50 protein-coding genes, 4 tRNA genes, 1 pseudogene and 1 riboswitch are annotated in these 54,641 nt (G+C 36.9%); of the genes and pseudogenes, 39 read left to right on the forward strand and 16 right to left on the reverse strand.

Features of this window, described 5'->3' with window-relative positions; translation table 11 throughout:
* On the forward strand, positions 1-1,942 hold a 1,942-nt coding region (locus N3I35_10510), incomplete at its 5' end, for an S-layer homology domain-containing protein (GenBank protein ID MCX8130520.1).
* A gap of 66 nt (positions 1,943-2,008) precedes the next feature.
* Here the strand turns inward: N3I35_10510 and N3I35_10515 are convergent.
* The gene (locus N3I35_10515; protein ID MCX8130521.1) at positions 2,009-3,214 is read right to left on the reverse strand and encodes an ROK family transcriptional regulator; all 1,206 of its coding nucleotides are present in this window, start codon (positions 3,212-3,214) and stop codon (positions 2,009-2,011) included.
* Between the two features lie 289 nt (positions 3,215-3,503).
* Between N3I35_10515 and manA the strand changes: the two genes are divergently transcribed.
* Positions 3,504-4,562 (forward strand): mannose-6-phosphate isomerase, class I, encoded by a 1,059-nt coding sequence (gene manA, locus N3I35_10520; protein MCX8130522.1) that lies wholly within the window; start codon positions 3,504-3,506, stop codon positions 4,560-4,562.
* 118 nt (positions 4,563-4,680) lie between these two features.
* Here the strand turns inward: manA and N3I35_10525 are convergent, their stop codons facing one another.
* Entirely contained in the window at positions 4,681-5,292 is a 612-nt protein-coding gene (locus tag N3I35_10525) for an ECF transporter S component (protein ID MCX8130523.1), read from the reverse strand.
* A gap of 65 nt (positions 5,293-5,357) precedes the next feature.
* Positions 5,358-5,568: riboswitch (FMN riboswitch) on the reverse strand.
* Positions 5,569-5,830: 262 nt separating this feature from the next.
* Between N3I35_10525 and cobU the strand changes: the two genes are divergently transcribed.
* From cobU to N3I35_10560, 7 genes are all read left to right on the forward strand, one after another.
* A complete protein-coding gene (gene cobU, locus N3I35_10530; protein MCX8130524.1) occupies positions 5,831-6,388 on the forward strand; it encodes a bifunctional adenosylcobinamide kinase/adenosylcobinamide-phosphate guanylyltransferase in 558 nt (185 codons plus the stop codon).
* 40 nt (positions 6,389-6,428) lie between these two features.
* Positions 6,429-7,193, forward strand: a complete 765-nt coding sequence (cobS, locus tag N3I35_10535; protein MCX8130525.1) for an adenosylcobinamide-GDP ribazoletransferase — start codon at positions 6,429-6,431, stop codon at positions 7,191-7,193.
* Positions 7,194-7,254: 61 nt separating this feature from the next.
* Complete coding sequence (cobC, locus tag N3I35_10540; GenBank protein ID MCX8130526.1) at positions 7,255-7,848, forward strand: alpha-ribazole phosphatase; 594 nt, start codon at positions 7,255-7,257, stop codon at positions 7,846-7,848.
* Positions 7,849-7,993: 145 nt separating this feature from the next.
* On the forward strand, positions 7,994-8,536 hold the full coding sequence (locus N3I35_10545) for an ECF transporter S component (GenBank protein MCX8130527.1): 543 nt from the start codon (positions 7,994-7,996) through the stop codon (positions 8,534-8,536).
* 149 nt (positions 8,537-8,685) lie between these two features.
* Positions 8,686-9,228: an ECF transporter S component gene (locus N3I35_10550; protein ID MCX8130528.1), complete on the forward strand. Its 543-nt coding sequence runs from the start codon at positions 8,686-8,688 to the stop codon at positions 9,226-9,228.
* Positions 9,229-9,244: 16 nt separating this feature from the next.
* Positions 9,245-10,381, forward strand: a complete 1,137-nt coding sequence (locus tag N3I35_10555; GenBank protein ID MCX8130529.1) for an alanine--glyoxylate aminotransferase family protein — start codon at positions 9,245-9,247, stop codon at positions 10,379-10,381.
* 123 nt (positions 10,382-10,504) lie between these two features.
* A complete protein-coding gene (locus tag N3I35_10560; GenBank protein MCX8130530.1) occupies positions 10,505-11,239 on the forward strand; it encodes an MBL fold metallo-hydrolase in 735 nt (244 codons plus the stop codon).
* 76 nt (positions 11,240-11,315) lie between these two features.
* Here the strand turns inward: N3I35_10560 and N3I35_10565 are convergent, their stop codons facing one another.
* Positions 11,316-12,572, reverse strand: coding sequence for a methyl-accepting chemotaxis protein (locus N3I35_10565; protein MCX8130531.1), 1,257 nt, complete (start codon positions 12,570-12,572; stop codon positions 11,316-11,318).
* A gap of 494 nt (positions 12,573-13,066) precedes the next feature.
* Between N3I35_10565 and N3I35_10570 the strand changes: the two genes are divergently transcribed.
* The 5 genes from N3I35_10570 (at position 13,067) to N3I35_10590 (ending at position 19,076) form a co-directional block, all read left to right on the forward strand.
* Positions 13,067-13,408, forward strand: coding sequence for a GNAT family N-acetyltransferase (locus N3I35_10570; GenBank protein ID MCX8130532.1), 342 nt, complete (start codon positions 13,067-13,069; stop codon positions 13,406-13,408).
* A gap of 82 nt (positions 13,409-13,490) precedes the next feature.
* Positions 13,491-14,252, forward strand: coding sequence for a PHP domain-containing protein (locus N3I35_10575; protein MCX8130533.1), 762 nt, complete (start codon positions 13,491-13,493; stop codon positions 14,250-14,252).
* A gap of 454 nt (positions 14,253-14,706) precedes the next feature.
* Positions 14,707-16,086: a 2-isopropylmalate synthase gene (locus tag N3I35_10580; GenBank protein ID MCX8130534.1), complete on the forward strand. Its 1,380-nt coding sequence runs from the start codon at positions 14,707-14,709 to the stop codon at positions 16,084-16,086.
* A 141-nt stretch (positions 16,087-16,227) separates the two neighbouring features.
* Positions 16,228-18,156 (forward strand): aconitate hydratase, encoded by a 1,929-nt coding sequence (locus N3I35_10585; protein ID MCX8130535.1) that lies wholly within the window; start codon positions 16,228-16,230, stop codon positions 18,154-18,156.
* 236 nt (positions 18,157-18,392) lie between these two features.
* Complete coding sequence (locus tag N3I35_10590; GenBank protein MCX8130536.1) at positions 18,393-19,076, forward strand: GntR family transcriptional regulator; 684 nt, start codon at positions 18,393-18,395, stop codon at positions 19,074-19,076.
* An 11-nt stretch (positions 19,077-19,087) separates the two neighbouring features.
* On the opposite strand, the gene N3I35_10595 is transcribed toward N3I35_10590, so the two are convergent.
* The 3 genes from N3I35_10595 to N3I35_10605 all read right to left on the reverse strand — a co-directional run bounded on the left by N3I35_10595 (position 19,088) and on the right by N3I35_10605 (position 21,257).
* Complete coding sequence (locus N3I35_10595; GenBank protein ID MCX8130537.1) at positions 19,088-20,368, reverse strand: MFS transporter; 1,281 nt, start codon at positions 20,366-20,368, stop codon at positions 19,088-19,090.
* Between the two features lie 126 nt (positions 20,369-20,494).
* Positions 20,495-20,570 (reverse strand) — tRNA-Glu (locus N3I35_10600).
* A gap of 102 nt (positions 20,571-20,672) precedes the next feature.
* On the reverse strand, positions 20,673-21,257 hold the full coding sequence (locus N3I35_10605; protein ID MCX8130538.1) for a zinc dependent phospholipase C family protein: 585 nt from the start codon (positions 21,255-21,257) through the stop codon (positions 20,673-20,675).
* Between the two features lie 384 nt (positions 21,258-21,641).
* On the opposite strand from N3I35_10605, the gene N3I35_10610 reads away from it, so the two are divergent.
* The 10 genes and pseudogenes from N3I35_10610 (at position 21,642) to N3I35_10655 (ending at position 29,656) form a co-directional block, all read left to right on the forward strand.
* On the forward strand, positions 21,642-23,036 hold the full coding sequence (locus N3I35_10610) for an RsmB/NOP family class I SAM-dependent RNA methyltransferase (protein ID MCX8130539.1): 1,395 nt from the start codon (positions 21,642-21,644) through the stop codon (positions 23,034-23,036).
* A 25-nt stretch (positions 23,037-23,061) separates the two neighbouring features.
* On the forward strand, positions 23,062-23,802 hold the full coding sequence (locus N3I35_10615; GenBank protein ID MCX8130540.1) for an rRNA pseudouridine synthase: 741 nt from the start codon (positions 23,062-23,064) through the stop codon (positions 23,800-23,802).
* An 82-nt stretch (positions 23,803-23,884) separates the two neighbouring features.
* Positions 23,885-25,093: an SAM-dependent methyltransferase gene (locus tag N3I35_10620; GenBank protein ID MCX8130541.1), complete on the forward strand. Its 1,209-nt coding sequence runs from the start codon at positions 23,885-23,887 to the stop codon at positions 25,091-25,093.
* A 166-nt stretch (positions 25,094-25,259) separates the two neighbouring features.
* Entirely contained in the window at positions 25,260-25,763 is a 504-nt protein-coding gene (locus tag N3I35_10625) for a carbohydrate-binding protein (GenBank protein MCX8130542.1), read from the forward strand.
* A gap of 95 nt (positions 25,764-25,858) precedes the next feature.
* A complete protein-coding gene (locus tag N3I35_10630; protein ID MCX8130543.1) occupies positions 25,859-26,011 on the forward strand; it encodes a hypothetical protein in 153 nt (50 codons plus the stop codon).
* A gap of 240 nt (positions 26,012-26,251) precedes the next feature.
* Positions 26,252-27,286 (forward strand): cobalt transporter CbiM, encoded by a 1,035-nt coding sequence (cbiM, locus tag N3I35_10635; GenBank protein ID MCX8130544.1) that lies wholly within the window; start codon positions 26,252-26,254, stop codon positions 27,284-27,286.
* Between the two features lie 29 nt (positions 27,287-27,315).
* Entirely contained in the window at positions 27,316-28,233 is a 918-nt protein-coding gene (cbiQ, locus tag N3I35_10640; protein ID MCX8130545.1) for a cobalt ECF transporter T component CbiQ, read from the forward strand.
* A gap of 35 nt (positions 28,234-28,268) precedes the next feature.
* Complete coding sequence (locus tag N3I35_10645) at positions 28,269-29,075, forward strand: energy-coupling factor ABC transporter ATP-binding protein (protein MCX8130546.1); 807 nt, start codon at positions 28,269-28,271, stop codon at positions 29,073-29,075.
* Positions 29,076-29,201: 126 nt separating this feature from the next.
* Positions 29,202-29,435 carry a glutathione S-transferase N-terminal domain-containing protein gene (locus N3I35_10650; protein MCX8130547.1) on the forward strand — a complete coding sequence of 78 codons (234 nt, stop codon included), beginning with the start codon at positions 29,202-29,204 and terminating at the stop codon, positions 29,433-29,435.
* 80 nt (positions 29,436-29,515) lie between these two features.
* Positions 29,516-29,656, forward strand: a pseudogene (locus tag N3I35_10655) (redoxin domain-containing protein).
* An 8-nt stretch (positions 29,657-29,664) separates the two neighbouring features.
* Here the strand turns inward: N3I35_10655 and N3I35_10660 are convergent.
* From N3I35_10660 to N3I35_10685, 6 genes are all read right to left on the reverse strand, one after another.
* Entirely contained in the window at positions 29,665-30,339 is a 675-nt protein-coding gene (locus tag N3I35_10660; GenBank protein MCX8130548.1) for a conjugal transfer protein TraX, read from the reverse strand.
* 28 nt (positions 30,340-30,367) lie between these two features.
* On the reverse strand, positions 30,368-31,552 hold the full coding sequence (locus N3I35_10665) for a hypothetical protein (GenBank protein MCX8130549.1): 1,185 nt from the start codon (positions 31,550-31,552) through the stop codon (positions 30,368-30,370).
* Between the two features lie 100 nt (positions 31,553-31,652).
* Entirely contained in the window at positions 31,653-32,456 is an 804-nt protein-coding gene (locus N3I35_10670; protein MCX8130550.1) for a hypothetical protein, read from the reverse strand.
* A gap of 33 nt (positions 32,457-32,489) precedes the next feature.
* Positions 32,490-33,449 (reverse strand): S8 family peptidase, encoded by a 960-nt coding sequence (locus N3I35_10675; protein ID MCX8130551.1) that lies wholly within the window; start codon positions 33,447-33,449, stop codon positions 32,490-32,492.
* A 418-nt stretch (positions 33,450-33,867) separates the two neighbouring features.
* Positions 33,868-33,990 carry a cyclic lactone autoinducer peptide gene (locus N3I35_10680; protein ID MCX8130552.1) on the reverse strand — a complete coding sequence of 41 codons (123 nt, stop codon included), beginning with the start codon at positions 33,988-33,990 and terminating at the stop codon, positions 33,868-33,870.
* 26 nt (positions 33,991-34,016) lie between these two features.
* A complete protein-coding gene (locus N3I35_10685; protein ID MCX8130553.1) occupies positions 34,017-34,955 on the reverse strand; it encodes a hypothetical protein in 939 nt (312 codons plus the stop codon).
* Positions 34,956-35,619: 664 nt separating this feature from the next.
* On the opposite strand from N3I35_10685, the gene N3I35_10690 reads away from it, so the two are divergent.
* The 5 genes from N3I35_10690 (at position 35,620) to N3I35_10710 (ending at position 41,129) form a co-directional block, all read left to right on the forward strand.
* Positions 35,620-36,258, forward strand: a complete 639-nt coding sequence (locus tag N3I35_10690; protein ID MCX8130554.1) for a recombinase family protein — start codon at positions 35,620-35,622, stop codon at positions 36,256-36,258.
* Between the two features lie 1,040 nt (positions 36,259-37,298).
* On the forward strand, positions 37,299-38,423 hold the full coding sequence (locus tag N3I35_10695) for a hypothetical protein (GenBank protein ID MCX8130555.1): 1,125 nt from the start codon (positions 37,299-37,301) through the stop codon (positions 38,421-38,423).
* Between the two features lie 26 nt (positions 38,424-38,449).
* Positions 38,450-38,629, forward strand: a complete 180-nt coding sequence (locus N3I35_10700; GenBank protein MCX8130556.1) for a hypothetical protein — start codon at positions 38,450-38,452, stop codon at positions 38,627-38,629.
* 75 nt (positions 38,630-38,704) lie between these two features.
* Complete coding sequence (locus tag N3I35_10705; GenBank protein ID MCX8130557.1) at positions 38,705-40,270, forward strand: recombinase family protein; 1,566 nt, start codon at positions 38,705-38,707, stop codon at positions 40,268-40,270.
* A gap of 349 nt (positions 40,271-40,619) precedes the next feature.
* Positions 40,620-41,129, forward strand: coding sequence for a redoxin domain-containing protein (locus tag N3I35_10710; GenBank protein ID MCX8130558.1), 510 nt, complete (start codon positions 40,620-40,622; stop codon positions 41,127-41,129).
* 159 nt (positions 41,130-41,288) lie between these two features.
* Here N3I35_10710 and N3I35_10715 read toward each other — a convergent pair whose 3' ends face one another.
* Positions 41,289-41,645 carry a hypothetical protein gene (locus N3I35_10715; protein ID MCX8130559.1) on the reverse strand — a complete coding sequence of 119 codons (357 nt, stop codon included), beginning with the start codon at positions 41,643-41,645 and terminating at the stop codon, positions 41,289-41,291.
* A 521-nt stretch (positions 41,646-42,166) separates the two neighbouring features.
* Between N3I35_10715 and cysK the strand changes: the two genes are divergently transcribed.
* A complete protein-coding gene (gene cysK, locus N3I35_10720) occupies positions 42,167-43,105 on the forward strand; it encodes a cysteine synthase A (GenBank protein ID MCX8130560.1) in 939 nt (312 codons plus the stop codon).
* A gap of 59 nt (positions 43,106-43,164) precedes the next feature.
* Here the strand turns inward: cysK and N3I35_10725 are convergent, their stop codons facing one another.
* Complete coding sequence (locus tag N3I35_10725) at positions 43,165-43,380, reverse strand: zinc-ribbon domain-containing protein (GenBank protein ID MCX8130561.1); 216 nt, start codon at positions 43,378-43,380, stop codon at positions 43,165-43,167.
* 383 nt (positions 43,381-43,763) lie between these two features.
* Positions 43,764-44,285 (reverse strand): peptidylprolyl isomerase, encoded by a 522-nt coding sequence (locus tag N3I35_10730; GenBank protein ID MCX8130562.1) that lies wholly within the window; start codon positions 44,283-44,285, stop codon positions 43,764-43,766.
* 279 nt (positions 44,286-44,564) lie between these two features.
* Between N3I35_10730 and N3I35_10735 the strand changes: the two genes are divergently transcribed.
* From N3I35_10735 to N3I35_10775, 9 genes are all read left to right on the forward strand, one after another.
* Positions 44,565-45,854, forward strand: coding sequence for a LysM peptidoglycan-binding domain-containing protein (locus N3I35_10735; protein MCX8130563.1), 1,290 nt, complete (start codon positions 44,565-44,567; stop codon positions 45,852-45,854).
* A 181-nt stretch (positions 45,855-46,035) separates the two neighbouring features.
* On the forward strand, positions 46,036-47,958 hold the full coding sequence (locus N3I35_10740; protein ID MCX8130564.1) for an NAD(+) synthase: 1,923 nt from the start codon (positions 46,036-46,038) through the stop codon (positions 47,956-47,958).
* Between the two features lie 135 nt (positions 47,959-48,093).
* Positions 48,094-48,170 (forward strand) — tRNA-His (locus N3I35_10745).
* Positions 48,171-48,226: 56 nt separating this feature from the next.
* Positions 48,227-48,303, forward strand: a tRNA-Gln gene (locus N3I35_10750).
* A 26-nt stretch (positions 48,304-48,329) separates the two neighbouring features.
* Positions 48,330-48,405: transfer RNA gene (locus tag N3I35_10755), tRNA-Lys, on the forward strand.
* A gap of 246 nt (positions 48,406-48,651) precedes the next feature.
* Positions 48,652-49,899 (forward strand): MFS transporter, encoded by a 1,248-nt coding sequence (locus N3I35_10760; GenBank protein MCX8130565.1) that lies wholly within the window; start codon positions 48,652-48,654, stop codon positions 49,897-49,899.
* Positions 49,900-50,002: 103 nt separating this feature from the next.
* Positions 50,003-50,458, forward strand: coding sequence for a hypothetical protein (locus tag N3I35_10765; GenBank protein MCX8130566.1), 456 nt, complete (start codon positions 50,003-50,005; stop codon positions 50,456-50,458).
* A 163-nt stretch (positions 50,459-50,621) separates the two neighbouring features.
* Positions 50,622-51,917, forward strand: coding sequence for an MFS transporter (locus N3I35_10770; GenBank protein MCX8130567.1), 1,296 nt, complete (start codon positions 50,622-50,624; stop codon positions 51,915-51,917).
* Positions 51,918-52,097: 180 nt separating this feature from the next.
* Entirely contained in the window at positions 52,098-53,417 is a 1,320-nt protein-coding gene (locus N3I35_10775) for a glycoside hydrolase family 140 protein (protein MCX8130568.1), read from the forward strand.
* Between the two features lie 50 nt (positions 53,418-53,467).
* Here N3I35_10775 and N3I35_10780 read toward each other — a convergent pair whose 3' ends face one another.
* Complete coding sequence (locus tag N3I35_10780) at positions 53,468-54,220, reverse strand: AraC family transcriptional regulator (GenBank protein ID MCX8130569.1); 753 nt, start codon at positions 54,218-54,220, stop codon at positions 53,468-53,470.
* Between the last annotated feature and the right edge of the window lie 421 nt (positions 54,221-54,641).

Raw genomic sequence — 54,641 nt, forward strand, 5'->3', positions numbered from 1 at the left:
CGAGAAGCAGTTGACCATTACAATAACCAATGTAAATGAAACACCTACAGACATTACCCTTTCAAATAACAGCATAGCAGAAAATACAGCATCAGGAAGCAGTGTAGGGACATTAGCCGGAATTGACCCTGATGCAGGAAGCAGCTTTACATATGCGTTGGTGAGCGGAACAGGTGATGCAGACAATGTAAGTTTTTCATTGACAGGAAATACTCTAAAGACAAATACTACATACAGTTATGCATTAAAGAACAGCTACAGTATAAGGATAAGAGCAACAGATGCAGGGGGATTATGGTATGAAAAACAATTTTTATTAAACATAACCGAGGTTAATGTAGCTCCTGTAAATATATCATTATCCAATAATAATGCGGTAGAAAATTCAGTACCGGGAAGTACTGTGGGTACTTTTTCGACAACAGATACAAATACGGTTGACTCCTTTACATACACCCTTGTGAGCGGCACGGGAAGCGATGACAATGCAAGCTTCACCACCACAGGCAGTGCCCTGAAGCTTGCCGTAACTCCTGACTACGAAACAAAAAACAGTTACAAAATAAGGGTAAGAACCACGGATTCAGGCGGATTGTTCTTTGAGAAGGAATTTACAATAAACATCACGGATATAAACGAAAATCCTGCGCCGGCGCCAACACCGTCCCCGGCTCCGCAGACTAATGACAACAGAGTGGAAATAATTATAAATGACAATACACAGAAGGCAGCTACAGCTACTGTACAGGAGGTGGATGGGAAAAAAGTGACGACTGTTACAGTGGATGAGGCGGTTATAGAAGAAAAACTGAAGAATGAGCCCAGCGGAAGCACGGTTGTCATACCTGTAAACAACAACTCGGATGTAGTAGTCGGAACATTGAACGGACAGACGGTCAGTAATATGAGTGAAAAGGAAGCTGTAGTGGAGATAAGATCTGAGAGAGTCACTTATACTCTGCCGGCGGCGGAAATAAACATGGATGCTGTTTCGGAGGAACTTGGAGAAAATGTCAGTCTGAAGGATATTGAGGTGAGCATAAGGATCGCAGAACCTTCTCAGGACACAGTAAGAGTTGTAGAGGATACGGCAAATAAAAACAACTATCAGATTGTTGTAAAACCTGTAGAGTTTGAAATTACATGCACAAATGGTGATAAAACAGTGCAAGTCCAAAGATTCAACGGGTATGTGGAAAGGACTGTAGCCATACCTGAGGGGATAAATCCTGCTATGATTACCACCGGAATCGTACTGAACGCTGACGGTACCTTCTCACATGTTCCTACTACCGTATTAGTGATAGACGGGAAATTCTATGCAAGGATAAACAGTCTTACAAACAGTACTTATTCGGTAATCTGGAATCCCAGGACCTTTAGTGATGTAAGCAACCACTGGGGAAAAGCGGATGTGGATGATATAGCTTCACGTCTTATAATGGACGGTATATCAGAAGATAAGTTTGGTCCTGACGCAGGAATAACACGTGCCGAATTCATCGATGCCGTAGTGCGAAGCTTGGGGCTTCTGCGCCCTGGCAAGGAAACTGACAGGTTTAAGGATGTAAAAAAGGACAACAAGTATATGGCATCCATAGCCGCGGCTGCAGAATATGGTATAGTGGGAGGTTATTCGGACGGTACTCTTGGTCCTGCAAGGCTTATAGCAAGAGAAGAAGCAATGAATATACTGTTCAGGGCTATGAAGGTAGCGGGTATGGATATAGACATATCGGATGAGGAAGTAAAATCTATACTGTCAAATATAAGGGACAGGGACAGGATAAGCAAGATTGCAGTAAAAGCGGCGGCGGTATGCGTGAAGTATGATATATTCCGTGGCGGAAAAGCCAAAAAGCTTACACTTGACGCAAAGATAACAAGAGCCCAGACAGCGGCTATCATAAAGAGAATGCTCACAGCAGCAAATCTTATATAAGCTAAAGTAAAGGAACTGCAGAATGCAGTTCCTTTACTTTTTATAGATTAACTAGTGTTCAGGTTATTAGAGCTCCCCGTTAAAGAACTTATACAGCACTATAGACGGAGCTCCCATACAAGGAGCGTAGTCCTTGAATCTGGACAGCTCTATCCTTATTTGTTTTGAAGCTCTGAATAGGAAACTTCCGTTTACCAGTTCATTTATTTGATTCATTACCAGATCTCCGACCAGGGAAATATCATTGCCCAGATATATCACTTCAGGGTCATACAGGTTCACTGTATTGACGAGTCCTACAGAGAGGTAATATGTAAGCCTGTCAATAACCTTTAAACAGAGAGGGTCACCGTTTCTGGCGGCAGATACAACATCTGCCCACCTTATATCATCCAGGGCAGATAATGCACTTTCAGCACCAAGGCTGACAGACGATCTGACCTGATTTACTATATTGGGTATACTTGCATAAAGCTCAAGACATCCCATATTTCCGCAAGCACACTTCTGTCCGTGTATATCTATGGTGATATGTCCTATTTCACCTGCAAAACCGTTATTGCCCCTGAAAAGCATATTGTTAAGGAATATTCCTGATCCTATACCTCTGCCTACACCCACAAAAACATAATTGGAGACTTGTTTTGCATTGCCGAACAGCTTTTCAGCAATAGCGCAGGCATTTATATCATTTTCCAGAAATGTGTGTATACCATACTTCTCTTTAATTAGCTTTACTATGGGTATGGATTTCAATCCCCTGAAATTTGGGGGGGCAAGAATAATACCATTCTTGAGATCAAGGGGTCCTACAGAAGCTACACCGATTCCAAGAAGCTTGTTCCTGTCAATATCCGATGCTTTCAAAACATCACTTATTACCTGATATGTTGAAAGTGTAAAGGACTTCTCATTTTCCGAAAGCTCCAGGTGTATTTTACTCTCGCTTACTATATCACCACTTAAAGTGACAATGTTTGAATAAACATAATCTCTGCTGATAAGTACTCCCAACGCGTAGTAGGCGTCATGACGGAGGTGCAAAAGTATGGGCTTTCTCCCGCTTGAAGAATCCAGGGTTCCAGTTTCATAGATAATGCCTTCCTCCATAAGTTCGGCAATGATATTCGTTATGGAAGTCTTCGTAAGTCCTGTAAGCCTTGCAAGCTCTGCTCTTGATATTCCACCCATTGAGTTTAGAAGCCTGAGAATAAGATTTCTATTATTCGATTTTATTGTTGAAAGGTTGGAAGCTCCATTGCCTGGACTCATTTTTTCCTCCAAAGTCAGAGATAATGTTCGAAAAAATTGTTTATATAATCATAGGATATTATAAATATAGTTTACTGTCAAATAACAGGTATTCCAATGAATCTTGATTTTATCCGAAATGTATAGTAATATTAAATTAGTAAATAGAATTTACCATAAAACTACAAAAATCAACCAAATACGACAAAAATATTTACTATATGACAAAAATATAGATATAAAAGAGGTAAGACAGTTTACTAATTCGAGTGAGTTACTGTAACTGTGTATGTATTGCGGAGGGAACCAGATGCTATATCCTTTGAAATTCAAACCTGTATATAAAAGCTATATTTGGGGAGGAAGAAGCCTTGAGAAATATGGAAGGGAGCTGCCTGGGGGAGAGATTGCAGAAAGCTGGGATTTGTCATGTCATCCGGACGGTGTAAGCATAGTTTCGAACGGAAGTTTTGAGGGTATACCATTTCCAGAGCTGCTTAAAGTTTATGGTTCAAAGCTTATAGGAACAAACTTCCCCCAGACGTATATCGATAAATTTCCTTTACTGGTTAAGCTTATCGATGCGAATGAAAAGCTTTCGGTACAGGTACATCCTGATGATGAGTATGCCATAGTATATGAGGATGGCGGATTGGGAAAAAATGAAATGTGGTACGTTTTATCGGCAAGGCCCGGAGCCAGAATCGTGTACGGAGTTGTGCCGGGTACTACAAAAGAGCAATTCACTGCCGCAATCAGAAAGAACAACATTGAGAGCTGTCTGAGATATATGGAGGTATCACAGGGGGATGTGATAAATATTCCGGCAGGTGTAGTCCATGCTATAGGCGAAGGGATTTTAATAGCGGAAATACAACAGAACTCAAATACTACATACAGAGTTTTTGATTACAACCGGGAGCTTAGTGCAGGCAAAAGGCCTTTGCATACTGAACAGGCTTTGGAAGTGATAAATTTTGAATCAAGTGGAAAGAAGGAAAAGTCCAGAGGGTTAAGAATAAGGATAGACGGACAATCGTATAAGGATTATGTGGTTGCCAACAGATATTTTGCTGCAGAGCTTTATGACATCAATGGCAGGGTGCTGGAAAAATCCGATGGTAGCAAATTCTACATATATATTTTCACTGAAGGTGAAGGTGAAATCAGTTACTCAGATGGTAAAACAACATTCAAGGCAGGTGAAACAGTATTTATACCTGCACTGCTTGGTAATTACATAATCAAAGGCAGGTTTAAAGCTCTAAAAGCTTACATTCCGGATTTGCAGAATGATGTGGTCTGCAACCTGAAGGCGGCGGGTTACAGCAAAGACAGCATATACAATATAATAGCTGGTATTGCATGACTAGGAAGAAGGCATGTTTGTAAAAATTTTAAGAGAGTTTATATTTTATTGGTTTAAATATTAAAGGATGCGAAGGAGTTAGGTCCGCCACATCCTTTTTGAGTGTCATTATCAATTTTTACATCTCTAGCTGTTTTGCTGTTTTATGCAGTAATGGAGATACTTTCTTATACATAATAAGAACGAGTACCGATACAACTACTCCTTTAAAAATATTAAACGGAGCAATTCCTAAGGCAATCAGGCTTTTTACGTCCACAATATACTTGTTAACTTCTTTTCCCATACCAACGATAGCTTCCGTGGGGAAGTGCAAAACTGCTGAATACATGGGCAGCAAAACAAAATAGTTAAATACGGATGCAAAAACAGTCATCGAGAGTACACCGGCAGACATTGCCAGCAATGCGCCATTCCTGCTCTTATTGCGCTTATACATCAAACCTGCTGGAATTACAAAAGCTATACCTACGAAAAAATTGGCAAACTCACCGACACCGGCAGTTTCTGTAGCAAGAAGATTGAGAAGATTTTTGATCAGTTCAACAAATATACCGCTAAGAGGTCCCATGGCGAAGGTAGCCAGCAAAACAGGAACTTCACTGAAATCGATCTTTAAGAATGGCGGCATGAGGGGTATAGGAAAATCCAGGTGCATAAGTATTGCTGCTATTGATGATAAAATAGCAATTGTTGTTATGTGCAGAGTTGTCAGCCTTCTGTTTGACATTTTATTTCCTCCCTTTAAAATAAAAATTCCCTGAATACAATCCAGGGAATATATAAATCTGATTTTTATATCTTCTTCCATCCAGACTCGTTAATTGCATATTATCCCGGCTGCTTGACAGCCGGTAATACGGATAAACTTACTGTCGGCCACGGAATCAAACCGTGTCTGCTGGCACGGTTTGTTATTATAAACAAGCCGCCGCTCGCGGGCTAAGACTGATAAATATAGCCTATTACCGCCGGTCGGGAGTCACACCCTACCCTGAAGATTGTATTCAATATTAAGTTTGTTTAATAAATCACAATATAATTTTTACATATACTATCAGACATGTCAATACTGTTTTTGATTTTTCCAAACGGTACAATAGGTTTAGTTAATCGGAAAAATATCATGTTGAAATCTAAAAAATTATAGTATACACTGATTTATGGATAAAACTTCTAAATCTGCAAGCGATATAGGGTGACTTGTATTCTTACCTCTTAACCTGAAGTTAAGAGGTTTATAGTTTTGGATTGACAAGGAGTGTTTTATGGGCAAGCTAACGTTTGTGACTGGCGGGGCAAGGAGCGGAAAGAGTTCCTTTGCCGAAAATAAGGCCAAAGAATATGGCAGCAATGTTTTGTATATAGCAACAGCGATTCCCTTTGATGAGGAGATGAAGCAAAGGGTCAGAAAGCATAGGGAGCAAAGACCGTCAGACTGGGAAACCGTCGAAGCTTACAAGGACCTGGACATACATCTGAAAGACAGGCTTGAGGACAAATCCGCAGTACTTATTGACTGCATAACAATTATGGTTACAAACATAATGTTTGAATGTATTGAAAATTGGGATGAGTTTGGGCCGGAAAGCAGTGAATTTATTGAAAGCAGGGTAAGCACTGAAGTGGATAAATTAATCTCCGTACTGAACATGTCACCTGTTCCGTTCATAGTAGTTACAAATGAAGTGGGTATGGGTATTGTACCGGAACATGCTTCAGGCAGGATTTTCAGAGATGTAGCCGGAAGAGTCAATCAGAAGCTGGCAAAAGCAGCAGATGAAGTATACCTCTGCATCTCGGGTCTGCCCGTCAAGATAAAATAACCGGCTTTCTATGAGTTTAGGCTTAAGCGAGGTAGTATTTATGATTTTTATGAAACGCTTTTTATTAATGCTACAGTTTTTTACAACTATTCCTTTACGTATAGATTTGAAAGCGGATGAAAAGGATTTTGGCAAAGGTCTGGTATTTGCGCCTGTTGTAGGGCTGATAATAGGGCTGGCTTTAGCAGGCTTCTATAGTATTATTATTTCGGTATTTTCACCGCAGGTTGCTGCAGCACTGATTATTGTATTGTATATCTTCCTTACAGGGGGTCTGCATCTGGACGGTCTTGCCGATACCTCAGACGGTGTGTTTTCAAACAGGTCGAGGGAAAGAATGCTGGAGATTATGAGGGACAGCCGCATAGGTACTAACGGAGTACTTGCCATAATATGTGTTGTTTTGTTGTATTGGTGTTTATTTTCTCAACTGGATTACGGCTTTCTTAGTAAAGCATTAATCCTTATGCCCGTTTCAGGAAAGATTGGCTCTCTTATAGGGGCAGGAGTATCTACTTATGCACGGACTGGGCAGGGGCTAGGGAAGTCATTTATAGATTACTGCGGTTTAAAGGAGATAGTTTTAGGCATTTTGATAAGTTCAGTTATTTTCTTTGGTATCAGCCGCATGGAAGGACTTTTGGTTTTACTGATACCTGTTATTACAGCGTTTTTGCTTGTCCGGTTTTTCAGCTATAAAGTCGGGGGGGCGACAGGTGATATTCTTGGGGCGGTTTGTGAAATAGTCCAGGTGCTCTTTTTGATTTTTATATATTTGCTTCAGACATTAGGTTGTAATTTGTAATTAAAGCCATACGGAAGGGATATGCAGATTCCTATGCCGGCTGGAGTAGGGAGGTGCGGAAATGATAGAGCTTATATTTGTGAGGCACGGAGAAACCGACAGTAACAGAAAAGGGACATATCTGGGATGGACAGATGTGAGTCTGAATGAGGAAGGTTTAAGGCAGGCTTACGAAGCAAAATGCAAGTTGAGTAATGAAAACATTGATGCAATGTATTCAAGCCCGCTTAAAAGAGCAGTAAGAACAGCTGAAGTTATAAATGAGAATTTCAAACTAGCCGTTATCTATGAAGAAAGACTTAAAGAACGTTGTTTTGGTATATGGGAAGACCTTACCCATAATGAAATCCTTGAGAAATATCCGGAAGAATACGGGCTATGGACAGACGATCATGTGAACTACTGCATGGAAGGTGGAGAAAGCACAGTACAATCATATAACAGAGTAACCGGGTTTATTGAGGACATAATCAATACGCATGAGAGTGGGACATATCTTATAGTTACACACCTTGGATGTATCAGAAAAATTGTCGCACATCTTCTGGGGCTGGGTATCGAAGGCTCGTGGCGTTTCAGAGTCGATAACTGCAGCATAACAAGGATTGTTGTAAATGATGAGAAGTATGCATATCTGACTTTGCTAAACGGCTAGGGTGAATTTTCCTAATATAATTCAAGTTATTCAAATTGCTATGGATAAATTAGTATTGACAAATCCTTCCCTTACGATTAAAATATCAGAAATTAATCGACATACTGTAAAGTTGTAACGATACAGTTGGAACCGGGGGAGAAAAGTGAACAGATTTTCAACAAAAAAGATTGTAGTAAGTGGACTGATGATTGCACTGGTATTTATAGTAACATATCTGCCGTTTTTGCATATACCCAGTCCGGTAAATCAGGGATATTTCAATATCGGTGATTCGGTGATAATGATAGCGGCTATCCTGCTTGGAAGAAAGTCAGGATTAGTGGTGGGAGCGTTAGGGTCGGCTTTGGCTGACGTAGCCCTGGGTTCATTTATCTTTGCCCCGGTCACTTTTGTTGTAAAAGGTATTGAGGGATATCTCGTAGGACTGATAGCAGCAGATACTGACGGAAACTCCAAGGGAAATATCTACAGAATAGTGGCTGTAGTGATGGGTGCACTGACAATGGCAGCAGGATACTTTGTGTCTGAAGCAACTATTCTAAGGCTGTTTGATGTAAACCTCGGATATGCTGCAGCTGTAGCTGAACTGCCCGGTAACCTGGTGCAGGGTGCTGCAAGCGCTGTAGTAGGATATATAGCAGTATCGGTTTTTGTGAAGGCCGGAATCAGAAAAAGATTAGCATAATGAAGAGTAAAAAGAAAACTTTATGATGCATAAAGTTTTCTTTTTATTTATATTTCATATTGACAATTGTTACCTTCATGGTTACAATATATAAAACCAATCGATACGATTATAAAACGTATCGATACACACGGAAGGGGGGTAACAATATGCAGGACAGTTATGCTGGAACAGTTAGGACTGGGCTTAAAGCAAGGGATATAGTAATAACGGGATTATTAATAGCACTTGTTTTTATATCAACGAAGTTTATTAATATAACATTACCTGTATCCATAAACGGAGGTCTGATCCATCTTGGAAATGTGGCATTATTCATGTCAGCCATAGTATTCGGGGGAAGGAAAGGTGCAGCAGCCGGAGCATTCGGGATGGCTTTGTTTGATATCATGTCACCTTATGCTGCCTGGGCTCCTTTTACTTTTATTGTAAGAGGGATTATGGGTTATATTATCGGATCTGTGGCGCATGCCAAAGGAAAGAATGGGAATAATGTTATACTGAATACAGCCGCAATTGTATTGGGTGGTATTTGGATGATGGCAGGATATTACCTTACAGAAGTTGTTTTATACGGAAACTGGATAGCTCCCGTCACTTCAATACCCGGCAATGTTACACAGATAGTGATAGGTGCGATACTTGGTTTGCCTGCCGCTTTTGCACTTAAGAAGATTAAACTTCCGGTTTAGGAATGGAGTGGTGTAGGTGAAGATTCCATTATTAATGACCCCAGGACCAACATATGTACATGAAGAGGTCAGAAGTGCCATGGCCAGAGAGATAACAAACCCGGACCTGGATCCGGACTTTTATGAGTTTTATAAGGAGACATCTGATGCTTTAAAAGCTTTAATGAAAACCCGGAATGATATTCTTATTCTGAGCGGAGAGGGAATACTGGGACTGGAAGCGGCATGCTGCTCTGTTATTGAGCCTGGCGACAGGATTTTATGCATAGATAACGGTATTTTCGGGAAGGGTTTCGGAGATTTTGCTTCCATGTATGGAGGAGAAGTTACATACTTTACGGATAAATACCGACATGCAATAGATGTTGACAAACTGAAAAGCTTTCTGGAAAAGGACAGCAGCTTTAAGGCTGCTACCTTGGTACATTGTGAAACACCTTCAGGAATAACAAACCCTGTTAAGGACATTTGCATTCTTCTGAAGCAGTATGGAATACTGAGCATTGTTGATTCCGTATCGGCTATAGGCGGTGAGGAGCTGTCGGTTGATGAATGGGGCATGGACATTGTGTTGGGCGGTTCACAAAAATGCTTATCTGCGCCTCCCGGCCTCACTTTTCTTAGTGTAAGCCATGATGCATGGAAAAAGATACTTGGCAGAAAAGCACCGATAACAGGCTTTTATTGCAATTTGTCCCACTGGAAAAACTGGTATCAGGACAAGTGGTTTCCTTACACTCAGCCCATAAGCGATATATATGCACTTAAGGCTGCTGTCGACAGACTGACAAAGGATAAAAGCTATATTTCAAGACACAGGATTGCTGCTGAAGCTGTAAGAAACAGCATCCGTGCAGCAGGCTTGGAGTTGTATCCTTTAAGTGGATTTTCAAATACGGTATCTACAATTATGGTTCCGGAAGGCATAAAATTTTCTGAGATAAATAATATAATGCTTAGCGAGCATAATGTAATGATCGCAGGAGCTTTTGACTTTCTAAAGGATAAAGTGATGCGAATAGGACATATGGGGGAGAACTGTTCTATAAATAAAATTAAAGCGGCTTTGGATGCTCTTGATGATACTTTAGCAAAGCTGAAACACAGAACCAATGCTAAAATGAGTGAGGTTTTTGCCAAAAGCTTGGTATAGAAATATTTTACTTGATTAAAAAACTGCACAACTGATAAAATAAATATAAAAGCTGCTTATTTAGCAGCTTTTATATTTATATACGAACACTTTTGTTAAGGCATATCAGAAGCGGAGGCATATATGAAACTTACCATATTGGGAAACAACGGTCCTTTTCCTGCAGCAGGTGGAGCCTGCTCGGGTTACCTGGTACAGGAGGGGAGTACAAATCTCCTGATAGATTGCGGTAACGGTGTATTGAGCAACCTGCAAAAAATAATAAACATAGAGGATCTGGATGCAATTATTCTTACTCATCTTCATAGCGACCATATATCTGATATGATGGTCTTGAAGTATGCCATACAAGTTAAAAAGGACAAGGGAGCTTTAAACAAAACCTTTAACGTCTTTGCCCCGCAAGAGCCAGCTGAGGAATACAAACGGATCAATATAAAAAACGTGTTTGAGATGCATCCTGTTACTGAAGAATTGAAGCTTCAGTTTGGTATACTTAAAGTCTCGTTTAGAGAAATGAAGCATCCTGTCAAGTGTTATGGAATTTCGGCAGACAATGGAAGCAAACGATTTGTTTTTTCCGGAGATACTGCCTGGAATGAAAACATAATTGATTTTTCGATGAATGCGGATTTGTTGATGCTGGATGCCGGCTTATTAACAAAGGATAAATCCAGTGAAGATGTTCCACATCTTACAGCAGCAGAATGCGGTATGATAGCTGCAAGGGCGGAAGTCAAGCGTCTGATTCTTACACATTTCTGGCCTGAGTATGAACTGAGCGAAATTTTAGGCGAGGCAAGACAATATTTTCAGAATGCTGAATTGTCTAAGCTTTTAAACAGTTATGAGATATAAAAGCGCTTAATACTTGTAATGTTGAAAATAAAAGGGTGGACAATATTTATATTGCCCACCCTTGCTTTGTGTAATATTATCTGATTTTATATCTCTTCAACTTCTTATCCAGCTCTTGAACCAGCATATCAAGACTTTCCGCGTCATGCTTCATGTCCTCGATTGCTTTCAACTGATGTTCGGTGGTTGCTGCAACTTCCTGGCTGGAAGCGGCTGTTTGCTGAGATACAGATGAAATGTTTTCTATGGCAGATATAACTTCATCCTTATCATTTTGCATCTTTGTAACGGACTGGTTAACTTCATTTATTTTCGCTACTATTGATGTAATAGCATTTGCTATATCACTGAAAGCGCTATCGGTTTTATTAACCGCAAGGTTTTGATCCTGGGATACTTTTTTCATAATCTCCATTGACTGAATAGCAAGCTGTGATTCTTCCTGTATACTCTGCATCAGAATGTTTATTTCTTCGGTGGATTTTCTGCTCTGATCAGCAAGTTTTCTTACTTCATCTGCTACTACAGCAAAGCTTTTCCCTGCCTCACCTGCTCTTGCTGCTTCGATTGATGCATTCAGAGCCAGCATATTTGTCTGCTCTGCTATGCTCTCTATGGATTCTACGAACAATCCTATATCTTTAGTTGTATTAGTAAGCTTTTCTACAACAGAGAATATCTTTTCTGTTGTTTCATAGTTTTCTTCAGACTTATTACGGAGGATACTGACTGAATCGAGACCGACATTGTTCAAACCATTTATTTTTGTAGTTTCTGCCATTACGCCATTGTAGCTTTCATATACAAAATTGATTTGTTCGGAGAGCTTCTCAACCATCTGAACTCCCTGTTGTGCTTCTTGAGCCTGTTCTGAAGCACCTTTAGCAATTTCGTCAATGGTTTTTGAGATTTCCTCTATTGCAGATGACGCTTCCTGAGAAGTAGCGCTTACTTTTCTGGAAGATTGAATTATTGATAAAGACAAGGTGAAGAAGCTTTCAATCAAAGTACGGATATCACTGAGAACAACGTTTACTGTCGTGGACACCCCGCTAAGTACTTCGTAGCTTTTAGAATCAACAAGTCTTGAAAAATCGCCTTTTTTTATCAAATCCATTTCTTTTGAAAAACGGTCAACAAGCCTTTTTATTGACAGACTGAAAACTATCTTTACTGTAGTGGTTGTGATTACAGCCGATAAAATGAAGTAAAATAAGGGTGACCAGTGTTGTGTTGTTATTCCTGTGACGATTCCCCATACAGCGCCCATGATGATTGATATAATCATAGCAACCTTAAAGGGATTAAAGTTTTTTTTGTCTGTTTCTTTCATATGTATTTACCCCCAGTTAATATAACAGATGATATTTTTACTTATCATAATAGTTTCGACGTTTTATATCAAAACTCCTTCTTATATATCTTTTTATTTTACAAAAAAATTTATTTTTTGTTACTTCAAATATACCACAAGTAAAAAGCAGCCTTTAAATCTCACTCTATAATTTAGTATTATTTTATAAATGGAAAAGTATGTCGAAATTCAGCGTATGCTAATTGTTTTTTGGTATGATATGGAATGATATGCTATAATATACATCAGTATGGCAAAGTTATCAATAATGCCGAAAATAGGTCATAGGAATTCAAATCATATATATGGATTATTAAGTTGGAATATGAAATTTAGAATTTGGAGAACAAAAAGTCATTACTGGAGAAAAGCGTGAACAGATATAGGTTTACAGCCTGTAATGAGGTGTTGGGTGGAGCAGGCTCTTCTTTATAAGGAAGGGGTTGGGAGGCTCATGGAAAGGGGGAAGAGGTATGATAGGATATGTGATTCCAAAGCATTTCTGGAAAGACGAAGAGCACTTCTGCAATACAGGGATTGGATTCAGTCTGATTTGTGATGGAGAAATAGCAGCCACAGCATTTTCTGCTTTCAGATATGAAAACCAACTGGAAATAGGAATTGAGACTTCAGAAAAGTACCGCGGCAAAGGTTTTGCATTTAGAGCTTGTGCTGCGCTGATAGATTACTGTATGGAAAACAGCCTTGAACCCGTTTGGGCTTGCAGAAGAGAAAATGAAGGATCATATAAATTAGCCCAAAAGCTTGGATTCGTACCTATCCGTTCTATTCCATATTATAGACTTCCAGTTTGAATATTTTATATTTAGATTAATTGTGTAAATACTCATAAAGAAGATAAAATTAATAAATAAATTTGAAAGTGGAGATATTTATATGAAAATTGACCTGCATCTACACACCAGTGAACGTTCTGTCTGCAGTACTGCCACGGCGGAGCAGCATATTTGTTCGGCGATTGAATACGGATTAGATGCAATTGTTATTACTGACCATGACAAGCTGGTTCCCCTAGGGTATTTGATAGAATTGAATCAGAGACACAGACCGTTCAGGATATTCGGGGGAATAGAAATCAGAATTGCAGACTGTGGAGAGGATGTGCTGGTGCTGGGCTTGCAGGAGCCTGTTTTGGAGCAGAAACAGTGGCTATATGGGGAATTGCATGAGTATGTCGGGAAAATGGGCGGATTTATATGTCTTAACCACCCGTACAGGTATTCAAATGAAGTGAGGCTTGATGTCTGCAAATACAAACCAGATGCCATAGAAATACACTCAACAAATATTGGCAGGTGTGATGAAGACATAATAAAGAATCTTGCCAGGAAGCTGAATACCAGACTTGTTAGCAATTCAGATGCGCACAGCCATTTGCACACTGGAATATTTTATAATGATATATGGGGTAATCCTAAAACAGATGCGGAATTAGTCGCATTCCTTAAGAGGGGAATGTACAGTTTGGGGAGAGATGAAAACAGGATTGAATGTTTTAATAAAAATGTGCATAAAAGGGAAGGGCTCATAAGGGACTTGATTGCCCAGGGCAAGACAGCAGAAGACTACAGTAAAATGACAGGGAATTGGGCAGGGGAGTACAACAGAGTCGCAATGGGTAAGTCTTACATTATTTAATATTTTTTGGGATAATAGTCAGGTATTGTGGTATTAATAAAAAAGTACTTAATTTTTTATCGTTTCATAAAATCTTCATAAAGAATATCTTGCAAGTCCGATGGGAAATTCATTCAAAAAACTGTATTTAAGCTAAATAAAATAATCCTGTACTGACGATGAAATTTGTTGTTTCTGATACCATGATTGCATAATATCGAACAAATGGATTTACAAATATCAATGCAAGTCTCCATAAGTTTTATAGCAATTTTATGATCAAAGTAATTGACATGTATTGTATAATTGTATACAATTATACACATATACATACTAAATATATAACGAATTGTTATTAAAGCTGGTATTCTTTATATATTAAGAAGTCAATTAACTATTTTTGATGTGATATTGAGCAGATTCGTCTGACAGGGACTTTTCTGTTTTGTATTACAATTCTCTGAGGGGGTAAAAAATGATAGAATTTAATAAAAAAACCAATACACTTGAGCAAACCCAATACAGGTATTCACTTCAGGATGTTTCAGAACCTAATCTTTATAGGGAAATATTCAGCTATGACGAAATCCCTAAATGTACATTCAACCATAGAAGAGTTCCTATGCAGCCAGCAGATGAAATATGGATTACTGATACAACCTTCAGGGACGGACAGCAGTCCAGAGCTCCTTACACTGTCGAACAGATAGTAAAGTTGTTTGATTATTTACATAAACTGGGTGGCCCGAATGGAATAATCAAGCAGTGCGAATTTTTCCTGTATAGTGACAGAGATAAAGAGGCTGTTTATAAATGTCAGGAGAGAGGCTATAAATTCCCTGAAGTTACAAGCTGGATCAGAGCAACTAAAAATGACTTTCAGCTGGCAAAAGATATGGGTATGAAGGAAAGTGGAATTTTAGTAAGCTGTTCGGATTACCACATATTTAAAAAGCTGAATATGACAAGAAGGCAGGCTTTGGATCACTACATGGGTATCATAAAGAGTGCTATTGAGGTTGGAATAAAGCCAAGATGTCACTTTGAAGATATTACCAGAGCAGATTTTTATGGCTTTGTTGTTCCTTTTGCATTAGAGTTAAGAAAGCTTATGGAAGACAGCGGTATGCCTATAAAAATCCGTGCATGTGATACACTTGGTTATGGAGTTTCATATCCGGGGGCTGCTCTCCCGAGAAGTGTTCCGGGAATTATTTATGGATTCAGGCATCACGCAGGATTCCCTAGCGAATTGATAGAATGGCACGGGCATAATGATTTCTATAAAGCAGTTTCTAATTCCGCTACTGCATGGATGTATGGAGCTTCCAGTGTAAACTGTTCTTTATTGGGTATCGGGGAGCGTACAGGCAATACGCCTCTTGAAGCAATGGTAATAGAATACGCCCAATTAAGAGGTACTACAGATGGGATGGATACTACTGTAATAACCGAGATTGCGGAGTACTATGAAAAGGAAATCGGATATTCCATACCTTCGAGGACTCCTTTCGTAGGAAGGCACTTCAACGTGACACAAGCCGGTATCCATGCTGATGGTCTTCTAAAGGACGAAGAAATCTATAACATATTTGATACCACTAAACTGCTGAAAAGGCCAATAGGTGTCGCTATTAATCAGGGTTCAGGTTTGGCGGGAATAGCACACTGGATAAACGGATATTTTGGTTTGACTGGAAGCAGGAAAATAGATAAGAAGGACGAGAGAGTAGTTACCATTAAGAATTGGGTAGACGAGCAATACAAGGGTGGTAGGGTTACGGCCATAGGTGATGACGAACTGGAAGAGGCTATAAGAACTATAGCACCGGATATATTTGATTTGGCTTTATAGTTGAAAGTTTAGAAATTATAGATTATAGTAAAAAAGGAAATTAACATCAAACTGATAGTGATTATGATAACAGGTAACTAAATTAACTCGTTTCTCTGTTATCTGGAAGCTATCAGTCATAATATAAGGGGGAAGTCAGCAATGGGGCTTAATTTAGCACAGAAAATTATTAAAGAACACTTAGTAAGTGGAGAAATGGTTTCGGGCAAGGAAATTTCCATCAAAATTGATCAGACTCTGACTCAGGATTCCACCGGAACAATGGCATATTTACAGTTTGAGGCTATTGGTATACCAAGAGTAAAAACTAAAAAATCAGTGGCATATATAGACCACAATACACTTCAGTCGGGTTTTGAAAATGCAGATGACCACAAATATATACAAACTGTTACTTCAAAGCACGGTGTATACTTCTCAAGACCTGGAAACGGGATTTGCCACCAGGTTCAGCTTGAAAGGTTCGGAGTGCCTGGAATGACATTGCTTGGCTCTGACAGCCATACTCCAACAGGCGGAGGCATTGGTATGCTTGCTATCGGTGCAGGCGGTCTTGACGTAGCTGTAGCAATGGGAGGCGGTCCATACTATCTAATGATGCCTAAAGTATGCAAAGTAAACCTTAAAGGTAAATTAAAGCCATGGGTTTCCGCTAAGGATATCATACTGGAAGTATTAAGAATCCTCACTGTAAAGGGTGGAGTAGGAAAGGTTATAGAATACGCAGGTGACGGAATCAAAAGCCTTACTGTTCCTGAAAGAGCGACTATTACAAACATGGGAGCAGAGCTCGGAGCAACTACATCCATATTCCCCAGCGACGAAGTTACAAAAGAGTTTCTTAAAGCGCAGGGAAGAGAAAATGACTGGGTAGAATTGAAACCTGATGTTGATGCAAGTTATGATGAAGAAATAGAAATAGATCTTGATATGTTGGAGCCTTTGGCTGCTAAGCCTCACAGCCCAGACAATGTAGAAAAGGTTAAAGAAATTGGAAAGATAAAAGTTGATCAGGTTGCTATAGGCAGTTGCACAAATTCATCGTATATGGATATGATGAAGGTTGCAAAAGTGCTGAAAGGAAAAACTGTACATCCAGATGTGAGCCTGGTAATAGCTCCCGGATCAAAGCAGGTTCTGACAATGCTTGCTAAAAACGGGGCACTGTCTGATATGGTCGCTGCTGGTGCCAGAATTCTTGAATCTGCGTGCGGACCATGCATAGGTATGGGTCAATCACCTGCTTCAAATGCAGTATCACTCAGAACCTTTAACAGAAACTTTGAAGGGAGGAGTGGGACCGCATCTGCAAAGGTATACCTGGTAAGCCCGGAAATTGCAGCTGCCAGCGCGATCACCGGAGTGCTTACTGATCCCCGCGAACTTGGAGAAGCACCTGCTATAGATATGCCTGAAAAGTTTGAAATAAGTGATAATATGGTGGTAGCACCTGCGCCGGAAGGAGCAGATGTAGAAGTAGTAAGGGGTCCTAATATAAAGCCGTTCCCTGTAAATAGTGAACTTCCGGAAAAACTGGAAGGAAAGGCTCTTATAAAGGTAGAAGACAATATTACAACAGACCACATAATGCCTTCAAACGCAAAACTGCTGCCATTCCGTTCAAATGTGCCGTATCTTGCGGAATTCTGCCTTACACCTTGCGACCCTGATTTTCCAAAGCGTGCTAAGGAAAACAATGGTGGTTTCATCATTGGAGGATCTAATTATGGTCAGGGTTCAAGCCGTGAGCATGCAGCTCTTGCGCCGTTGCAGCTGGGAGTTAAAGGTGTTATAACCAAATCATTTGCCAGAATTCACATGGCAAATCTTATAAACTCCGGAATAATCCCTATGACCTTTGCTAATGAGGCTGACTATGATACTATAGATACCGGGGACCAATTAGTAATGGAAAATGCTAAGGAACAGATCAAATCAAGCAGTGAACTGGTAATAAAAAATGTTACCAAAAATACTGAAATAAAGGTAAAAGTAGCATTGTCCGATAGACAGATAGAAATAGTACTTGCTGGCGGTTTGTTAAATTATACAAGAAAACAGAGTCAATAATTTAGATTCACAGTTATAGAGAATAGTTAAAATGTAAATATTTTTGATTAATAGCCAGACCAACGGGTACAAAGCCCTGGTCTGGCTAAATATCGGTATAACAGGCTGTGCATCAGCAAGGCAGAAATACAGGCACGTTATAATGTTCTGATGCAATAATGTAAGAATTGAGATTGCTATGATTTTAACAGGTGAATATAAGGAAAATATTCGCTCTTCAAAGGGGGAGAGCACTTATGGCTAAAATAGAGCATAATGAAAATGAAAATTTACTAAATTCCTTAAGGGGAAAAGTTTTTGCTCAACTCCAGAATGATATATTGAATGGGAAATATCAGCCGGGAGACAGTCTTATTGAAACAAGGCTGTCAGAGGAGTTGGGAGTAAGCAGAACTCCGATAAGAGAAGCAATCAGACAGCTTGAACTTGAGGGTCTTGTACAGTCAATCCCAAATAAGGGTGCAATTGTAAAAGGTATATCGTCACAGGATATTGAGGACATCTACACAATCAGGATGATGATTGAAGGACTTGCAGCGAGATGGGCAGCAGAAAAAATCACTTATGACGAATTGGAAGAGCTCAAGGAAGCACTGGATATGGAAGAATTCTACACTATGAAGAATGATACGGAACATCTACTCAAGTTTGATTCGAAATTTCATGATATCATATTCAAAGCCAGCAAGAGCAAGCCGCTTATGCATACACTAAGCACTTTCCACCACTATGTTCAAAGAGCCAGAAGTGCTTCACTTTCGTCGCCATCGCGGGCAAGAGAGGTACTTGACGAACATAAAGCGATTCTACAGGCCATAATAGATAGAGATGCAGATATGGCAGAAAATCTGACTACTCAACATGTTAGAAATGCAAGCCTGAACCTAATAAAGAAAAGAAATAATCAGGGCGGTATATGATATATCGTCCTTTATTTTTTTTCAAGACTGGCGATAAAGCTCTTAAAGTGTTTGTTACGGCTGGCATACAAGCTGAATAAAAGCATGATAAGTCCTGAAACTACGGGTATTGCAGGCCAGACAACCCTATGCATTATGATTCCGTATATCCACATGCCAAGGGGAGGGGCTACCATCATTACGGTGTTGAAAACGCCAAAGAGCCGTGCTCTTATGTTTTCTGGAGTATTCATCTGAAAATATGAGAGTAATGGAGCGCTTTGCATAACGTTTAGTATGATTACTATAACAATCAATATACTGAAAACAATTGTGATTATCCATGTAGATTTTGCAAAAAACGGAATTATTGGAAAGAAACAGAGCATTATAATCAGAGCCTGGAATTCAAGCAATACAAAAAAGTTCTTTAACAGCTTGTTTGGAGATTTCTGAACACCCACAAGAACTGATCCGATTATCATACCTACTGCCCATGAAGCTTCTATGACAGATAACTGGAAGCTCGATACTTTCAGTATTCTATAAGTTATGTATGGAACAATAAGAACTATAAGAGGTACTCCTATGATCTGAATAATGAATACAAATTTTAAAAGGAACTTGATTATTTTCTGTTCGTTTATATATATAAAACCTTCTTTTATTTCTTCAAAATAATTGTTTGATTTGACTGTGAATTCGGTGTTTGTTTTGAAGCGTAAGAATATTTCGGATAAGCCCGAAACAATGAATGATATACCATTAATCAAGAACACAAACCAAATCCCGAAAAGATTGTATGATAACGCTCCCAAAACAGGCCCTAGGATATTTGTTGACGCAAGTATTGCCTGCATGATGGAGTTTGATTTCAAAACCCTGTTTTCCTCAACTATATTGGGTATTGAGGCTGTAAGGGCAAGCTGAAAAAATGAATTGAACAATGCCAGGATTACCGTTGCAGAGATTATTAATAAAAGCGAACCGGAATACCTGCTGATTAGTACCATGAAGACCAATACAGTTATCCCGCTTAGAATATCAGCGGTTACGATTATTACTTTTCTGCTGTATCTGTCTATGAATACACCCGCAAACATGTTAACAAAAATTTTTGGTATTAACCCCAGTACTAATACTGTGGAGAACGCAATTGCCGAACCTATCAGATCAAGAACATATAAGCTCAGCGCAAAACTGAATATGGATGTGCCCAAAGTTGACACTAGCTGACCGCTAATGAGAAGAATAAAATTCAAACTATTACCTGTACTTTTTGTGTTGCTATTCTGATTTATTATGTTTTCCATAAATGTCCTCTTATGTTGTATGATGGCTTTATTATCTTCGATAATAATATTTCCAGTAAGACCAATTATAAATCATTTGTAAAAATAAGGCAAATAAAAAGTCACCTCAGAAAGAGATGACTTTCCTGGTGACCCATAGGGGATTCGAACCCCTGTTACCGCCGTGAGAGGGCGGTGTCTTAGGCCACTTGACCAATGGGCCGTACTTTGATACTGCAACAGTAATTATAGCACTTCTATAAAATTTATTCAATAGATTTATAAACGATTAAACGTATTTTCCAAAACTGATGAGTGCTAACAGCTAAGCTGCCGTATCTGCTTTCTGATTCATACATGAAGATACAATAAAAAGACAGACTGTTACACAAATATTAAGTGCAAACAAAATATCGGATTCAAAGGATATGCCTGATTTTAAATATTTACTGTGCAAGTCTTCTATGCAGTTGCATACTGCTTCGTAATCTTCTGCAATATCAGTAGTTTCCAGATCGTTGAAGGAATTTATATTTCCGGAATTAGCTTTATAAAACTGCGATAGTTTTGATTCGTAAAAATAATGCTCCACCATGTTACCTGAAAATTGTTTTGAATGGGCATGGCAGAAGTAATCGGACAGGTAGTGGGTTATCACTCCAAGCCTTTCTGAAAACTGCTTCGTACACTTTGGCAAGCGTGTAAATCTATAACTTATCATCTCTTTTATTTCACGCTTTAGGAAATTAATTGAATCTTCCTTGTAATGTGGTATCTTAATGTAGCTTGAAGAGATATCAGGCTTGATATTGCCGTATAGGAATCCTATACTGTTAAGCTTAATATTCATTTTGCTTTCTATTACCTTCTGTACTGATTTTGAAATATACAAATGTGTCATTGTATTCATATCTGTCTCCATTTCTATTATGGATAAATGAATTACAGCTGTAATGAAAATGCTGTTAGTGTAAAGAATAATTAATATGTTTAACAAGTTACTGATTTTATTTTATATACATAATGGGAAAAACGTATTAATACCGTGTAAAATCCGGGTTAAAGCAGTATCAAATATATAGTGTCCAAATGTTTTTCCGAAATACATGGTATTTATATATAAATCTGTAGTACTAATAGAAAAATAGTAATTGATGTAAAATGTTTTAGTATGACAGAATTTGAGAATGTGCTATAATAGCTGCTGAAAGCAAATATCCTTAGCAGTTTACGCAAACTGTGCAAGGCAGCTTTATAAAGAATAAGTTTATCCCTGATAATCGAGGAGATTGCTATGAAATTACCTTTAGAATTTTTAAACAAGATGAAAAATCTTCTGGGAATAGATGAATACACAGAATTTATAAACTCTTTCAATGATCAAAGGTATTACGGCTTGAGAGTGAATACATTGAAGACTGATATTGATGATTTTATCAGAAAGTCTCCTTTCCGGCTTGAACGTGTGCCTTGGACCCGTGACGGTTATTACTACAGCGAAGGTGATAGTCCAGGGAGGCACCCTTATTATCACGCAGGACTTTACTATATACAGGAACCCAGTGCAATGCTACCGGGAGAGGTAATAGATGCACAACCTGGAGAGTATATACTCGACATGTGTGCGGCACCTGGGGGGAAAACAGTTCAAATTGCTGCAGGAATGAAAGGGCAGGGACTGCTGGTTGCAAACGATATTAATTCCGACAGGGTAAAAGCCCTTGTAAAGAATATAGAGCTGTGTGGAATAAAAAATGCAATTGTGACTAATGAAACCCCTGAGAAGCTGGCAAATAACTTCAGAGGTTTTTTTAATAAAATATTAGTAGATGCGCCTTGCTCAGGTGAAGGCATGTTCCGTAAGGATGAGGAAGCCGCAAGAAGCTGGAAAAATTTCAAATGTGAAAAGTGCGCGGGCATGCAGTGGGAAATATTGCAGTATGCGGACAAAATGCTTAAACCCGGAGGGTATATTGTGTATTCTACCTGCACATTCTCACCCGAGGAAGATGAAAAAATGGTTTTGCGCTTTTTAGACTCTTTCGGGTATTATGATATCGTAGAAATAGCAAAGGTTGGAGGAATCGAGCCCGGCAGGCCTGAATGGGCAGATGGCAGTAATGAATTTAAGAAAACAGCAAGATTATGGCCTCACAGGCTTAAAGGTGAGGGACATTTTGTAGCTCATCTGAAAAAGAAAGAGGATTATAATTACGGTAATAACGTATTAGCAGCTGATAAAGCAGATTATTCCAAAATTTCAAATAAAGAGACAGAGAGCTGTTTGAAAGCGTTCAGAGATTTTGAAAATGAGTACCTAAATACTAATATAAATGGATGTTTTGAGCTGAAAGGGACTAATTTATATTGCCTTCCCGTTGAATATCCTGATTTGAGCGGGTTGAAAATTGCTAAATTCGGATGGTATTTGGGAGAATATATAAGAGGGAAATTTGAACCGTCACATTCAATGGTTATTTCACTAAAAAAAGAAGATATTAAAAACACTGTTGATTTTGCATCAACATCAAGAGAAATAATCAGTTATCTAAAGGGAGAGACTTTGATGATTGATGGCAGCAAAGGATATACCGGAATACTGGCAGATGGGTATACTGTCGGGTGGGGAAAACAAACGGGAGATATACTAAAAAACCTGTACCCTAAGGGATGGAGAAAAATGAGCTGAACGAAGAGTGTAAGGAGTTGATACAGTGAGAGATACACAAAGACTGGACAAAATTTTGGGGAATTTCGGATATGGCACCAGAAAAGAGATCAAACAGGCTGTTAAAAATGGAGTCATAAAAGTAGACGGAATAGCAGTAAAAGACAGCAGTATGCACGTTGATCCGAAATGCAGTGTAATCGAAATAAACGGAGAAATACTGAATTACAGAGAATTTGTTTATGTTATGATGAATAAGCCCGACGGAGTTGTATCAGCCACTTATGATAACAAGCTGCGGACGGTTATTGATATATTGCCTGAAGAATTCAGATGCTTTGAGCTTTTCCCTGTCGGCAGACTTGATATAGACACTGAAGGACTTTTGATACTGACAAATGATGGTCAGCTTGCTCATGAACTGTTATCTCCCAAAAAACATGTTTCAAAAAAGTATTATGCGCTAATAGAAGGAAAAGTAACGGAAGAGGATGTATCTGCATTCAAGGGGGGAGTTATTCTGGATGACGGCTACAAAACCTTGCCTGGTAATCTGACTATACTGAAGCCGGATCAGTTTTCAGAGATAGAGCTCGTTATATATGAGGGGAAGTTTCACCAGGTAAAGAGGATGTTTGAGGCTGTCGGTAAAAGGGTTAAGTATTTAAAACGGATAGAGATGGGTAGACTTAAACTGGATGAGGAAATAGCAGCCGGAAAATGTCGGGAGCTTACCAGTGAAGAAATAATAATACTTAAGGAATCGGTAAAAGTATCAGAGAATTGATTGTCTATATATTTTTATGCGCGTATTCTGTCCATAACTAAATAATCTGGCATAATGGCCCATTACTATAAGGAGTATGAGAATGAATAAACAAAATGTACAAAAGCTTGCTCTTTTTCTTACGGGTATAGAGCAAAGATTATTGGAAAATGCAGATTTTTTTAAGAAAATAACAGCAGTATATAAATCCGGCACAAAGGAGTATTCGGCAAACATAGTTTTTGAAAATAACAGGATAAAAATGAATTACAACGGTAATACAGAGGTTATGGAAGTTACCTGGCTTTCTGCCCGCATATCAAAACATGCTGAGAAATATGACGGTGTAGTCGTTGTCTATGAGGAAAGAGGAACGACCATATATATTGAGGCAGACAACAAAAACGTCAAAATGAAAACAAAGGAAACAGGTACGGATTCTTTATTAAAGGCCGATGCCAGCCTTAAGACTGATGGTAAGGAAGGCATGCACCATGGCAAATCACATATCGGAAATAGGGATTATTACATAAAAGTTGGACAAGCTGATGCGCTTTTGAAAGAAATCGGCGTATTAAGTGCTGAAGGAAAAGTAAAAAACGATATGATCAGAAAGTATAACCAGATAGATCACTTTATTGAGTTGATAAGTGATATGCTTAAAGATTTATGTGATAGATATGAGTCCGTAACTGTGCTTGACTGTGCTTGCGGGAAATCTTATCTGACCTTCGTTCTGAATTATTATATAAAGGAAGTGTTGAAAAAGCCATGTCATTTTATTGGGCTGGATTACTCCAATAATGTAATTGAAGCATCAAAGAAAATGGCGGAAAACCTTGGCTATAGAAATATGGACTTCAAGGTTACGGATATAAAAAACTATGTAGCAGCAAGGGAAATACATATGGTTATAAGTCTCCATGCCTGTGATACAGCTACAGATGAGGCAATAGCACTGGCGGTAAATAACCGAGTAAAATCAATGGTCGTTGTACCATGCTGTCACAAAGAACTACTTAAGCAGTATAGATATAAACCATTTGAGCATATTATTAAACATGGGATATTAAAGGCTAGGTTGGCGGATGTTCTGACTGATGGCACAAGGGCATTACTTCTCGAGGGATTAGGATATAAGGTGTCGGTAGTAGAATATATTTCGCCGCTGGAAACACCGAAGAATCTTATGATCAGAGCTGAGAAAACAAACGCTCCCAACCGTAAAATACTTGATGAGTATTATGAGCTTAAGAAGTTGCTTAATATTTCGCCGGCGCTGGAAAAATTAATTTATATACAAGAGAGCTAAAGTTTTGAAAATATTGAATTTTTCCATATATGTGCTATAATGTGATTTGTTTAAATGGTATATTGACAGATTTCAATGATTGTTATTGAATGCTTTATACCAAAATACATTTAGTACTGATAAAATAATTATTTATGTCCAAATATTATTTTAAAGAGGTGTAAATATGACAAAAACAGTTCAACAGTATTCAGAAAACGGAGTAATCGTATCAAAACTTCCGATTTATGCCGGAGATGATTTAACGATTACATATGATGGTCTTCTCGCAAAATGTGGTGCTAACATGATTTATGTTCATATAGGATATGGGGAGGAATGGGAGAATAAAGATCTAATTGCAATGGAGTTTGATGGCGGGGTCTTCAAAACTACTTTGAAGTCAGTAATGGCTGGAAATCTTAACATTGCTTTTAAGGATAGCGCAGAAAATTGGGATAATAACTCTTCAAGCAACTACTCCTTTGAGATTTCAAAAAAAGCAGCAAAAACAGCTAAAGTTAAGGATGAGGATGCTGTAGAAAAAAAAGCTGCCGGTAAAAAAACTGCTGCAAAAACCAAGACGGCAGCTCCCAAAAAAACTGTTACAAAAGATGAAAATGCAAAAACAGCTGTAGTTAAGAAAACTGCAAGGAAGACAACGAATAAAAAAGCCGAAACGGAAGAATAACTGGTTTTTCGTTTGTGCAACAGTACTAAATTACTATTTATATTTTTGTTAATTAATGTTATAATTTTAGTATTAGATATGAGGAGGGCTTTGAAATGGAAAGAAAAGATGAGAAAAAAGGTATCATCAGACTCAGTGATATCGACAGAAAGGTATTGCTTTCATATTCCAAAAACACGCCGGAAGCGTTGCTTAAGCCCACAATGAATAATACTGCACATAGTGAACCGATAGTAAAGATTCAGTAAGTCTTAACGAAAGAGGCAGGAAGCCGAAAGGTTTCTTACCTCTTTTATTTATTATTTGAATATTGAATTATATAAGACTATATGTTAATATTTATAAGAGGTCATCATGAAGATGGCGTATACAGAGAAGCTTTTGAAGAAAACAAATCCTACTAAGAAAATATGGGCTATGAAGGTCCTCGAGAAGGGGCATTCATAGCTTTTTCTATTTTTGTTTGAGTTTATAGGAGGATGGTAAAAATGCACATACCAGATGGCTATCTGAGCTTGCAAACCAGTATACCCTTTCTGGGAGCTATGGCTCCAATATGGTCTATAGCCTTGAATAAAGTTAAAAAAGTCCTGAGTCTCAAGCAGGTTCCGTTACTGTCCCTGTGTGCCGCTTTTTCCTTTGTAGTTATGATGTTTAATATACCACTGGGGCAAAGCTCGGTTCACGCAATCGGCGCAGTGTTTATTGCGGTATTGCTAGGCCCGTGGGCTGCATGTATTGCTGTATCAATAGCGTTGGTAATTCAAGCTTTTGTTTTTAGTGACGGAGGGATTATAGCGATAGGGGCTAACTGTTTCAATATAGCTTTTATAATGCCATTTGCGGGCTATTACATATATAAAGCGATAGCCGGAAAAGCGGATATTTTATCAAAAAGAAGTATTGTCGGAATATTTATTGGCAGCTATGCAGGAATTAACCTGGCTGCTTTATTTACTGCAGTGGAATTCGGAATACAGCCTATTCTATATAAGACAGCAGAAGGACAACCGCTTTACGGATTTTTTCCTTTGGCGGTATCAGTACCAGTAATGATGTTTGAACACCTTGTTTTTGCTGGACCTGTAGAGGCGGCTGTAACTGTTTCTGCGGTGACCTATCTTGCAAAATTCAGTCCTCAATTGTTTGCTAAAAATGATAATGAAGTCATTGATCAAAGCATTGGTGTTTTTAGAAGGTATAAAGCTTTTATCCTGGCTCTGCTTGTGATGGTAATACTCACGCCTGTGGGTCTTTTTGCTACCGGTACCGCATGGGGTGAATGGGGAAAGGATGAAATTAGAAAGCTTTTGGGGTTTATCCCGGAAGGGATGGATAGACTTGCAGAAAAATGGGATGCATTGATACCCGACTATACAATACCGGGATTGGACAGTAGTTTTTTCAGTTCGTCTATAGGATATATTGTATCTGCGGCTATCGGCATAGTTATGATTTCTGTATTGCTTATTTTATCAGGCAGGTTTATAGTAAAAAAAGGGAACAAGGAAAAACAGGACTAATAATTATCCGTTTATAGGAGAGTTTGAAATTGAAACACGAACAGAGAATATCCCTGCCTGAATGGTTGTCTGATACAAAAGAAAATCATGGGTATGAGTTTGGCCGGGCAGGTATGGGATTCTTACGAAAGACTGTTATCGAAGTATCCAGAATATTTGAAAATGATGTTCTTGCTGAGAGATACGCATCAAAGGGTGGGCTGCTGCAGCATATTGATCCCAGGATAAAGTTTTTTTCTATGCTGTATCTGATAATGTTTTGTGGAATAACGACAAGTATTGCAAAACTGATTGCTCTTGTATGTGTATCATTAATCTTTGCGAAGTTGTCAAACCTCGGAATAACAACTTACATTAAAAGAGTATGGCTTGTTTTGCCGGTCATAGTGCTTATAGTATCTGTGCCTGCAGCCACAAATGTGATACTACCTGGTAAGCCATTATTTTATGTTTACAAAAATTTGGATTTTTTTGTTATGCCTCATCAGCTCTTTTTTTCTGAGGAGGGATTATTGGCTATTATCAGAATGGCGTTGCGCATCGGCTGCTCAGTTTCTTTTGCATATTGCCTGATTATGAGTACAAGGTGGACGATTCTGGTAAAATCTTTAAGAGCGTTAAAGATTCCTATGTTTGTGATAGCAATTCTTGATATGACATATAGATTCATTTTTGTTTTAGTGAGACTTACGGTAGATATTTTTGAAGCCAGATTTCTCAGAACTGTAGGAAGAATAAAAAACAAGGAAAACAGAAATTTTATTGCCAGAAGCATAGCATTTTTGTTTGCAAAGTCAAATCATATGAGCGAAGAAATATATGAAGCCATGGTCTGCAGGGGATATACAGGGGAACCTGTAGCCTTAGGGGACCTTAAACTGTCTGTACAGGATGTAGTCTGGGTTCTTAATATTCTGATTATTAGTGTAATTTTAGCAGCTATATAAGGCTGTAAGTAAAAGTTATTCACCGGGGGAGATGTATGAAATCGAATATGCCTTTATTACAACTAAGTGATGTATGCTTCAACTATCCCCATGAGGACTCTGTTCTCATGGATATCACCTTTAGTATTGGACAGGGGGAAAAAGTATGTATACTGGGGGCGAACGGAAGCGGAAAGTCAACGCTTCTAAAGCTGCTGTGCGGTCTTGTTTCCCCTCAGAAAGGCGAATTTAAAGCCTTTGGCACACATGTTACCGTCAAATCCTTCTCGAAAGATTCTTTTTCAAAGGACTTTCATAGAAAAATAGGGTTTGTATTTCAGAACTCGGATACCCAACTTTTCTGCAGTACAGTAAGGGAAGAGATAGCTTTTGGTCCTTTACAGATGAATATTCCTTACGAGGAGGTTAATAACAGGATAGCTGATGTTTTGGATTTACTGGACATACAGCACCTTAAAGAAAAGACACCCTTCAAGCTAAGCGGCGGTGAAAAGAAAAAGGTTGCGCTGGCTTCCATACTGGTGTTGAATCCTCTGGTACTTATTTTGGACGAACCAACAAACGGACTTGATCCAAAAACCCAAAGGTGGCTTGTAGAACTCTTGACAAATCTAAACAGGACGGGAAAGACCATAATCACTTCAACACATAATCTTGAACTTGTACAGGAGATTTCCGACAGGTGTATAGTTTTTGGAGAAGACCACAGGCTGGCAGCGGATGATTCTACTGAGAAGGTTATGGCTGATATTGATCTCCTTAAAAGGGTTAATATAGTTGATGAATACTATCACAGGCATGGCGATGGCCATCATGCACATTATCATATCCATAACTATTAGGAAAACGGCACACAATTTAACATCAACTACCTTCGTCCTTGCAAATTTTATTAATCCTTGTTATAATATACCCGTAGGGGGTATATTATCCTGATGAAATAAATATTATATTGGGAGGTAATCAATATGTCGGTAAAAGTGTATTCAACACCAACTTGTCCTTGGTGTACTGTCGTCAAAGAATATCTGTCATCAAAAAATATTGCTTATGAAGATATAGATGTTTCAAAAGATAGGAACGCTGCAATGGAAATGGTACAGAAATCAGGTCAAAGGGGAGTTCCTGTCGTGGATATTAACGGTACGGTAGTAGTTGGGTTCGATCAAGGTTCTATCGATATGCTTTTAGGAATAAAGTGAGAGTAATTCACAGAATTACACTATCATTAGTATAATGATAGTGTAATTTTTATTTGGAGGTATAAGATTTGTTTGAAGAGATTGAAATCAGAGCCAGTTTGCCGCAGATAGGATATAAAGCCCCTGATTTTATGGCAAAAACAACCTTTGGAGATATGAAACTATCAGACTTGGCAGGCAGATGGATTGTTATGTTTTCGCATCCGGCTGATTTTACCCCTGCAAAGTCTTAATGATAGAGCAGATAAGTTAATCTTCTTAGCACATAATTACTCATCGGTTGTGCATAAATAAAGTTTTTGATCAATAAAAATAATACTATATGTACAGGATAAAAGCTGTACTGAAATACCCTAATAATTTTAAAATTATGCTTTATAAATAAATTAATAATAATTACTGATAATACGGAAACTAATTGTAAAGGGTAATAATTGTATAACATTACTCCGAAAAGTGTTACAACAGATTGCATAAATATTAGATAATATTTTCCTTCAACTATATAGAAAACTACTACTAAAGCAATTCCATAAACTCCATATTCAAAATCAAATTCATGCGCGACTATCCCCAAAAGAGAAATCATCAAATATTTTAAAAATATATTAATTTTCAAATCATAAACTTTCAAAGCAATAAGCCCTGTCAATAACGTAAAACACACATTAAAATATTCGTTTTCAAACAAAAGCATATAAGGATACTGCGAAACAATTGCCAATACCAATATCCTTAAAGCGTATGCATTAAAGTTACTCGTTTTTTTATATCCATTTGCGATACCCCAAGCAAAAAGTGGAAGTGCCAGCCTGCCGGCAACAGGGAAAATAATGATATTAGGAAAAAATACTTGTCCCATATGGTCTAATATCATTGTCAGCATTGCAATTATTCTAATCATTTAATGCCCTCAAATCACCTAAGAAATACTAATTGAATATAGTTAATATTTTTTGTTTTTTATTAAAAGTAAACCACCCAACTCCTAATTTTTCTGCTTTGTTAGAATTTATACTATGCATGACAATTTCATGAATTAATCCTTCTTGTGGTATTGCGGTAATTACATTTTCATTGTCAAAATATATAATCTGTTCAGTTAATGCTGATGTACTAAAAATACATTTATTATTTATAACGTCAATTATCTTTTTGTTGCTACCATCTTTAGAAATTACAAATATTTTACTATCAAATTGAATTATGTTTTCATATATGCATTCTATATTAATCTTTGTTGTTTGTTTGGAGATTATGGCATGTGTTAGCAACTCGGTAATGTTATCCCGAAAATTTACTTTTTGATATTTAAGTTCTTTATCAATTATTTCAAAGTTTGTAAAGGCAGATTCAAAACCACATTTATCTATTATAAAGCTGCCGGGAATTTCAGTCCCATTCTTAATATGATGTACAAAGCTTTCAATATCAATTAATAAAAGGCTTTCTAATTGGTCATAATAGTCTTTTCTTCCAATCTCCCAAAAGTCCTTTTTTTCAAACCAGCATATGTTTCCTGTTTTAATTAACAAGAACGTGCCGTCATCACTAACCTCAATCCTATCTAGACGCAACATTGTATCATCAATTCCTAGTTTCCCTGGTACAATAAAATGATTTTTGTCTATTGAATCTAATAAAAGTATTTGAGAGTATTGCGGAAGTCCATACTTATGATCTATTTGAGGAATCCTTACAAGAGAATATCTTGAATTTATTCCGTGAATATCCACATGTTTTAACAAGGAATACTGGGTTTCATGCATTTTTGAGATATTAAACTCTAGAGAAAAAATATTTTCTTCAGAAAAATCAAAACAATTAACCTTCTTAAACTGTAAGCATACGGTATCATACTTTTGCTTACTTATAACGTAATACATAGTATCTTTTGTATTTTTATAGCTGGCATTTCGTATATTAGTTTCAAATTTATGATAATCAGTTAATTTTGTAATACTATTATGCTTAATAATTCCTGGTATCCACCCTGAAGGGTCTGATTCTTCATAGTAATTTTCATTATCAAGGTATACTAATGTACCTTCAAAAAAAATATCTGTACCAATTACTTGTTTATCTTTATATCCAGAAATCTTAATACAGTTTACCATTATTTTCGCTCCTATCTCAGCAATTAACAGCCTCTTTACATTATTCTAGTAAGTAGACCTCACATCATTATTAAGGATGTGAAGTCTACTCATTACAATATTAATACCAGCAATGTATACCTTCAATTTTTGCTCCATAAACGTTTATGGGATGATAATGATTCATATATCCGTCTCCGCTGCCATGTGCCATATGCCATATAGGTGTTCCAGCTCCGCCCCTTCTAGCTGCCTGCTCTGCTTTTGCGTCTGTTATTGCAAAAACACTGTAACCAGTTGATACTGCGACAAATGCTGCATTATCGTTAGGATAAGGTCCAGCAATATAAACATCAGTTTTATCTTCATCTAAAGTTGCAGCATAATAATTATATGTATTATTTTTTCTTAATTTTTCTGCAATTTCTGTCGCCGAATAATATATAACTCCTGCAATTGTTATAGTTGCTGCACATGCTAACAAAAACGCCAAAAGTTCAGATAAAGCCCAGGCTAAAGGAATTACTAAAGGTGCTTGTGCTTTAACTTTTAAATCAGATTTGCTTATTTTATGCTCTTTATTTGTGTCTTCATCAATAATTGTTGCTACCAACTCATTGCTACTGGACTTTTCAACTTTTACTTTATACTTATTTGTTTTACTCTTTCCAAAGCCGAAAACTTTGTTTTTGGACTCTTCAATAGTTTCTAGAGTGACTTCATTTGTATCTTTGTTAAGTGTGGCATAGGCAGTACCTTCCTCATACTCACCCATTACCTTACAAATACTATCATCATTTTGAATTACTTTCATGTTGCCTGAACTCGTTGTATCTTTTGCAAATGTGTAATTACTAATTAACCCTATGAGCATAAAACATATGCATACTATCATAGCTATTGGCTTTCTAAAATGTATTTTCATTGTGATACTCTCCTTCTAATTATCATTTTTGTTTTATAACGCAACAAATCCTTCCCCAAAAATTCTATCTTTGCCTTTTTCTCCTAAGTCCTTAGATAAGCTTTTAAGAATGTTGTAAATATCATCTGGCAAATTCACATTATTTTCAGACAAACCAAACTTTTGAGGGTCTTGAAGTATTAAAGCTATTAATCCAGTAATGTGAGGGGCAGCAAGTGAAGTTCCTAGCAATTCCTCATATCCTCCATTACTTGAGGTTGAAACAATACCAACACCAGGTGCAGAAAAGTCAATCTTACCTCTTGGTGCAGTCTTACAAATTCTAAACCTATTATCTACTGCTGTTACAGAAATTACCTTGATATACGAAGCAGGGTATCCAGCTTCACCACAATACGAGTTGTTTGCCGAAGCAACAACTATAATTCCGGCATCAACTGCCTTAGTTATAGTATTTCGTAATAGTGGAGTATCTTTTGGAATCGCAAAACTCATATTGATTATTTGTATCTTGTTCTTAATACACCATTCAACACCGTTTGCAATAGCAGAAATTTCTCCTTCTCCGAAATTATCAAGGACTTTTATGGGATACAATTCAACGTCTGGTGCAATACCTACAATGCCAAACTCGTTATTTTGTGCTGCAATAACTCCACTTACTAGTGTTCCATGTCCCAAATTGTCTTTAGGCAGTTGCATGGGATCTATTGCATTGTATCCTTCCTTGATATTTTTACCAAAATCGGGGTGCTTGAAATCAATGCCACTATCCATAATAGCAACTTTTACACCCTTTCCAGTAGCCTTTGACCAAAGAGTAGAAGCTTTTATACTCTTAATACCCCAGGGAATTATTTGTTTAGTTTTTAGAGTGTCTAAATTTACTAAGTTTTTTGACATGTAAAAATTCTTATGCCCCCAAAATATATTCCATGCGGTTATTACTACGATTAATAGCAACACCCCTAAAAAAATCCTGCCCTTTTTCATCGGATACTGAAAACTCCTTTTATCATAGTTTTATATTGTGTACACAATATTTTACTCTTTGACGCACTTAGTACATGATATTACCCAACTAGACAAAGTAATTATAGTTTTGAAGCTTCTGTGGTATAGATTAACATATATGCATTTCATAATCAATGAATAATTTGTTAAAATATACCATATAGTCATCTGATGATTTAGACATACTCTATAACATAAGCATATTAATTTTTTATGTCATGCCCTGAATATACTTAATATTTCCCAGTGATTAAGCTAAAAAGTAGTGTTAATAAGGTTAGTGGGGATTAAGTGTAACTTCTATTAAAAATATATAAAACCCCCTTGGCAAAGATTAATAACGAGCCAAGAAGGGTCTTATAAACAAATGGGCTATATACATGGCTAAAAAGGAAGTTTAAGATTTTAGTAGACTCCTAGGTGTCTTAGGTTGATAGAAAATCCAAACACTTGCCGAGCTTGAGGAAATTAAAGCAATAAATGTGAGTAAAGTACCTATGACAGAACATAATTTTTTCATACATATAACTCCCTTCTCATTTTTAATTAATAATTGTTTACATCATCTTGTAAACTATGTACTACTGATATCATTTTATCATAATTTCCTGAATTTGAAAAAAATTTAATATCATAAATATAACTATTTAAATTTTCCTGTATTACAAATTTATTGTAGATTTCACGGTTAATCAAATGATATATAATACTTACATATACAACAATGTTTATAGCTGAGAAGAGAAAAACTGTAATAGGTATAAGAATTTGTATACTATGAGAGGAAGTAATTAAGGCTTTATCAAAAATAATGATTTTGCCCATTGATAGTAAAAATAGAATATTTATTAAGAAAATTATTATTGTTGAAATTGTAATTGGCTTACTATATAAAACAACTTTTAGTAAGTTTAGCTTAGAGAAGGAAGATTTTTTTAGTAAAATATATGCTAACAAAGTGTATTCTATGGTTCTTTCCGGAAGGGAAAATATGAAATTCAATAAAATTGATTTATTTAAGCTGTCAACTGTTTCTCCAGTAAAATAAAGCATTAAAGGTACATATGAAAACTCAATAACAATAAGTGTAAGAATACTACAAAACGTACAAGTGAACGCTTTTAATATATTTTCAACAGTTGAATAGAGCTTGTACAATGTAATTATACACAAAAAGAGTAAGATTATAGCTCCGATAAGAATAAGATTTTGATTAATTTTTAAAAAACGCAAAAATTGTGTAATTGATCCAACTGTTAATATTGTAAATATTATTTTAGAAATATCATTCCGTGTAAAAAATTGGCAATATTCTTTGTATCCCGTTTCCATTTGCTGTCTCATATTTAAGCTAATGTTATTATCAAATTTCTTTAGAATAATTAGAGTGAAGACTACTAGGAATGTTTCTTCAGGTATTGATATTAATAATACATTTAGAATATGAGTCAATATTTCGTTTAAACTTAAAAATGTTATTACCAAAATATATCACTCTCCCCAAAAAAGTCGTTTGTTACATAATTTTAACATATGTTTACATATATGTAAATGTACGTTTTATTATGGTGTTTTATTATGGGATAATATTAGCTTATCCTATTTTTTATAGACTAAGTACAGAAGTGCAAAAACTATTGTGAATAATGTTATGAAATAATTTTTAAACAACTGCTTTATAGGACTAAGTGATTTTAAGGTGTTACAGGACATCTATATAGTTAATATTTACCTATATCACATCTAGCTTTATACTGATGTTATCAGGGACGAATACGATAAAATACAGAATAAATTATATAGAGAAAACCTTAAAGCCTTTGATTTTCCTACATTTATCGAAATTGACCGACAACAGTAGAAAATGAATAATAAGAAGACATATATTATGAAATAAAAGAAAAACCTTCTAAAATATGAACTATGAAGCTAGTGCTAATACATATGTTCCAGTTATAATAAGTAATACAATAGTAAAACAAAATTGTATACAAATCATATGATTTCATAGACAAAAGATGAGACAAGGAAAACACCGATTTATGGAGATAAAAAGGTATAACTTAACTCAAACATTGTCTATGTAACTTGAATATGATTACGTATACAAGTATAATTATATTATCAGCAAATGAGAGGAATTGATAATATGATATACGGATACATGAGAATAAGTACCCAGAAGGAAAAACAAACAACAGATAGGCAGAGAATAACACTACAGCAGTATGCTGAAACAAACGGATTTAGTTTCACTGATATAAAGGAAGAGAGAATAAGCGGTACAGTTAAGGCAGAGAACAGAGAAGTATATAGTGACCTTAAAAACAAGACTTTAAGGCGAGATGATATATTAGTAATTACAGACCTTGACAGGCTAGGCAGGAATGCAGATGATGTGATTGCAGAACTAAAAGACTTAAAGCTAAAAGGCATAAGAGTAATTGCCCTTGATATTCCATATATGAACGAATACAAGAAGGCACAGAACAGCAGTATATATGATATGGTAGTTGATATAGTAATAACCTTAAAAGCTCATATGAGCCAGCAGGAGAGGGAGAAAACAGTAGCAAGGATAAATCAGGGACTGGATGCAGCAAGAGCCAAGGGGATTAAGTTAGGCAGGAAACCAGTGGAATTGCCAGAGAACTTCATTAAGGAATATAGGAAATTTAAAGATGGAAAGTACGGAGATATGACAGCAACAGGATTTGCAAAGATGTTAGGGATAGGTAGAGCTACACTATACAAGTACATAAATATATTAGAGTCAGAGCAGGAATAAGCACCTGCTTTTTTCTTGCCATGAATAAAGGTTTCCGGCTAGGTTTACAAAGCTTCGAGCATCCTATATTCCTGTATGTGTATGAGCATATTAAGTCATAGGTCGATGTTAGTGGATGCGATTGAAAAGAATAATAAGACTCTCTATTAAGCAGGTAAAATCCTTTTGTTTTTATTGAGTAATATAGGTATATTACCTATGGGGTAAAAGTGTATTCTAGCATTCATATCATATAGTTTTCCCTAGAAAATTAAGAAAAAAATATTTATAATTCAGAAAAATGACGTAAAAAATACGAAATTAGTATTGCATTACTAATAATTTAGTAGTATACTAGAGGTGGACGATATAATATTGCAATATGATGAATGAAGAAGAAATATAGTGAATAAGCCTGTCCGAGTGAGATAATCCTTTCAAACAGCTATATAAGAGGTTTGATTCTATTTTGTCTACATGGTATTATTTAATCAGAAAATTTAATAAATTTTTTTTGGAAACATTCAACTTCAAAAAATGTTACACTTTTTGAGGGTATTGTTATATTGTTTCCTTATGTCATTTGCATAGATACTTTGTGCGAGTGAAGATTATTTTTCAGAAGAAAGGCGGAGAGATTATATATTTGATTCGAGTTGAAAATAAAAAAAGCTAATGAAATTAGCAATTTTGGTAGTTGCTTTTTTATTTTGTTTTGTGTTTTCTAGGATATTGGCGTATCCAAGATTTATGTAATGTAACAAGATTCAATCTTTGTACATTGTAGCACTTCTTAAAATTAATTTCAATACCAAAATTAAATTCTATCCAAAATTATTTGAGACAGGTTAAAAGAAAATAGATACAACGCACCTGTGTTTTTTGCTGTCTGCGTATTTTGTGAGGATAGTCTTATATCCTATTGTCTTTATTCTTTATCCCTTAATCAAATAGTTTCAGTTACACATACCATGCAACTTCATAAGCATTGAGTTTGCTTTAATTGACATGGATAAAAATTGTTTAATTTACAATCACTATCAAAAAATAAGGAGCTATATATGAGTACAGTATTTACAGAAATAAGAATAAATATACATACTATTGAATTCTCTTATAATAGAGTTTCAGAAACAGACCATGAAAAATTAATGGATACATTAAAACCTGCTAAACAGAATAGAACAAATGCAGAAGTGAAAATTTTTAAAGGATATTCACAATTTAAAGGGATTAGGTATCAGTATGTTTTGATTAATAAACATGGGTTTCAAAACAGAGTTTTGAAAGTGATTGTTAATCCCATGAACGTACTGAATAAACAAGATTTATTAATTGAAGATTTAGACCTTTTTTTAAAAAGATATAATTTTTTCATGATTCAGGAATTTAGCTTACAGACATTATCATATGAAATGTTTTCAAGAGTAGATTATTATATTGATTTTGAATTTGAGCCAATAATAAAAGAAATTCTATTGAGAATTTATAAGAAAGCACCAAGCAATTACAAGGGTTTAAGAAAGACGGATAAATATAAATCAAGTGTATATTACAACAGCAAGAGCAGACAGGTAAACATATACTCTAGATACCAAAAAATAGTAAATAAATTACTAGAAGATACGTATAGTAATCCTAGTGTTGTAGATGTCAAGACAGAAGTAGAGTCATTTGTTAGCCAAAAGGATAAAAATACTATTAGGTTTGAAGTACAGATAAAAAGAAAAAAGATAATGTACTATCTTAAAAAAGAAGGTATCTGTCCGGAACTTATAAACTATTGGAATTATCGTGATGCTGCATATTTTATTAGTGATATACTAAAGCCGATTATTCAGAATGGAAACTATTATAACAGCTATCATTCGAGAAGAGTGCTGATGGAGTATTACGGTAATAAGAAATTCGTTGATAGAATAATTAGATTTCAAAATTATCTAAGTAACTATGGCTATGATAAGGCTAAAGTGCAATTTAAAAATTACAATAAATATATTAGATATTTAGCAGAGGCAGGAGTTAATCCTTACTTGATCCCCTATAATACAGGTATAACTTATACTAAAAATCCTATAAAGTTTTTGAGTAGTTCTATTGAAGCTTATAGGATTCCGGCGCAAGAATGGACAGGGTTGATTAATGTATCAAATGGAACAAATAAGCCTGCAGACAACATAGAATAGGAAAGGAAGAAATTTGGGGGTTATAGATGAAGATTACATATAACAATATAAATAATCAGACATTTGTCAGTGTGTATTTACTACCAGGTGAGGAAATTAATATAGATTCAATATCGGAACTTAAAAAGAAGCATAAGCATGTTGCGCTAATGAGAGGTGGAGCAAGACCATATAAAGAAACACTAATAAAAGCACTAGCAATATAATATTGATTTACATGTCCCTATGTGGTAAACTCTACCACATAGGGATTATATATTTTAATCAACGGAGTGGATTATATGAATGTTGTTGGCTACTGTAGATTGAGTAGAGATGATGATGCAGAAAATATGAGTATAGACGAACAGAAGAGAATCATATTAAATTATGCTTCTGACAATGGACTAGTTATTAGTAGAATATATATTGATGATAATTGTAGCGGCTTTACAGTTGATAATGATAATACTTCATTATTTGATAGACCTGAATATAACGAAATGATGGAAGCGGTTAAGGTAAGAAAAATAAATACTATCATCGTTAAGGATTTATCAAGACTTGGAAGAAAAATGAATAGCCTATTGACTGCAATTGAGATAATGGAGAAGTATGATTGTAAGTTAATAGATGCAAGTAAGAGACAGGAAGTTTCTACTAACGATGATTATACTGGTATTGAAGCGTGGTTTTATGATAAATATGTTAAGGATATTAGTAAAAAAGTAAGGCAGTCTTTTTTTAATAAGCAAAGAGAAGGACGCTTAATTATGGGAAACTATTTTGGTTATGTTAAGCAGGACAAAACTACTCTAGTAGTTGATGAAACAATCCGACCTTGCATAGAATTGGTTTATCGCTTATATATAGAAGGAAATGGATATTATAAAATCGCTTCATACCTGAATGAAAATACAAATTACCCTACACCAAGCCTATATTATGCAAGAAAGCATTCTGATAACGGTAGAGTGTACAAGCATAAAGTAACGGAGCGATGGGAGGGGTATCACATTCAAAATATTCTTGAAAATGATGTATATACAGGATTGTTAAGAACTCATAAAAAGCAGACTAAAAGCATTAGAGGGTATGTAAAAAAACTTCCTGAGTCAGAGCATTTTACCTTTGAAGATCATCATGAAGCTATAATAAGCAAAGCGGATTGGGAGTTAGTTCAGGAGATTAGAAAAAATAGAGATAAAAATGATTACAAAGGCAGTGCCAAGAATGATTATGTTTTTAGAGGATTTACTGTATGCGGTGAATGTAATTATCATGCAGGAGCTTATATGCTGAAACGCAAAGTAAAAGTACCTGCATATAATTGCAGCCAGTTTACTAGGTATGGAACTAAAGGCTGTGGGAATAAAGAAACTAAAGAAGAGGACTTGCTAAACCAGTTTAAAGCCTTTTTAATGGATACTAGAAATGCCTATAGTGATTACTTATCGAGTATTGATTTTAACAATAAGATAAAAGACAATCCAAAGATAATTAAGAAGCTTCAAAAGGAATTGGAGAGGCTAGAGCAGGAATTGAAAGTATTAATTAATCAAAAGATACAAGCAATAGTTAAGGAAGCGGATGAATATAAACAAATAGTATCTGATACATATAACAAACTTGAAGATGAAAAGAAACAACGGATATTGGAATTAAAAAATCAAATTATGGAGCTAGAAAAACAAACAAGCAAGGAAGCTGAGAATACTGTTAAATCTGCAATTAGTGTAATGGATGAAATAATTACTAGCGACAGACCTAGCCGGAAGCTACTAGAAATGATACTGGATAAGGTAATATTACATAAGGATAGAATTATTGAATTTAAACTAAAAGTTGATATAGGTGATATCTACTAGATTATTCATAAATGATTACTGTGGGGTGGTTTATAATGCTCTGTGTATTTACATAAATTGTTAGGCTGTAACCTAAGAAATTTCTACGATAATGAATTGCATAGTTATTTTCTCAGTTTAGTACTATTACGTGCTGAATATTCAGGGTTAATTAAAAAAGTTGAAGAAAGCCCTTTTAATAGTGCCTATTCGATTACAATAGATAAAGACCGCTATATGAACTTGTGTATTGGAAAGGGAGGCTTTGAAACATTTTATACTAAACCTCAGGGAGTGACTTTAATATAGTATTAGTATTTTCAATAAACTCTATGACTAAGACTTCACTCCGGTTTGTACCACTGAATTCATTGCCTTTGCCACATACAATCCTTATTTTGTACAGAGAAATGTCCAGTTGATAGGTTTGAGCATAGACAGCGTATATTCACATCTTGCATGGGTTTACAATATTTACAGGAATACAGGAATAGAGATACCGTTTCCCGTTATTGCGGATTTGGATATGAAGGTAGCTACTCTCTATGGAATGATTTCTCCCGCAGTCAGTAATACCTCTACTATAAGGAATGTATTCATAATAGATGATAAGCAGGTTATAAGAGCTATACTGCAGTATCCCCAGAGCACCGGTAGGTACATACCTGAGATAATAAGAATAATAGATTCTTTGCAGACTGTAGACAGAGAAAAGGCTGTTACCCCGGCAAACTGGCTCCCGGGTTCACCTGTAATTGTGCCACCTCCACAGACATATGAGCAGCTGAAGGAGAGGGTTCAGAATCCGCAAGGCTATCAGTGTGTAGATTGGTATTTGTGCTTTAAGCCAGGTGGGTGTGGGCAGATAAAAAGTAAATGATTTGTATCTTGATAAGCTCAGATATTCCTTGTTCAATTTGAGACTGGCTAGTGCCATGAAGCTGTTTTGTCAAGACAGCTGGAAGATAAATACCTCAAATCATGAGAATAATAAACGTGTTATAGTTTCACACTATAGCACGAAAACCTAATATATAAATCACTTTGTATATATGAACAAGTTTGTATCTTTATCGATTTGGGAAAGTGCTATGACTGCTATGTGCTTTTCTTTTTCAACAGTAAATACTGTAGGCTTTTGATTATCAGTTGTTTTCCATCCATCATCATGAAAGATTCTTTCATAATTGTCTGCAACTTCGGAAATAGTAGTATCTTTTACTAGATATATGGCTTTTGAAAAACCTTGCTCATTTGCAGGTTCAGTACTTTTAAGGGTTGTTCCCGGGTATGAGGGAATGTATGAGAACTCCTTTGTATATTCGGTTATTTTGCCACATGAAATTAAAGATAGAAATAAAGTAGTAGTAATTATTAGTAATAGCAGCTTTTTCATAGTTTATTCCTCCAGATAGAGTATTGCCTAGTCAGTTAAAATATATAAGTATTTTATACAAGAAACAAATCTATTTCAAGACAATCAAAAACAAGTAGCTTTTTTGTTTCAAAAATGAGAGGAGTGAGGAGGGTATTACAAGTTCCCAATTTTACCCAGGTAGTGGCAATAAATTTCCATAGGGTATCTTATTTCCGTTTGGAAAAAGGCAATAACCTCTTTGTCTGACACATATTGTTGATATTATCTAAAGCCCGGTATCAGGAAATATATGATTTATTTCCAAAAAAACTTTAAATTTGCCTTGAAGCTCCCAGCGGTTTTAGTTAATTAACTAAAGTTATGTTACATAAATATTCTAATGGGCAATTTGCAGTACCATAATTAAAGCAGGTGGATATAAGAATAAAGCAAAAACTATTTGACAATTAACTGTTTATAATTGACAATTATAATAAATGGATGGTGTAATAGGCTATTACACCATCCATTTATTATAATACATTTTGGGAGTGATTGTATTGACAAGAGTTGTGAGGGACTTGACAGAATTAATAGGAAACACCCCAATGGTGGAACTTGCCAACTTTAGCAGCAGTATGGGTTTGCAGACCGCTATTATGGCTAAACTTGAATACTTTAATCCTGGCGGAAGCGTAAAGGATCGTATAGGATATGCAATGCTAAAAGATGCTGAGGAAAACGGTAGAATAAGCAAGGATTCTGTAATAATAGAACCGACTAGCGGCAATACTGGTATTGGTCTTGCTTTTGTAGCTGCTGCAAAAGGGTATAGGCTAATACTTACGATGCCTGACTCGATGAGTTTGGAAAGAAGGAATCTTCTTAAAGCATTAGGGGCTGAGTTGGTATTGACTCCTGGAGCTGAGGGAATGAGAGGTGCTGTTAAAAAGGCGGAGGAGCTTGCAGCTGAATTGCCAAATTCTTTTATTCCCCAACAGTTTGAAAACCCATCAAACCCAGAAATTCACAGGAAAACAACTGCTGAGGAAATATGGAGAGATACTGATGGGGAAATTGACATTTTTATAGCAGGGGTCGGCACTGGGGGTACTTTGACTGGGGTCGGCGAAGTGCTGAAACAAAGAAAACCCGACATAAAGATAGTAGCTGTTGAACCTTTTGATTCTCCTGTTCTTTCAGGGGGGAATCACAGCCCATATAACAGAATTCAAGGTATAGGAGCAGGGTTTATTCCTAAGGTACTAAACATGGAAATAGTCGATGAAATAATCAAGGTTAGGAATGATGATGCATTTGATGTATGCCGAAGAGTAGCAAAGAAGGAAGGATTACTTGTGGGAATCTCTTCAGGGGCTGCTCTTTGTGCTGCTTTTGAGTTAGCAAAAAGATCTGAGAACAGGGAGAAAAAGATAGTAGCCTTACTACCTGACGGAGGAGAACGGTATTTGTCTACACCCTTATTTCAGGATAGTTAGTAAAGGATGGAAGTAACATAAAAAGAGTTTGTCCCTATAGGAACAAACTCTTTAATTTTTTAGTATCTAGCACCAAAACCTCTGTTACCACCGAAGTTTCTATTTCCACCACCGAAACCATTGCTTGGTCTTCTCTGTTGTTTTCTTGCTTTTCTGCAATCGTTACATCTTTGTGGTTCATTTTCAAATCCTTTTTCTTTGTAGAAAGCCTGCTCGCCTTCTGTGAAAATGAATTCAGCTCCACAATCTTTACATACTAATGTTTTGTCAGCCATATTAAATTACCTCCTTAAGAATTTGGATTTAACTACTTTCTGACTAGGGCACTCCAAATTTGAATAAGGAGGGCAATGGTCTAGAACTATAAATTAAATCTTTATTATATATCATTAACTGATATTGGGATAATTATAACATGGAATATAAATTAATACAAGGAAAATTTTGTATGTACAAGTGGCTCAAGGCTTTCAGCCATCCTATGTATCGGGAAATTATTGATAGGTATTTTCATAAATAAATCCAAGTAATATAGAATTGCTTTATTAATAAAACCTTAGTTGATAACTGTATTATTTATTGAACAGCTTAGGTTAATGAGGAAGTAAATAATAAATGCCGGTACCACGTAAGAATACCGGCATAGCTGCATATTATCCTAAACTTTTTCTACATCTCCATAGTCTACTCCAAAAGTATCAACTGTAACTTTTTTTATCTTCTGGTCATTGGCAGGTTTATCTCTGTAGTCAGTAGGGGATTTGACTATTCTGTCCGCTTCCTCCATGCCTTCAGTTACCTTGCCGAATGCTGCGTATTCTCCATCCAGGTGAGGTGATTTCTCAACCATGATAAAAAACTGTGAGCCGGCGGAATTAGGGGATGCTGCCCTTGCCATTGATATTACTCCCCGGTCGTGCTTAAGGTCATTTTTAAAACCGTTTCTGTTAAATTCCCCTTTTATGTTGTAGCCGGGACCTCCTGTACCATCACCTTTCGGGTCACCACCCTGTATCATAAAACCAGGGATTACTCTATGGAATATTAATCCATCATAAAAACCTTTCTGAATAAGGGATACAAAGTTTCTGACTGTATTGGGGGCAATTTCCGGATACAGTTCGATTTTAATACTGTTTCCGCTCTCCATTTCGATTGTAACTATAGGGTTTTGACTCAAGCTGATCTTCCTTTCTGTTTGTTAATAATTTAGCCTTAATTTCCAGGTGCTTTATTAGTTTACGCTTTACAGCTTAACAAATTCACTATGAAGAATACGTAAGTTGTAAAAATATTTTTAACGTACTTTCACCATATCTGATATGTCAGAATTATTATATATGAAACTGCCCTTTTTTAAAAGGTTAATTCAACAAAATCCTTGTTGTTTAAGTTATGTAAACTTATGATGCCGTGTTGAATATACTGAAATATAAATAACTCTAGGAGAGTGATAATATTGACAATATATGTAGTAAAGTCCGGTGATACTGTATGGAGTGTTGCAGGGCGGTTTAGGGTGAGCGAACAAAGCTTGATAAACATTAATGGTTTGTCGCAGCAAAAAAATCTTGTTGTTGGACAGTCGCTGGTCATTCCTGTAGGAGAAACACCATATACAGTACGTCAGGGAGATACGATATGGTCTATAGCATCAAGGTTTAATGTCAATCCCGGAAGTATAGCGTTGTTGAACGGAGTTACTTATCCCTATACAGTCTACCCCGGAAGCGTCATAAGAATACCCAAGCTGGATAAGAACTATGGCTTTATGGAAGTTAACGCCTATATTGAGCCATCTACGGCTGAAAACGAAGCAAGTTCCGTTAACGAGACCGGCAGCTTCTTAACCTATCTAAGCCCCTTCAGCTATCAGGTCAGGGAAGATGGAAGCCTTACTTCCATAAACGACACTGTAATTATAAGGACAGGAAGGCAGTACAGAAATGCCCCGCTTCTGGTAATAACCAATTTCAGAGAAGGTAACTTCGATAGTGATCTTGCACACACAATTCTTTCAAACAACGAAATTCAGCAAAACCTGATAAATAATGTATTGAGTACTATGAGAAATAAAGGTTACTACGGACTGAATATAGATTTTGAAAGGATTCCTGTGGCTGACAGAGAGTTGTACAATAACTTCCTCACCAAGGTAGTTGATGCACTGCACAGACAGAACTATGTAGTTTCTACTGCACTGGCACCCAAAACTTCCGGTGCCCAGACTGGTGCTTGGTATGGAGCGCATGACTACCCCGCCCATGGCAGAATAGTCGATTTTGTTATTTTGATGACCTATGAGTGGGGATGGTCCGGAGGACCTCCATATGCTGTTGCACCAATTGATCTTGTAAGACAGGTATTGGATTATGCAGTATCTGTAATCCCAAGGAACAAAATATTTATGGGAGTACCGTTATATGGGTATAACTGGACCTTGCCGTATGTACAGGGAGGGAAATGGGCCAGGAGAATAAGTCCTGTAGAGGCTGTCAATCTGGCAGCAGAAAATAATTCAAGTATCCTGTACAGCATACAGACTCAATCACCGCATTTCAACTATACGGATGAAAATGGTGTCAGACATGAAGTATGGTTTGAGGATGCGAGAAGTATACAGGAGAAGTTTAGAACAGCAAGTGAGTATGGACTGAGGGGAGTCAGTTACTGGGTGCTTGGTGAAGAATTTCCGCAGAATTGGGCAGTGCTCGATAATATGTTTAACATTGTAAAGGTGGTATCGTAGGGTAAGAGGAATAAACGGGCTGAAGAACTTGACTGAAAGGTATATTCCGGATTTATCGGATACCTTGCTGGCAAGCCTTCTATAAAGCGCGATTCTGTTGCGCTTTATATTTTTTTTCAAGTATGGTAGACTATAAGCATTAATAATGAAAAATTTTTATTTATTTATTACAGGTGATTATATGAACTATGGATTTGTAAGGGTTGCAGCCGCTGTTCCTAAGCTGAGAGTAGCTGATTGCGGATTCAACACGGAAAATATCATGAAGCTTATAGATGAAGCAGTTGAAAAAAAGGCTCAAATAGTAGTCTTTCCCGAACTGTCTGTTACAGCATATACATGTGGGGATTTATTTCATCAGGATACGCTGATAAAAGAAACTGAAAGATATCTTTTGGAAATCGTAGAGTATTCAGAAAAATACGGTATAGCTATTATCATAGGTTTTCCATTGAGGAGTGACAACCAGCTTTTTAATTGCGGAGCTGTGATACAGAGCGGCAAATTGCTTGGAATAGTGCCAAAAACCTACATACCTGCCTATAGCGAGTTCTATGAGGAGAGATGGTTTGCTACCGGAACAAAAGCTTTAAAAAACAGCGTCTTAATAAAAGGGCAGCAAGTACCTTTTGGTACTGACATAATTTTTGAGGCTGAAGGTAATTCTGATATATGTTTTGGACTGGAGATATGTGAGGATCTATGGGTTCCTGTTCCTCCAAGTTCTTTACAGGCAATGGCGGGTGCTACTATCCTGTTTAACCTGTCTGCAAGTAATGAAGTAATAGGAAAATACGAGTACAGAAAAAATCTTGTAAAACAACAGTCTGCAAAGTGTTTTGCAGGATATGTCTATACTTCATCGGGGATTTGCGAATCATCAACTGATGTTGTATTCGGAGGACATGTGCTGATTGCGGAGTATGGGAGTATACTGGCGGAGTCGGAAAGGTTTTCGGTTGATGAACAGCTCGTAATAGCCGATATAGACACGGCTAGGATAATAAATGACAGGTGTAAAAATACCAGTTTTATGGAATTTAGCCAGTTAACAGGTTACAGAAGAATAAGATTTGATTTAGCTGACTTTTTAGCAGATAAGCTGGAGAGATATATTGATCCTCATCCTTTTGTACCTTCAAATCCCTCAACAAGAGATGAAAGATGTAAAGAAATTTTTGCCATACAAACTTCAGGTTTGGGAAAAAGATATGCCCATACCGGTTTAAAAAATGCAGTAATAGGGATATCAGGCGGATTAGACTCTACCTTAGCGCTTCTGGTTACAGTAAAAACTTTTGATATACTTAAGGTTGACAGGAAGAATATTATTGCAGTAACAATGCCAGGATTTGGAACCACAGATACTACTTACACAAATGCTATTGAGTTAATGGAATCAATGGGGGTCACTATACGGGAAGTAGATATTAAGCCTTCCTGTATTCAGCATTTTGAGGATATAGGGCATGATGTCAAACAGCATGACGTGACATATGAAAATGTACAGGCCCGTGAACGTACACAGATACTTATGGATATAGCAAATAAAATCGGGGGATTGGTAATCGGTACCGGGGATTTGTCCGAGCTTGCGCTTGGATGGTGTACCTACAATGGTGATCATATGTCGATGTATGCTGTAAACTGCAGCATACCCAAGACGTTAGTAAAATTCCTTGTCCAATGGGTTGCGGATAATATTGTAGAAAGTCGGACAAAAGATGTACTATATAAGATTCTGGATACACCTATAAGTCCGGAACTTCTTCCACCAGATCCGTCGGGAAAAATAAAGCAGAAAACGGAGGATATTGTGGGTCCATATGAACTCCATGATTTCTTTTTGTATCATATGGTCAGGTATGGTGCTTCACCACGGAAAATTCTGTTTCTGGCCTGCCAGGCGTTTAACGGTAAATATGATACTGAATCAATAAAAAGCTGGCTTAAGGTCTACTATAAAAGATTCTTCAGCCAGCAGTTCAAACGCTCATGCCTGCCGGACGGTCCAAAAGTAGGTACTATCAGCCTGTCTCCAAGAGGTGATTGGAGAATGCCCAGTGACGCAGCAGTTGATCTTTGGATAAAGGAGTTGGAATAAATCCTTACTGTAAAAGTATTTTTAAATATACCATAAATTTCTCTTGACAAAACACTCTATCTGCCTTAAAATATTCAATGTGTCTCGGGAGACGTAACGTGTTTAACTAAATGTTTTACGGGATATTTATAAGTGGTGGATGTAGCTCAGTTGGTTAGAGCGCCAGATTGTGGCTCTGGAGGCCGTGGGTTCGACCCCCATCATTCACCCCACTTACATAGAGGTGATAAGTTGTGAAATTAGTTCCGGCTTTTCACTTCTTAATTATTGGGATGTAGCCAAGCCGGTAAGGCACCAGACTTTGACTCTGGCATTTCGTTGGTTCGAGTCCAGCCATCCCAGCCACATAGACGCGAGAGCGTCTAATGTTAGGGCCATTAGCTCAGTTGGCAGAGCACTTGACTTTTAATCAAGGTGTCCCGCGTTCGAGTCGCGGATGGCTCACCAAGAACCGTGATTTCCATTATGGAAATCACGGTTTTTCTTTTTCTTTCTGTTGTATTGCTGGCAATTATATTTTTAGTTATACACTTTATAATTATTATCTCAGATGCAAAGTCAATTCTTTTGTTGAACCAAGGCGTATTCAGCCAAAAAACTGAACACTGCATATTCCTATATATTAAATATATGATATACTGTATTGGGTTGTTTTTCTCCAATTTGTAATCAGCTGAGATGGGGGACGGAATTTTGAATAGAACTAGAATCGGTTCCAGCAGTAAGAACTATTATTTACTATTAATTCTGGTTTTTACAGGTTTTTTGGTCTTTGGTTTTTCTGAAAACATCAAAGGGCCTGCTATTCCACGTATGCAAGCTGATTTTTCACTAGATGAAATGCAGGTAGGACTACTGCTGTCATTCAACTCTACGGCATATTTGCTTGCATGCAGCTTCACAGGTCTATTGGTGAGAAGACTCGGGATTGGATTCTCAAGCATGTTGGCTTTTGGAACCATGACCGTTTCAGGAGTGCTCATATTTTTTTCTATTAACTACCCAATGCTTTCAGCTTCCTATTTTCTAATGTATCTTGGAAATGGAATGCTGGAGATAGGCCTAGGGGTGCTGGCAGCACGTATTTTTACAAAAAATACAGGTATGATGATGAACCTATCCCATTTCTTTTATGGGTTGAGTTCTACCGTGGCACCAATACTGGCCACTGTTCTGATGAGGGCCAATATATCGGGGAAGGCAATGGGATGGAACGGTATGTATCTGGTTATGCTGTCCCTGTCACTTATTCCTATATTTCAAGCTATTTTTGCAAAATTTCCAATTGATGAGACCAAGGAAGAAGAGCGCATGCCTATGAGAGAATACATGAGGGACTCGGCTGCCTGGCTAATTGTAGTCATACTTACCTTCGGCGTTGTTGCTGAAATTGCTGTTGGAGGATGGCTAGTCAACTTTCTTGAAAAGGTATATAAATGGAATATAACTTCGGCTTCAGCCATGCTTTCAGCCTTTTTTCTTGCATTTACATTGGCAAGGTTGATTTTGGGAGCTTTAACGGATAAGTTGGGATTTACTAAATCTCTCATTATATTTTCTGGGATATCGGGAGTTTTTACTATATTAGGTATAATATTGGGAGAAGGGTTTGCATTCCTTTTTGCTCTGGCTGGTGCAGGAATCGCACCAGTTTATCCTACAGTCATGGCTCTTTTGGCAAAACGCTATCCAAAAGACAGCGACACCGCTATCAGCTTTACAGTTACCCTAATGGGAATAGGGAATGTAGTAGGAAGTTTCTTAGTAGGTGCCATTATTGATATTTTCAAGAAAATCTTCACAGGAGTTTATGGACAAGATTTAGGCCTTGTAGTTGGAATGAAGGCGGGTTACGCATTCATAGGTCTATGTGCCTTGGTTTGTTCCGCAATGTCACTTGTCTTGTTGCGTTATTTGAGAAAGCGGAATGAAATATTGTAAATATTTTTGTAATAATATACCTTGGTTGAGGAACAATAACGTATGAAATAATACTATCAGGAGTGAGTATGGTTAACGTTTCATTTTTGAAAGGAGAATAGTCTTGTTACGTTATTATGCAGCCTTTTACACGCTTTTAGCTGTAATGTATATTGCTATCTTTATTAAACCACAACGAATAAAGCAGCTGCTACCTGTAGGCCTTTTATCGGCATTGGTCATTTTTTGTCAAACTTTATTCTTTAAACTAATAGGAGCCTATGGTTTTAATAACCCTATCTTACCGATATTTGGTGTTCCTATATTTGCGATTGCACTTGGTTTTTGTTATGGCATAATTGTAATGCACCATATGCCTAGGCAATTTCATAAAAAACTGCTTACAATAACTGTCTTTATCATTTTTACAAGATTGGCGGATATGTTTGCCACTTATACAGGCTATCATGTGCATTACAATTTTCACTGGTATAATGTAATTGTTCAGGATTTTGCTGCCACAAGCCTGATTGTATTTCTATCGGAAGGCATTTTTGGGAAGCGTATTCAGTTTCAATAATTTATCATAAAGGTTTATCAAATTATTTTGAGTTTTGAATAAAAATTTTACCAGACAAAATGTATCGAATTCATAAAACATACTGATTGATTGGAAATTGGTAGTGTTATAAAATGTATGCATGCTTTATATCTGAAATATATATTCTTAGAGGAGAAAACCGATGAGCGAGCTGCAGCAATCTAAACCTACCAATATATTTCAATCCTTTAGGATTCTGAAGGGGAATACTCGAGTATCTGTAATGTTGGAACCATTGTGGGGGATACCCTTTGTTCTGTACAATTTCTATCTGAGCCTTTATATGAAGGAATTGGGAGTAACTGATAAACAGATTGGATATATAATAGCAATCGGATTTATTGCGGGTACTATTTTTTCCATGTTTGGAGGTACAATAACTGACAGGCTCGGACGGAAGAAGACAACGTTCATATTCGATTTCATAAGCTGGCCAGGTGCCCTGATAATTTATCTATTTGCGAACAGTTTTTGGGTCTTTGCACTTGCTACTATTATAAATAGTGTTGTCAGGATAGTATCTGTGTCCTGGAACCTTATGGTTGTAGAGGATGCAGATGGTGAACAAAGAGTGGCCGCCTTCAATTTGCTCAGTATCATAAACATCTCAACTGGCGTTCTCATACCTCTTGCTGGAATTTTGGTCAATTCCTTTGGAGTGGTAAAGGCTGAAAGAGTGTTTTTGGTATTTGCCATTATAAGTATGTCAACGATGATGATTGTGAGAAACCGTTTGTACACAGAAACCGGTGTGGGTCAAAAAATAATTGATGAAAGAAGGAGCAATCCTGTAAAAAGGAGTATAAAGCATATTTTCCCTATAAAAGCAGCAAGGACCTTTATGAAGAGTCCTAAAGCAATATTGGTTGTATGCTTGTTTGTACTATTTAATTTATATATTCCGTTAGGTACTCTGAACAGATTGTATTTTGCACCGTTCATGACTGATGTATTGACGTTAAGCAAGCCCATGATATCCATTTTAGGTGGTGTATACTCTGCAGCATTATTTGTGGTATTTGTTTTTATAAACCCATTTATAAGCAAATTCAATAAGACCATTACTATGATACTTGGAATCATAATACAGGCAATTGCACTGGGGCTGCTTATCAGTATACCTAAAGACAGTATGATCTCAGCAGTGCTGTGTATAATGGTTTTTGCTGCGGGATTCGGCGTATTCAGGCCTCTTATAGATTCCCTTCTGGCTGAAGTAACAGAAGGGAACGAGAGGGCAGGAATATACTCCATTGTCAATACAGCCACTTGCATTGCCACTGCATTAATCGGGATCGTTTCAGGAAGCTTGTATGTTTTGAATCCAAAACTGTTGTATATCGTTTCGGTGGCAATACTGCTTATTTGTGTGATCATATTGATCTATGTTTATCGAGCAGATTTTAAAATCGAAAGTGATAAAAATGTTGGACTATAGATTATAGAAAAAAGCTTTTAATGAAACAACAGCTGGATATTCTGATGGGTTTGAGACTTCTGAATTTGTAAAAGATCTCGAAAATTTTCAAAAATTAAAATCGAAAATGAAAAATATTATTTACACTCTTATGCATTCTATTATATAATCAAATATATTTATATATTGGAGTTGATATGAATGCAGTATTTGAGAGTGGATAAAAATAAAAGATTCCTGATACTGGAAGATGGGACGCCTTTTTTTTGGCTGGGAGACACAGCTTGGGAGCTTTTTCACAAGCTTAGCCGTGAGGAAGCGGAAGTGTATTTGAAGGACAGGTATGAAAAGAAGTTCAATGTGGTGCAGGTTGTTGCATTGGCTGAGTTGGATGGATTGGAGATAGAAAATGCATATGGTAGAAAACCTCTTCTTAAAAATACAGAAGGAGTTTATGATCCTACAATGCCAGATCTGTCAGGAGAGTATCATTATTGGGACCATGTAGATCACATAATTGATATTGCTGAGTCACTGAACATTTATATAGCACTTCTACCTACATGGGGGGACAAATTCAATTTGTCATGGGGTAAGGGGCCAAAAGTATTCAATGGGGAAAATGCATTACATTATGGTAGATGGCTCGGTGAAAGATATAAGGATAAAAGAAATATTGTTTGGGTAATGGGGGGAGACAGGCCTTTGGAAAGGCCTGAACATTATGAAATTGTCAGAGCAATGGCAGAAGGGATAAAGCTTGGGGACGAAGGTAACCACATAATGACCTTTCACCCTGCTGGGGATACTTCATCGTCAAAATATGTACATAATGAGAGCTGGATTGATTTCAATATGATTCAGTCAGGTCATCATGCATTGGATATAGATAACTATAACAAGGTGAAAGTGGACTACGATCTTTCCCCAACAAAACCTGTTTTAGATGCAGAGCCTAGGTATGAAGATCATCCAATAAATTTCAAACCTGAGAATGGCCATTTTGTTGAATTCGATATAAGACAGGCTGCATATTGGGCTGTGTTTTCTGGAGCTTTTGGGCATACATACGGACATCATTCCATCTGGTGTATGTGCAAGGAGCCTGGAGAGTATTTTCCTTTGTATTGGAACAGGGCTATAAATAGACCTGCCGGTTCCCAAATGCGGTATGTAAAAACTCTGATAGAATCCAGACCATTTCTTGAAAGAATACCTGATCAAAGCCTTGTGGTTGATGAATACGAAGGAGCAGACCATTTGGCAGCAACTAGAGGTGTCAGCTATGCATTCATATACAGCCCAACAGGGAAAACTATAAAGGTGAATATGGGGAAAATCACCGGACATAAGGTTGTCGCCCACTGGTATGATCCCAAAACCGGGGAAGTTAGCTACATTGGAGAGTTTGAAAATGAAGGAGTAAAGGAATTTTATACTCCTACACGAGGAAGAGGGCAGGACTGGGTGCTTATGCTGGATGATGCTTCTGTTGAGTTTGTGGTGCCGGGGAATAAATAGTTTTTAAGGAAAACCGCTAGAACGGTATGATGTAGATGTATTATACCGTTCTAGCGGTTTTTTGATAAGAAAGCTTTCCTATACACACTGGGCGTCTGCCCGGAATGATCCTTGAACATGGAAGCAAACTGCGATTCGTTGGAAAAGCCGCACTCCTGGGAGATTTCCAAAATTGACAGATCGGTTTGTTCCAGCAACTTTGTTGCGTTTTTCAATCTTTTGCCGATTATATAGTTAATAGGAGAAAGGCCTGTGATTTCCTTGAATAGATGCCTGAATCTATGATAGCTGTAGCCTGAAAGCTCAGCCAGGGATTTCAGGTCTATTTGCTGGTTGTAATGCTCATCTATGTATCCTAAAATATAGGTGAAGTTCATACTTCTTTTATTGGACTGCTCATTCATTCTCTCGATTTCTATCAATAATTCGCCCAAAAGAAAATCCACTTTCAAATTGAAGTTTTTCCTCTGTTCCAATACTTCTTTTTTTATGTTTTTCAGATAATTATATATGTTTTTCTGAGGATCATCCATATATAATCCGTTTTTGAGGAAGGAGGTGATGTCGGATTTGAAGCCGATAAAGATTACATCAGTTTCCTCGAAATGGCTTTCATCATGAATGCAACTGGGTTTCATTATAGTAAAATTATTTGATCCATAGTTATACGTGTTTCCATCCATTGTAGTACAGCCCTTTCCATTCACATAGTAAACCAACTCATAACACTCATGCTTGTGGAATTCGATGTAATCGGATTGTCTTCTTAATGTGAAGTTTAGAAACTCGAGTTTTTGTTCCATAACCACCTACATAATAATAATTGTAAATAAAAACTTAGCCATATCATAGTATCATGAAGATGTAGATAGTGTCAAATGATGGAGTTGACAAGGGTGCATATTTTTCTTCTGACCCATGATATGGAAATTGCGTTGTGGAAAGCCTGTAGAGACATTTAATCCGAGTGAGGAAAGCAAAAATACTGTTTGAGCGTTAGCGAGTTTATTTTTGCCCGAACTGAATTTAATGGCTCTAAGGCTTGGCGCATAGCAATTGTAATATCATGGGTCAGATTAGAAAAATGCACCAAAGTTAAAATTTAAAATTGACATTTGCTTTTTCCAGTGTTATTATGTTATTAGCTTAGAGACTAGAAGAGATTAGAAAATTTAAAGACGAGACGAGATGAGATGCTGTCTCTTATACACATCTGACGCTGCC

The organism is Clostridia bacterium (assembly GCA_026414765.1).
In the GTDB taxonomy this organism is placed as follows: Bacteria; Bacillota; Clostridia; order Acetivibrionales; family DSM-27016; genus SKW86.

What these genes read in the sequence shown, in the direction of transcription:
- N3I35_10515 (MCX8130521.1), bottom strand. Translation starts at nt 3,214, where the DNA reads ATGAGTCCAGGCAATGGAGCTTCCAACCTTTCAACAATAAAATCGAAT.
- manA (MCX8130522.1), top strand. Translation starts at nt 3,504, where the DNA reads ATGCTATATCCTTTGAAATTCAAACCTGTATATAAAAGCTATATTTGG.
- N3I35_10525 (MCX8130523.1), bottom strand. Translation starts at nt 5,292, where the DNA reads ATGTCAAACAGAAGGCTGACAACTCTGCACATAACAACAATTGCTATT.
- cobU (MCX8130524.1), top strand. Translation starts at nt 5,831, where the DNA reads ATGGGCAAGCTAACGTTTGTGACTGGCGGGGCAAGGAGCGGAAAGAGT.
- cobS (MCX8130525.1), top strand. Translation starts at nt 6,429, where the DNA reads ATGATTTTTATGAAACGCTTTTTATTAATGCTACAGTTTTTTACAACT.
- cobC (MCX8130526.1), top strand. Translation starts at nt 7,255, where the DNA reads ATGATAGAGCTTATATTTGTGAGGCACGGAGAAACCGACAGTAACAGA.
- N3I35_10550 (MCX8130528.1), top strand. Translation starts at nt 8,686, where the DNA reads ATGCAGGACAGTTATGCTGGAACAGTTAGGACTGGGCTTAAAGCAAGG.
- N3I35_10560 (MCX8130530.1), top strand. Translation starts at nt 10,505, where the DNA reads ATGAAACTTACCATATTGGGAAACAACGGTCCTTTTCCTGCAGCAGGT.
- N3I35_10565 (MCX8130531.1), bottom strand. Translation starts at nt 12,572, where the DNA reads ATGAAAGAAACAGACAAAAAAAACTTTAATCCCTTTAAGGTTGCTATG.
- N3I35_10570 (MCX8130532.1), top strand. Translation starts at nt 13,067, where the DNA reads ATGATAGGATATGTGATTCCAAAGCATTTCTGGAAAGACGAAGAGCAC.
- N3I35_10575 (MCX8130533.1), top strand. Translation starts at nt 13,491, where the DNA reads ATGAAAATTGACCTGCATCTACACACCAGTGAACGTTCTGTCTGCAGT.
- N3I35_10580 (MCX8130534.1), top strand. Translation starts at nt 14,707, where the DNA reads ATGATAGAATTTAATAAAAAAACCAATACACTTGAGCAAACCCAATAC.
- N3I35_10585 (MCX8130535.1), top strand. Translation starts at nt 16,228, where the DNA reads ATGGGGCTTAATTTAGCACAGAAAATTATTAAAGAACACTTAGTAAGT.
- N3I35_10590 (MCX8130536.1), top strand. Translation starts at nt 18,393, where the DNA reads ATGGCTAAAATAGAGCATAATGAAAATGAAAATTTACTAAATTCCTTA.
- N3I35_10595 (MCX8130537.1), bottom strand. Translation starts at nt 20,368, where the DNA reads ATGGAAAACATAATAAATCAGAATAGCAACACAAAAAGTACAGGTAAT.
- N3I35_10605 (MCX8130538.1), bottom strand. Translation starts at nt 21,257, where the DNA reads ATGAATACAATGACACATTTGTATATTTCAAAATCAGTACAGAAGGTA.
- N3I35_10610 (MCX8130539.1), top strand. Translation starts at nt 21,642, where the DNA reads ATGAAATTACCTTTAGAATTTTTAAACAAGATGAAAAATCTTCTGGGA.
- N3I35_10620 (MCX8130541.1), top strand. Translation starts at nt 23,885, where the DNA reads ATGAATAAACAAAATGTACAAAAGCTTGCTCTTTTTCTTACGGGTATA.
- N3I35_10625 (MCX8130542.1), top strand. Translation starts at nt 25,260, where the DNA reads ATGACAAAAACAGTTCAACAGTATTCAGAAAACGGAGTAATCGTATCA.
- N3I35_10630 (MCX8130543.1), top strand. Translation starts at nt 25,859, where the DNA reads ATGGAAAGAAAAGATGAGAAAAAAGGTATCATCAGACTCAGTGATATC.
- cbiM (MCX8130544.1), top strand. Translation starts at nt 26,252, where the DNA reads ATGCACATACCAGATGGCTATCTGAGCTTGCAAACCAGTATACCCTTT.
- N3I35_10645 (MCX8130546.1), top strand. Translation starts at nt 28,269, where the DNA reads ATGAAATCGAATATGCCTTTATTACAACTAAGTGATGTATGCTTCAAC.
- N3I35_10650 (MCX8130547.1), top strand. Translation starts at nt 29,202, where the DNA reads ATGTCGGTAAAAGTGTATTCAACACCAACTTGTCCTTGGTGTACTGTC.
- N3I35_10660 (MCX8130548.1), bottom strand. Translation starts at nt 30,339, where the DNA reads ATGATTAGAATAATTGCAATGCTGACAATGATATTAGACCATATGGGA.
- N3I35_10665 (MCX8130549.1), bottom strand. Translation starts at nt 31,552, where the DNA reads ATGGTAAACTGTATTAAGATTTCTGGATATAAAGATAAACAAGTAATT.
- N3I35_10670 (MCX8130550.1), bottom strand. Translation starts at nt 32,456, where the DNA reads ATGAAAATACATTTTAGAAAGCCAATAGCTATGATAGTATGCATATGT.
- N3I35_10675 (MCX8130551.1), bottom strand. Translation starts at nt 33,449, where the DNA reads ATGAAAAAGGGCAGGATTTTTTTAGGGGTGTTGCTATTAATCGTAGTA.
- N3I35_10680 (MCX8130552.1), bottom strand. Translation starts at nt 33,990, where the DNA reads ATGAAAAAATTATGTTCTGTCATAGGTACTTTACTCACATTTATTGCT.
- N3I35_10690 (MCX8130554.1), top strand. Translation starts at nt 35,620, where the DNA reads ATGATATACGGATACATGAGAATAAGTACCCAGAAGGAAAAACAAACA.
- N3I35_10695 (MCX8130555.1), top strand. Translation starts at nt 37,299, where the DNA reads ATGAGTACAGTATTTACAGAAATAAGAATAAATATACATACTATTGAA.
- N3I35_10700 (MCX8130556.1), top strand. Translation starts at nt 38,450, where the DNA reads ATGAAGATTACATATAACAATATAAATAATCAGACATTTGTCAGTGTG.
- N3I35_10705 (MCX8130557.1), top strand. Translation starts at nt 38,705, where the DNA reads ATGAATGTTGTTGGCTACTGTAGATTGAGTAGAGATGATGATGCAGAA.
- N3I35_10715 (MCX8130559.1), bottom strand. Translation starts at nt 41,645, where the DNA reads ATGAAAAAGCTGCTATTACTAATAATTACTACTACTTTATTTCTATCT.
- N3I35_10725 (MCX8130561.1), bottom strand. Translation starts at nt 43,380, where the DNA reads ATGGCTGACAAAACATTAGTATGTAAAGATTGTGGAGCTGAATTCATT.
- N3I35_10740 (MCX8130564.1), top strand. Translation starts at nt 46,036, where the DNA reads ATGAACTATGGATTTGTAAGGGTTGCAGCCGCTGTTCCTAAGCTGAGA.
- N3I35_10770 (MCX8130567.1), top strand. Translation starts at nt 50,622, where the DNA reads ATGAGCGAGCTGCAGCAATCTAAACCTACCAATATATTTCAATCCTTT.
- N3I35_10775 (MCX8130568.1), top strand. Translation starts at nt 52,098, where the DNA reads ATGCAGTATTTGAGAGTGGATAAAAATAAAAGATTCCTGATACTGGAA.
- N3I35_10780 (MCX8130569.1), bottom strand. Translation starts at nt 54,220, where the DNA reads ATGGAACAAAAACTCGAGTTTCTAAACTTCACATTAAGAAGACAATCC.